The following is a 51,391-nucleotide window of genomic DNA, read 5'->3' on the forward strand; positions in this document are numbered from 1 at the left end:
AACTGGACTCATGTAAGAAGGCTTATTGGCTGGGACAGATTTGATACCCAAAAAGCTGTTGATGCTATGAATGACCTTTACAGAAACGAACTAAGGCTATTTATGAACCTCTTCATGCCTTCTGTTAAACTTATTCAGTGTAAACGTATTGGTTCAAAACTTATACGTAAGTATGACGAACCCAAAACACCTCTGGCACGCCTTTTGGCTTCGGAACTTGCCAATACACAAAAAATCAAAGACCTGGTTAACCTACGCAACTCATTGAACCCTTTCCAACTATCACAAACTATTGATAAAAAATTAACACGCATTGGGAAAATGGCTAATCATAAACGCGTTGCTAATTCTAATTTCACCATTAACCTTTCAAACAACAAAACAGTTAAATTAACTCAAATAGAAAAAGATACTTTAACAGAATTATCTAAGTATTTCCCGGGATTAAAAGTAGTTACAAAAACACCAAATACCAATGCTAAATTTACTAATCCCAAAGTTACATTTTAGATGGCGCGACATGCACCTACTAAAGTTACCTTTTTAGATGGCTTGACAGGTTGATTTTAAAAATATCATTTTTAAATTAACCTTTACTCATTTGAGATGTTAACTCGAGCATGGGAAGAAACATCGCGAGCACCATCCCGCCAATTACTCCACCCATAAAGACAATAATCAAAGGTTCTATCATGCTTGTCATCCCTTTAACGGCATCGTCAACCTCTCTGTCGTAAAAACTTGCAATTTTTGTCAACATCATATCCAGTGTTCCGGTTTCTTCTCCTACAGAAATCATTTGGATGACCATGGGCGGGAATATTTTGCTTCGTTTTAAGGGTTCGGTAATCCTTTCACCTTCGCGGATAGCTTCTTTTGCGCTTAGGAGAGCATTCTCAATAACCAGATTTCCGCTGGTTTTTGCTACGGTTTCAAGCGCCTGCAGAATAGGTACTCCCGATTTAACTAATGTGCCGAGAGTACTGGTAAATTTTGCTATACTCATTTTTCTGATCATTATGCCAAAAACAGGAATATTAATTTTAAGATTATCCACCTTTAACGCGAAATTCCTTGAACGTTTAATCCCTTGTTTAAAGCCTATAAATCCGCCAATGCCAAATAGGATGAGAATCATTAGATATTTCTGAAGAAAACTACTCAGTGCTAACAATACTCTGGTCGGCAAGGGTAATTTCACGCCCATTTCCCCAAAAATCGCTGAAAATTTTGGTATTACTACAATAAGCATAAAAGCAGAAGCGCCTACGGCAATACAAGCAACGACTATGGGGTACATCATAGCGCCTTTAATTTTGCCTTTTAACTCTTCCGACGATTCCAAATAACTTGAAAGCCTGTCCAGAATTATATCAAGAATACCGCCGATTTCTCCGGCTTTTACCATGGAAATGTATAACTCACTAAAGGCTGCAGGATGTTTTTTCATAGCATCTGCGATAGAAATACCGGATTCAATATCCTCCCTGATTTTGCTTATGACTTTTTTAAAATTTTTATTTTCTGCTTGTTCCTCCAAAATGCTTAAACCCTGCACGATCGGGACTCCGGATGAAACTAACGTAGAGAGCTGTCTGGAAAAAAGACACAAGTCTTTTGCAGGCACCCCTTTTCCAAAAGGAAGAAGATTCATCAATGAAGTCAAGCCTCTTTTTTTTACTTCATTGATTTCTAGAACGATGAATTTTTGCGCATGCAATTTTTCCATAGCCATGCGCAGGTCCGAGGCTTCAAGTAAACCAGTCGAAATCCCGCCCGAAGGCGCCTTGACTTTATAGTTGAATTGTCCCATAAATTAAACAACCCTCTGTGAACGAATGCTATATTTTTGGTGCGGGTACATTTTCTTTTTGTATCAATCTTTTTAAGTCTTCCGAGTCGGTTGTATGCATTAGCGCTTCCTGGTATGTTATTTGTCTGCGCAAATAGAGGTTAGCCAGAGCCATATTCATAGTCTGCATTCCAAATTTGCCTCCGGTTTGCATGGAAAGGTATATCTGTTCCGTTTTCATGTCTCGGATCAAATTACGTATTGCCGGGGTTACTATTAATACTTCCGCAGCAAGGACTCTGCCTGTTCCAGAAGCGTGGGCTAAGAGAGTTTGCGAGAAAACTGTCTGCAGAGTGAATGATAATTGGGAGCGCACCTGAGATTGCTGGTGCGGCGGAAAGACATCAACCATGCGGTTTATTGACGATGCGGCATCAGTAGTATGTAAAGTAGCAAAAACTAAATGGCCCGTTTCGGCAATTGTGATTGCGCTTTGAATAGTATCCAGGTCTCTCATTTCGCCGACAAGAATAATATCCGGATCCTGCCTTAAAACATATTTTAGGGCTGTTGAAAACGAGTTTGTATCCGATCCAACTTCTCTTTGATTGACTACTGATTTTTTGTGAATGTGTATATATTCAATCGGGTCTTCTACTGTCATAATATGCGATTGTTTGTGCTCGTTTAAAAAATCTATCATTGAAGCCAGGGTTGTGGTTTTACCGCTTCCAGTCGGGCCGGTAACCAGGATAAGCCCCTTAGGGATTTTCATAACTTCATAGGCTACAGCAGGAATGCCCAATTCTTCAAAAGTAGGAATTTTGTTTGGAATTGAGCGGAAAGCGGCTCCGAGTGTGCCTCTTTGGCGGTAAACGTTCATTCTAACCCTGCCGACGCCTTTTATACCGAAAGACAAATCAAGTTCATTGTTTGCTTCAAATTTTTCTTTCTGAGTGTCAGTCAGGAGCGAATAGATTAATCTCTGGCATAAATCCGGTGTTAATTTTTCATATTCTGTGGGAACCAGTTCACCGTCTATTCTCAGCATCGGAGGTATACCGTTGGTCAAATGCAAATCGCTTGCATTTTTCTCCACCATCAACAAAAGTAAATCCTGCATATTTAAAATTCCGCTTGACATTTTGTGCTCCCCTTAAACTGTTTCTACGTCCGTGTCACCTGTCGTCACCCTCAGAACTTCTTCCACAGTTGTTACTCCGCCGAGAAGTTTTCGCAGTCCGCTCTCGCGCAGTGTTAACATCCCATTTTTTCTGGCTAACTGCTTAACTTTGTGTGTAGGCTCTTTATTTAAAATGAGTTCTTTCATTTCATCACTCATTTCCATTACTTCATAACAGCCTAAGCGGCCTTTATAACCCCTTGAACAATTTTTGCATCCTTTTCCCCTGTAGAGGGTAGCAGTATTTTTACCGCCGAATTGTTCCGGTTTTACGCCCAATGCTATAAGATGTTCAACAGGAACCTCGTAAGGCTCTTTACAATTTTTACATATAGTTCTCAACAATCTCTGTGCAATTACCATTGCGACTGTTGATGTTGTTAAAAATGGTTCAACACCCATATTTGACAACCTGGTGACAGTGCTTGCAGCGTCGTTTGTGTGCAAAGTGGCAAAAACCAGGTGTCCAGTTAAAGCTGCATTGATAGCGATTTCTGCTGTTTCCTTGTCACGAATTTCTCCTACTAGGATTATGTTCGGGTCTTGCCTTAAAAATGACCTTAAACCCGCGGCGAAGGTGAGCCCTATATCAGCTCTCACATGGACCTGATTAATGCCTTCTATAACAAATTCAACCGGATCTTCTATAGTCGAAATGTTGATATCTGGCTGGTTCAGTGTAGTTAAAGCCGAATACAGAGTAGTTGATTTTCCGCTTCCTGTAGGACCCATGACAAGGTTTATTCCAAAAGGCAATTGAATATTTTTTTCAAATATTGAAAGAGTTTCCGGTTCAAGCCCGAGTTTATGAAGGTCTACGCAAAGCGCGCTTGCGTCGAGAATACGCATGGCTATTTTTTCTCCGTTAATCATGGGCAAAACGGAAACACGGAAGGATATTTCTTTGTTCATAATCTTTATTTTTATCCTTCCGTCCTGGGGTAAGCGGTGTTCTGCTATATCCAGGTTAGCCATAATTTTTAATCTCGAAATTACAGCATTCTGCATTTTTTTCGGCGGGCCCTGTTGTTCGTGAAGCACTCCGTCAACTCTGAAACGCACTCGGAGGATTTTTTCATAAGGTTCAATGTGTATATCGCTTGCTTTTTGTTTGATTGCGCTTGTCAAAATAAAATTTACAATTTTAATAACTGGGGCCTCTTCCGACATCGCTTCAAGAGTGATATTGTCGGTTTCAACTTCTTTTTCTTTAAGAATTTCCAAGTTTGCTTCTTCTATGGTTATGGTTGATTCGATGTTTTTCAAGACATTTTCCATAGAACCCTTTACCGTATAATATTTTTCAATAGAATCCTTGATCTCTTTTTCAGAAGAAATCACAACCTGTATATCATAACCGGTCATAACTTTTAAATCATCTATCGCAAAAATATTGAATGGATCAGCCATTGCTATAGTCAGTATTTTACCTTTTTTTTCAATAGGAATTAATGTTTGATGCCTTATAATGCTTTCAGGCACGGATTCCAAGGCTTCTTCAGAGATTTCACCGAATTCAAAGAGAGAGATAAATTGCATGCCGGCTTGTTTGCCCAGAAAGGCTAAAAGCACTTCTTCGGTTACATAGCCAAGCTGCACCAGGATATAGCCTAATTTGCCTCCTGATTGTTTCTGTATATCAAGAGCTTCTTTATGTTGTTCCGGGGTTAGTATCCCCAGGTTAACCAACATTTCACCTAACTTTTTTAAAGGTATTACTTCTTGTCTTGCCATGATTATTTACTAAATTTCTCCTTGATTTTTTTAGCAACATTTGTAGGGACTAAATTATCAATTTTACCCCCCAGTCCGGCAATTTCTTTTACAAGGCTTGAGGATAAAAAGGTATAACTTTCATCGGGAATGAAAAAAATAGTTTCAATTTTTTTGCTCAATCTGCGGTTCATTAATGCAAGCTGGACCTCATATTCAAAATCACTTATTGCCCTGAGTCCTCTTATAATTACGGTAGCTTTCTTTTTTTTTACATATTCGACAAGCAGCCCTGAAAAAATGTCCACTTCAACGTTTTTGAGTTTTTTTATAGATTGAACAAGCATAAGCTTGCGTTCTTCAACTGTAAAGGTAGACTTCTTGTTAGTATTATCTGTTACGGCAATTACAACTTTATCGAAGATCTTACTGCTGCGAAATATTATTTCGGTATGGCCGTTGGTTGGAGGGTCAAAACTGCCCGGATATACTGCAATTTTCATGAGTATAACATATATTATTTATGGGCGTTTGTCAATATTTTCACCAGTTAATTTTCAACAGTTAACCGACAGGGAATAAACTGAGTTTTTTTGAATATTTCTCAAGTAATTCGTTTTTTAAATCAAGATATTCGGGGTTTCCAGTGAGTTTTCCGTTTGAAATAATTTCTTCAGCAGTTTTTTTTGCGGAATTTATTACATCTGTATCTTTCGTGATACTGCCGATTTTCAGTTCCGATAATCCGTGTTGGGCTGTTCCAAAAAATTCTCCCTGCCCGCGCAATTCCATGTCTGTTTCGGCAATTTTGAATCCATCATTAGTTGAAAGCATTGTTTCAATTCTTCTTTTCGAATCTTCTGTTTTGAGGGTGCCGATAAGCAGGCAAAAAGATTCCATGCTGCTTTTTCTTCCTACACGGCCGCGCAATTGGTGAAGAGTCGCAAGGCCGAACCTGTCTGCATGTTCTATGGCAATTACATTCGCATTCGGCACATCTATGCCCACCTCTATGACTGTAGTTGCAATCAGAATATCAAATTTATTTTCTTTAAACTCAAGCATTATTTTTTCTTTTTCCCGCCCTTTTAATTGGCCGTGCAGTAATCCCACCCTGAACTCACGGAATTCTGTCTCCGCAAGATGTTTGGCCTGGGTAACTGCTGATTTAAGCTCAACTTTATCTGATTCCTCAACGAGCGGAAAAACAATATACGCCTGGAACCCTTTTTTGATTTCTCTTCTGATAAATTGGTAAGCATCTTTGTCAGAAGTATGAATGGTTTTTACCGGCAGCCTGCCTGGAGGCATTTCGTCTAATGTTGAAATATCCATATCGCCATAAACTGTCAATGCCAGAGTCCTGGGTATCGGTGTGGCTGTCATAATTAACGTATCGGTTGAGCTTTTTTCTTTTAGAAGCTGTCTTTGAGCCACGCCGAATTTGTGTTGTTCATCGATAACTATTAAGGACAAATATTTAAATTTAATTTTTTGTTCAATCAACGCATGGGTTCCGATTACAATGTTTATTTCTCCGTTTTGTAATTTTTGAATTGTGGTTTTTTTAATACTTGCAGAAGTTGACCCGGTTAAAAGGCCGACGCGAATGTTGAGCCCGTTAATGAATTGTTTTATGGTATAAAAATGCTGTTCAGCCAGTATTTCCGTAGGCGCCATAAAAGCAACCTGATATCCATTTTCTATCGCAAGAAGTACCGCACTTAGCGCTACAACGGTTTTTCCCGAGCCCACATCACCTATAAGAAGCCTGTTCATGGGCTGTGCGCGCTGCATGTCCGAAAAAATTTCATTAATAACTTTTTTTTGAGCTTTAGTGAACTCAAAATTCAGATTGTTTTTGAAGGGAGTCAAGTATTTTTTTAATATCGTGTATGAGTGCGGTTTATCTTTTTCTAAATATTGTTTCCTTGATAGCTGCATAGCAAGCTCGAGCAGTATAAATTCATCAAAAGCGAGCTTCTTATGTGCTGTTTTTAAAGATGAAAATTCATCAGGAAAATGAATTTGTTCCAGGGCCTTTTTTGAACTAATGAGTCCATTTTTTCTGCGGATTTCTTCTGGAATAGTTTCTGGATAAAAACAGGAATACTTTTCTGAAGCTGTTTTTATCAGGGTTCTTAAAAATTTGCCATTAATTCCGTCGGTCAGCGGGTAAATGGGCACAATACGATTTGTGTGTATTGTGCTATAGCCTGCTTCAGAAATCAATTCATATTCCTCTACTTTGATTTGTTTAGAATTATAAAATTTTTCTATTTTCCCGTGGAGTATTATTTTTGCTCCGTAAGAGAAGTCCTTTTTTAATTTGCTAAACACATCGTATTTATAATTCGGTTTTCTGTAGAAGGTCGCATAAATAAGCCCGGTAGAGTCAGAGACGGCAGCCTTGAAAGCCCATAGGTAAGGATTGTGTTTCATCAAATCGGCAAGTTTAACTATGCCCGAAATGGTAGCTTTTTCATCTTCCTTCAATTCTGCGATTTTTTTGTACACTCTGCGGTCATCATATTCTTTTGGAAAATAGGTGAGTAACTCACAAATAGTGTTTATCCCTAATTTTGAGAGCAGTTTAGCTTTTTGAGGCCCTACGCTTTTAAGGAATTTTACCGGGTTAGAGAGAGGGGTAATATTCATGTGCTTTTGACATTTTATAATATAATTTGTATAATCTCAAATTGCGAAAATTCGTATTTATTTATTGGAGGATTTAAGATGTCATACAAATGCGTTGTTTGTGATAAAGGGCCTTCAGCCGGAAAAAATGTAAGCCATTCAAAGAGAGCAACACTTAGATTGTTCAGGCCGAATCTTCAAAAGATGAGAATTAAATTTGAAGGGTCTGTTCAGAGAGCTTATGTTTGTACAAAATGCCTTAAGGCAAATAAAGTGGAAAAAGTATTATAGTTTTTTAGATTATTTGCAGCTGATGAAGCCTTCTATAAAGCCCTTCTTTTTTAAAAAGCTCTTCATGTGTGCCTGTGTCTACAATACTGCCGTTTTCCAGGACAATTATTTTATCTGATTTTTTTATCGTGGCCAGCCTATGAGCGATAATTAATGTAGTCCTTCCCTCCATTAATTTTTCGAGAGCATTTTGCACTAATTGTTCTGATTCAGCATCCAGGTTGCTTGTTGCTTCATCCAGTAAAAGTATTTTTGGGTTTCTAATTAGAGCCCGCGCTATGGCTATTCTCTGCTTTTCGCCGCCGCTTAAAAATACGCCCCTCTCTCCGACTAAGGTGTTATATCCATTTGGAGCTTTTTCTATAAACGCATGCGCCTGGGCTAGTTTTGCGGCATTTACAATTTGTTCTTCGGTTGCATCAGGATTGCCGTAAGAAATATTGTAATGTATTGACTCATTGAATAAAATGGTTTCCTGCGTTACAATGCTCATCTGGCCGCGTAATGATTTCAACGTTCCTTCTTTGATATCCTTTCCGTCAAGTGTTATTGTTCCTTTTACAGGGTTGTAGAACCTTAAAAGCAGGTTTATTATCGTGGATTTTCCTGAGCCGGAAGGGCCTACGATTGCAACCACTTCTCCTGATTTTACTTCGAAATTTACATCTTTAAGCACTATATCATCTTTATCGTACTCAAAGCTGACATGTTTGAACTCAATTTCATTTTTAAACGGTTCAATTTCTTTTGCGTCATGGTTCTCGCTAACTTCCGGAACTTGGTTAAGTAATTCAAATATTCTTTCACTGGCAGAGATGGCCTGTTGTATTTGCGGATTGAGATTTGCAAAATTTTTTATCGGCTGGTAAATAGAAAATGCAGCAGCAAAGAAAGCAAAAAATGAACCAGGGGACCAAACTCCGGAAATAACGTCCTTGCCTGCAAAAAACAATACAAGCCCTACTGCAAAAGCACCGATAAATTCCATAAGCGGCGAAGATAAAGCCTCAATCTTTGTAAATCTCATAACCAGAGTATATAAGTCCCAATTGATCTTTTTGAACCTTTCTATTTCTGTCTTTTCCCTGTTAAAAGCCCTGGTGATATTGATAGCCATAATAGATTCCTGCAGGTTTGTATAGAGTTCAGCCATCTGTTTCTGCCCTTCTCTGGATAGATTGCGTAATCTTCTGGAGAAATTTATTATGGGAAAGGATACAAAAGGAAAAACGATAAAACTGATAAGCGCAAATTTCCAGTTGAGGTAAAAAAGCATGACGATTAGGACGATAACAGTTAATCCGTCGCAAACCAGAGTTGCCGGCGCCCTGTTCAACGCAAATTGGAGGGCAGAAATATCGTTTGTTAAACGCGACATTATTTTGCCCGTAGTGCCTTTTGAATAGAAACTCGTTGACAGCCTCTGCAATTGTTCGTACGATTTGTTTCTGATGTTAAGAGTTATTCTTTGGGCTATATAAGACATAAAATAATTCTTACCATAATTAAATAAACCAAGCAGGAAATAGGCTATGGGAATCGAACAGACTATGAAGTAGAGCGAGTGCATATCCTTGGCGATAAATACTTTATCTATCATCGGCTTAAGAAGATATCTTATAAGGCCCGTAAGGCCTGAAACTATTGCCATGCAGAAGAGCGCAACAAAAAATCTGCTTTTATAGGGTTTAAAGTATTTATACAGCTGTTTATAATCCATTTATCTTCTCCAAAATAAGTTTTGCTGTGCGGTTGTATACACCCGGTTCTCCAAGGATATCCCTGACATTTTCAAGCTTTTGTTTAATATCGGCTAATTTGTTTTCGTCCGAAATTATATTTAAAACTGTATTAGCAATTTTATCAGGCTGAGCGTCGCGCTGTAAAAACTCAGGGACCAGTTTTTCATTGGTCAATAAATTTGTAATTGTAACCGAAGACACCTTTATAATTGATTTGATTAGAAAATACAGGGGCCAGGGCAATTTGTACATCACAAGCATAGGCAAACCAATTAAAGTATTTTCCAAAGCTACCGTACCGCTTGTCGTTATGGCAAAATCAAAATTCGCTCTTGTTATATAATCAGATTCATAAAGAATCTCAAATCCGTCTTTTGGAACGTTCATGTAACAATTTTTTAAAGAATACAGGCCAATAATCTTAAATATAATTTGAGGGTATTTGTCTTTGATTAATTTGGCTGTATCGAGCATAGTTTGCAAATTCCAGGACACTACCTGTTTTCTGGATCCGGGGAACAATCCGATAGTGAAACCTTCTGAAGAAGAATTTTTTAAGGCCTTATGAGGCATTGTTGGGATAGTATCAAGCAAAGGGTTCCCGACAAAAGTAACGGGTACGCCGGCCTGGGAATAAATCTTTTCCTCAAACGGAAATATGACTGAAATATGATTTACAAATTCTTTAATTGCATTGATTCTTTCAGGCCTTGTGGCCCAAATTTGCGGGCTGATGAAGTAATAAACCGGTATATTCTGTTTTTGGGCCTGCTGTGCGAGTTTTATATTAAATCCATAAAAATCTACAGGTATTATTGCTGTTGGTTTGTTCTTTTTTAAGTAACCGGCTATGTCCTCGTTAAGTAACTTTTTTAAATTAAAATATTGTTTTACCGAAGGCAGTCCATGAAGATTAAGTCCGACAATATCATAGATGAAAGTATCACTGGTTTCATTTAGCTTTTTACCGCCTACAGCGCTTATATGAATCCCTGAGTTTAGTTTTTTAATTTCTCTGGCAAGATTTGCTGCATGCAGGTCCCCGGAAGGGTCGCCCGCTGAAATCAATATTTCCATAGGCCTATATTTCTGATTTGTGGATTTGAAGTTTATTCAGGATTTCAAGAGCAAGCGCGAGAGCATCTTTCCCATGCTCTCCTGTAACTAAAGGAGATTTGCCTTCCCTTACGCAATCGATAAAATGTTCAAGCTCTTTTCTAAGGGGCTCCAAGCGTTCCGTTTTTGGGCTGGAGATTTCTATATCCTTCATTGAAGCGGCATCCTCGGATTTTTTTCTGTATATCCTGTATCTTTGGGCTGCATAATCAACAGAGATGTACGCGTCAGGCTGGAAAATACGCAGTTTTCGATATTTCCCGAATGAAGCCCTGCTGGCTGACAGGTCTGCTATACACCCGTTATGAAATCTTAGCCGCACTTTAACAATATCTTCATGTTTAGAGAATATTTTTGTCCCATAGGCTTCCAAATCTTTCACTTTGCTTCCTGCAAGAAACGGTATAATGTCTAAATCATGAATCATCAGGTCCAGGACCACTCCTACGTCTGCTACCCTTGGGTCATAAGGCCCGAGCCTGTCCGATTCAATGAATTTTGGATTTTTAATATGTTTTTGCAACGATAAAATCGCTCCGTTGAACCTTTCGATATGCCCGATTTGCAGCACAACGCTGTTTTTTTGGGCGAGCTGTATCAATTCTTCTGCGTGGCTGACTTCAGTGGTAAATGGTTTCTCAATCAGGCAGTGTTTGCCTGCAGCCAGAACTTCCTTTCCTATTGAATAATGCAGCGTAGTAGGGACCACGATACTTACAGCATCAGCGCCTTTAATTGCTTCCCTGAAATCGGTATAGCCTTTTGTCTGGAATTGAGTTGAAATTTTTTCAGAGCGTTTTTCGTTTAAATCAACTATACCGGTCAGCGTTACACCCGGAATTTGCGAATAATTTCTTGCATGGTGCTGTCCAAGGTTGCCCACTCCGATTACGCAAACATTGATTTGTCGCATTATTTCCTCTTTAATGCCCCATGCTAGTCGCTAGGAAGACTCTGGGGCATATTCCCCTATACCCCTACGATAGATATTCCATATTTGTCGGCTAAAGCGAAAACCTCTTCTTTGTTGATTATACAGGTTTTGCCTGCTTCAATCGCCAATGTTTTTGACTTTATTTTTTTCATATTTTTAATTGTCCTGGTGCCAATAACCGGTAAATCAAACCGGAGGTCCTGGTGTAGTTTTGCAACTTTTATTATGACGGTCCCCGGCCCGGCCATTTTGCCTGAACGAATTATACAAATATCTGTGCCTTCAAGGGCTTCAATGGCTATAACGCATTTATTTTTTACAACTATCGTTTGGCCGATATCATGCCTGGATAATTCTTTAGCAAGAGGAAAGCCGAAGTTAATATCATCATTGCTCATTATATCCGGTTTAGATTCGGTGAGAATACCTTTTTTCGCTAGATTGTTTTCAAGAATTGGAAGAATCTGAAGCAATTCAATACCCTGTGTTTTTAACGCATTGGCTATACCGCCAAGGATTGAATCTGCTTTTTTATCCTTGATGTTGTCAAGTATTCCCTGCATCACGGAATCAAGTTTCAGGTTTTTGTCAAATAACCGTTTGTGGCTTATTAAACCGGCAATAATGGCTTTATCAACTTTTTTTAATTTGAAATAATCAATCGCTTTGCCAAGTGCGCCAAATTCGAATAATTGAAATTCTTTCACGTATTGCTTTATTTTGTTATTTGTTTCACCTTTAAAACCGGTTGCATAAATTCCCGTATTTCCGGAATATTTCTTTATTTCTTCAGCGATAAGAATAGGGAATTTCCCCCTGCCTGAAATAATGCCGATTTTTTGAGGTAAGTTCATATTTTTGTTAAAGCTGTCCGGCAGAATCCCCGCTTTGATGTTTTCACAAAATTTATCAAATGGGTGACTTCTTCCCCCATGTTTTCTTCTTCTTGCATTTTTTCTACGATTTTTAGAGCTTCAGTGAACATTGTTTTTGATTCAAAAAGCTGCCAATAAACTTTCTTGATGTTTTTTATGGCCTGTGGAGTTATCCCGTGCCTTCTTAACCCTACTTTATTAAGACCGTATAGTTTTGCCCGGTCGCCGTTTGCGAGCATGTAGGGCAGAATATCCTGAGTTATCATAGCTCCTCCGCCAAGCATTGCAAGCCTGCCAATGCGGACAAATTGGTGCGCTGCTGCAAGGGCTCCAAGGATAGCTCCGAATTCAACAAGGACATGACCGCCGAGAGAAGCGCAATTAGCCATGTAAATATTGTCTTCAAGTATTGAATCGTGGCCGACATGAGAATAGGCCATAAGAAAGCAATTGCTGCCCACTTTCGTGGATTCATTTATTGACCCTCTGTGAATGGTAACAAATTCCCTTATGGCGTTATTATTTCCAATAATACAATTATTCGAACCGCCTTTGAATTTTGTATCCTGTGCATCATTGCCCAGGGCTACATGGTTCGAAATTTTATTGTTTTCACCGATTTGGCAATATTGGATAAAAGTGTAAGGGCCGATTGTTGTATTTTTTCCGATAGAAACATTTTTGCCGATGATTGCATAAGGGCCTATATCAACTGATTTGTCTATTTGAGCGCTTTTATCAACTATGGCAGTAGGGTGTATCATAATTTATTCTCCGCGGGTTTATCAACTATAATAAACATAAATTCAGTCTCGGTTATTAGTTCGCCGTTTATGAAGGCCTCGCCTTTAACTGTTCCTGACCTGCCTCTGGCGCGAATGACTTCTATTTTCAATTCAATTGTATTTCCCGGCAAAGCGGGTTTACGGAACTTTGTTTTATCAATAGTCATAAAATAAGCCAGTTTGTTGGTTAAATCCGGGCGAGACAGGAAGAGCACACAGGCTGTTTGCGCAAGGGATTCAACTATCAGCACACCAGGCATAATCGGGCTTCCCGGGAAATGCCCGCGGAAAAAATCTTCTTTTCCTGTAAGAATTTTTTTACCTATAGCGCTTTTCCCGGCTTCGGTGATGGTAACTTTGTCAATCATTAGAAAAGGATCCCGGTGAGGAATGATTTGTTTTATTTCCTCAACATTTAATTCACGTCCTACGATGTTGTCTAAGTTTGTTTCTGGCATTTTTTCTTCCCCTTTATTTTCTTTACGAGACACGGATTCTTCAATTTTTTTTACAAAATTTATATTATGTTTGTGTCCCGAACATTTCACTTTTATGCGCGCTTTTAGCGGCCTGCCAAGCAGGTATAAATCACCTATTACGTCGAGAAGCTTGTGCCTGACGAACTCGTCATTGTATCTTAATTTTTCAGGATTGTGAATTTTGTCCATTCCGATAACTACTGCATTATGCAGGCCGCCGCCTTTTGCAAGACCCTTTTTATGGAGAGTTTCAATTTCGTAGTCAAAACAAAAGGTCCGGGCCTGGGAAATCTCATTGATAAAGTTTTCAGGAGTTATAGTAAGTTCTAACCGTTGAATTCCGATAAGCGGATGATTATATTCAATTTCGTAGTCAATTATCAAATTATCGCTGGGAAATGCGCTTAATTCAACTTTGATTTTTTCTTCGGAAATGTAAGTTACGGGATTTTGCAGGGTTATATAATTTTTGGGAACATCCTGTTCGACTATACCTGCCTTTTTTAAGTAATCTATAAAAGGTTTTGCGCTTCCGTCAAAAATAGGAGGCTCATTGTTGTCAAGAATTATTTCAATGTTATCTATGCCAAGCCCGTAAAGAGCCGCAAGAAGGTGTTCAACGGTATAGACCATCGGTGTATCATTAACACCGATAGTAGTGCCCCTTAATAATCCCATAACATTACTCACGCGGGCAGGTATTACCGGATGGCCCGGCAAGTCTTTTCTGATGAATTTTACGCCATAATTGACAGGTGCAGGCTTAAACGTCAATTTAGTGACGTTGCCTGTGTGCAGGCCCTTGCCCTTAATTGTCAGTTCTTTGGAAATCGTTTTTTGATTTTCCATAATCCTTAGCTTATTTGCCTCTTAATCTTTCAAGTATTTTGTTTGTAAGGTCTATGCCGCCGCTGCCATAAAGAACGTTGGTTTTTTCTATTACGATTGAAATGTTTTCCTCTTTGGCGAGATCTTCTATTATTTTATAGAGTTCGCCCATAAGCGCTAAAGTTTTGTTCTTCTCATATTCTTTGAGGTCTTTTTCATTTTTCTTTTTGTAGTCCGTATATTCTTGTTGTTTTTTTGTTATTAAATCTTTCTTAAGCACAAGATCCGTTTCTTTTTCGCTTATTTGTTTTTCATCGGCTTCTATTGTGGAGTTTACTTTGTCATATTGCGCCTGTATACTCAACCCAGGTTGTTCTGTTTGAATTGCTTGTGTAGAAACAGAAATACTATTTGTTCCGGTTGCAGTTGAAATAGCGGGAATTGTTAATGTTGAAGATGAACCAACAGGCACAGTTCCAGTGGAAACCGAAACTATTGCGCTGGACGATATCGGTGGTGTTGGCTGTTGTGTCTGTATTTGCGGCTGTTGCATTTGGACAGATAATCGTTGTTTCTGTACTTTTAAAGCCATCGACTCCTGTTTTAGCTGCTTGATTTGCGTTTCCAGGTCAGTGCAGGAAGATTTTATTACTGAAATTTCAGAGTCAATCCCCGAGAGCTCCAGTTTTTTTTGTTCAGCTATTTTTTCATAATCTTTTTTTGCGGTTTTAACCGGAGGATATTCGCCAAATATTTTATTCATGTCTACATAACCAACGCTAATCCCTCCTGTTCCTTGAAGCGGAATTTCAATAGAGTTCAACGATGACTCTCCAATTAAACAGATTAAACAAAAAGCGATAAAAAATAGTTTTTTCATTTTATTTTCTCTTTAATACATCAGAATATCTGCCCTATGGTGAAATAAAATTCCGGAGGCTGTTGGCCTGGTTTAGCCTGGTTTGGCCAACCCCAGTCGAGCCTGATCGGGAAAACTGGTGTTGTAAACCTTATCCCGAATCCCCATCCTGATTTCATTAAGTTATCCCATGTTCCGTGTAAACGCCAGTCATCTGTTTCACCTACAGAAAGCCTTACATCATCAAGTTTATTCCAGGCTCCGCCAAAATCGTAAAAAAAAGCTCCCTGGAGAATTGTATGTTTGTTTTCCTGCACAATAGGAAATTTATATTCAAAATTTCCAACGATAGATACATTTCCTCCATTTAAAGAAGGAGTAAGGTCGTTTTGAGAATATCCTCTAATGGAATTAGGCCCGCCGGCATAAAATTTGTATAAAGGCTGTGAGTCAATATTGTAATCATTAAATGGCTGAACATACTTAAATACTGCATTTGCAGAAAAAACAAATTTCCAAAATGTCGGGAAAAACCAGCTTGATGATAAGACAGGTTTCCAGAAATGAACATTGCCGCCGAAAGGGCCTCCTGCTATTTGCAGTGATGCCGAATTTTTACTGCCTTTTGAAGCATCGAAGACATTGTCCCGGGTATCATAAATAATTTGGCTGGTAAAACTCGACGTCAACTCTTTGCCTGCTATAGCTCCGCTTGCGACCCTGCTTGTAGCCTGTACATCGTAAGTGTTGACATTTTCATATCCATATATGAACAAGAGTGAGAGGTAGTCGCTCAATCTGGGACCTACACGAAATTCGGTTCCCTGTTTGTGATAAGTATAAAGCCAATCACTGCCAGAATATTGTTTTCTGGTCATATCATATAATGTTACACCCAAGCTAATAGGTTTTTGCATCAGCCAGGGTTCGGTCCAGCTTATTTCGTAATTTTGTATCCGATCACCAAATTCCCACATCAAATTTAATTTCTGGCCTCTTCCAAACAAGTTCATGTGGTTTACCTGAAGCGTACCGGTAAGTTTGTCTACGCTTGAATAACCTGCTCCTGCCTGGAGCATTCCGGGTTTACCTTCTGTTACATTCAGGACTAAATCAGCCGTGTCAGGAATACTTGTATTTTGTATATCCACCTTTACATCATCAATAAAACCAAGATTGTATATTCTTTCAAGGCTTCTTCTAAGTTTTACACCGCTGAATGGGCCTGTTTCTTTTAGTAATATTTCCCTCTTTATTACATATTCCTTTGTGTAATTCAAGCCATCAATATAAATCTTTCCTGAGTAAACTATGCTATTTTCTTTGATTTTGAAATTGATCTCCATAAGCCCGCTTTCGGGGTATTTAGTAAATTCCGGAACAATTTCTGCCTGCAGGTAACCTTTGTCTCCATAGATTTCAGATAGTGCTAGTTGGGATTGGTCAATGTTTTCTTTTTTGTACAATTCCTTAGTTTTTATTGCTAAGTTTTTTCCTAATTCTTTATCTGTATAAATGCTGTTTCCGGAAAATGAGATTTTTGATATTTTGTATTTTGGCCCTTCAGAAACTACGATTTTTATGGTTGTTTTGGTCCTGTCGTCGTTGTAGGATATATCGGGTGTTGAAACTTCTACGCTTTCAAAACCATTATTTTTGTAAAAGTCATTTATTTTTTTCAAGTCGTCATCAAGCGTTTTAGTCTTAAATATTTTCTTTTTCTTTGTGTCCATTAAACCCATGATTTTTTTTGGTTTATAATTTTTTGTACCGGTTATTTCAACTTTTTCTACGGTAACCTTCCTGCCTTCACTTACAAAAAAAATAAGGTTTGCCTGGTTTGTTTTTTTATCAATGTTTAAGTCATAAGTTACCTGAGTGTCTGCATAGCCCTTGTCGCTGTATAAATCTATAATTTTCTTTATATCAGATTCAAGGTCATTTTTATCCATATATTCTTTTTCTTTGACAGTGATTTCATCTTTGATTGTTCCCTTGGACAATTTTTTATTGCCTTTGAATTCGATTTTTTTCAAATAAGGCTTTTCTTTAATAATAAATGTTACTGCATAGGCATTTGTATCAACTTCAACAGTGACATCTTCAAATTTGCCTATTTCTAAAATACTGTTTAAATCAATTTTCAGGTCTTCAGAAGAATATATGTCCTTAACCTTTGTTTTTATTTTTTTTCTTATTTCTTTCTCTTTTACATTTATGTTCCCTTTTATGTCTATCCTTGATATCATGTCCAATGCAAATACATATTCAACGCCGGCTGATAAAAAAAACATTAATAATGCCGGAAGTAAAAGCCTGTTTGAGTTATTTCTTTTCATTTTTTTTCTCCGTTTCCTTGGGCCAGCCAAACCGCCATTGGGGTTCTATTCTTATTTGGTAGTCGCCGTCTCTTATTAGAGAACTTTTTGTTGGTTCATATCCGTAAATGCCGCGGATAAATATATTGCCCTTCCACCTATAGTCAAGTTCAAATTCGTGACGCAAATTCAATCTCTGTTGTGCTTCCTGCAAAGTAATTGCATAACCTAATAGCAGGTCCCCTGTAATATATTTTTGCAAGGCATACCTGGTTCCTGACATTATATCTACTATTGAAGGGTTAGTATTGTTTATTGTTTCATCCTGTGCAGAGGGTACCGTTGTTACATTTATAGTATCAACTATCCCGCTTTGTTGAAGCAATCTTTTAGCCAGGGGAGACGCAAGAGAACCATCAAATAACCTGATTAATTGTTTTCTAAGAAGCAAATTTCTTTCTGTCGGCGTGATATTGTCAGTCAACCCGTAGGTTGCCTGGACAAGTTTTTCAGAACTCATGTCCGGGTGTTCCGCGGACGAAAACTTTGGAGCAATCTGGCCTATAGGGCTCCTGGGTATTATCATTTCGATTGTACCCGTTTCTTTTCCGGTTGATGTCGGTTCGGCGCCAGATGTAAATATTCCGGCAGTTTCTGCCCTTACCTGAAGAAAGCATTCTGAATTAATAACTTCGAAAAGGGCGTATTTAAGTTCATAGATCTTGTTTAGATAATTTAAGTTACCGTTTTGCGATTCAATACTGCCGTTAACAATTAATCCCGGTAAATTTCCATTAAGCCTGATCTTTCCTGTAAGCAGGGCGCTCATCATGCTATTTTCGTACCAGGTATTTTCCCCCGGCCTCAATTCAACGTCCCAAACCACATTTTTAAAACTTGTTGAAAAGAAACTATTACCTGAAACGTTAGGAGGCGGCGGGTAACAAAAATGAGCATTATCAAGTTGTATATACCCGTTTAATTTTGGGCTTTCACTTTTGCCTGTGAATTGAAGGCTTGTTTTTACATCAGCAAAAGAATAATTTTTTATTACGCCCTCTAAACCCATAGTTTTGAAAACAATATTTGTAGGAATTGGCAGTTCAGGAACGAATATTTTGATGCCTTTTTTTCCCGTGGTATTTAGGGATAAATTATATTCGTTTATGCTAAAGAGTTCGCCAAGTAACAGATATCCGTCAAGTTTGACAGTACCGTCGCCGATTTTTCCGGAGCATTCTTTTATTTCAAGTTTGTTGTCAGTAAATGCAACTCCAAGATTGAAGTTTTCCAATTTATTGAAGTAACTTTTTGATTCTATTTGGGCGTTGGACACGATGAGATACCCGCCGTAGATCGGTTGGTCAGCTTTGCCGGAAACCTGAAGTTTTGCTTCGATTTTACCCCGAGCTGATTTTATATTGTCCGAAATTGATTCTAATATCGCCAGGTCCCCTTTTTCGATTTGAAAAGAAAGGTTTATATTATTGTCGCCAGGACTGTTTTTTACTGTTTCTGTAAATGCCAGAGGTATCCTGCCTTTGCCTGAAACAATAAGCTGTTCTTTGCTATTATTGTCGATTCTTACAAGCCGCGCATTTGTTAATTCCAGTACATTGTCTTCGTAATTTAACTGCAGGTTAGCGTTTGTAAAAGGGATAGAGTAAAAGTCTCCGGCAGATATATTGATGGTACCTGCTATATAGGGCTTCTTAATTTCATCTTTTAAAATAACAGTAAAATCAGTGGATCCGCTCAACGGCATCTGCTGGTCGAGAAGTCCGGTAATAAAATCAAGGTTTATATTATTTCCTTCAATTGTCAGGTTTGAGTTATTCTGTGAATAGGTTCCATTAAGCTTAAACAAATAACTTCCTTTTATGTTTGATTTTGGCGCCACTATGAAATTAGTAAAAGTTGTTTCTTTTGGGTTAGAAATGTCAATTTTCCCGGAAGTTACGAATTTTTCATTTTTTTGGGGAATCAGTTCAATTATTTTTCTGTTATCTTCAGAAGTAAATTGTATTTTCATATTTGTGTCTTTAAGGTTTTGCTGGTTTACCCATAAATCCTGTGTTGATATCGTTGAGGCGACAATAAGTTTTTCCTTGGAGTTTTTTATACTGCCTGAAAGACCTAATTTGCCGAACATAGTAACAGGCCCAAAAATATAATTTTTAAGCTCCATGTTACAGTCAAATCCCCAGTCCCCCGGTTTAGAAAAATCCATTTTACTGCCCTTCGAAATTGAAATTCTCTGATCAGCTGACTCGATATCCAGTTTGTTTACTGTTATTGAGTTAAAACTGCTGTTCATTTCTATAGAAAGATCTAAAGATTTCCACTTTTCGGGAAGTATGTTTCCTGAATAAAGCAATGAATCAGATTGAATATTGAGTGTGGTCGTCAGTTTAGAGAGGTTTCCGATTACAATAAAAGACGGTTTGACATTCCCCTCTAGCGGAAGTTTAAACGAAAAAAGCTTTTCAGTTAAAACATTCAAAGTTGTTATATTCATATTTGAAAACGCGACATTTGACGTCAGTTCCGGTGAATTTGAAAGGTTATTAATATTTATTGTGAATCTCCCTTTTTCCTGCGACAATATTTGCAGTTCGCCATGGGATTTAAACGTATCGCCGGTCAAAGATCCTCTCCCCTTCAAATTGGCATCAATTTTTTTATAGGAAAGGTTTGTTGACTTAAAATCAAACCCCAATTGAGGTTTAGTAAGGGTACCGAAAATTCTCATGTTCCCGCTTAATTTTCCGCTCAAATCTTTTATCCTTAAGTTTAAAATATTAAAATCATTCAAATTTGCGTAACCTTTTAAAATTCCGGTATCCGTGAAATAATTAATGTCTCCGCTAATGGAATTCATTGCTTTTATGTTTGTGATTGACACTACATCGTTTTCAAACACGAATTTTGCTTGGATTTGACCCAAGAGATAATCGCTAATCATTAAGTTCGTGCCGTTCATTTCCCCGGACACAATTTTACTGTATGTGTTTGCTTTTCCAGAAAAAGCAATATTTCCGCTCATCTTATTTTTGCCTAAGGGGTAATTTGTCAGGCTAACGCTCATTTTGTAATCATTAAAAACATTCTCTTTTGTGCCGGCGCTGAAAAAAAACGCGGCATTTTCTTTACCCGTAAGATCGTCGAAAAACAGGCAATTCGACAATTGAATTTGGTCGTCGCTGATTTGAAAGCCGGCATTAATCTTTTTACTCCCGGTAATAAACATTTTACCTGAAAATCTTTTTTTATTATTGAAGGCAGATTGCCTGGCATTTAGCGCTAAATTATATTGAGGGCCGTTTAAATCCGCAGTTCCGTTCAATTTGTAATTTTTATCTTTATAACTTACATCAAATTTAACAAAATTGGATTTAATGGGCCCCAGTTCCAGATTCTTTCCTAGCAGGCTGGCATTAATTGAAGGATTTGATAAATTGCCTGAGGCAATAACGTCGGCATTAATGAGGCCTTTAGCCGAAGGAAATAAACTTTCAGTCAGGATATTCGTAAAAGAGGCCTTAACTTTTATGTTTTCCTTTGAAATAAATCCGGAAGCTGATATCTCTTGTGAGTCGCCTGCCATTTGAAAACCGACTATATTGAAAATTCCGCTTGAAAATACGATTTCAGTATTTCCGTTCAAAATATTTTTGCCAGAATTAAAGATCAGAAGATTGATTCTCGAATAAATGGAAGGGCTGTTGCCAAGGCCTGAAAGTTTAAATGCACCTCTTCCTTCCAGTCTCATATTACTGCCATAATTTGAAACTATTTTAAGTTTTCCGTGGATGTGTTCTTTTACCGGGAATGCGCCTTCCAAAAGAACGGAAGTCTTTCCTGATGCAGCAGTCAAGTTATTTGTATCGACTTTTAAATTCCAGCGCTGATTTCTTTTATTGGAAACGAGCTTTATTCTTGCATTTCCGTAACCGGATGCAGAAATATCTGTTTCAAACGAATCTATGGTTTTTGACAAAATAAGCCTTCCCAGTTTGCTGTTTATAGCTATTCCATTTTTAAGAATGTTTATTTTTGCGTTTTTCCAGTCAAGGAGCATTTCCCCGAAAGATGTGTTTCCTGAATTAGCTCCAAACGGTAAAGCTGAAATAGCCCCGATATTTAATTCCGGGTTAACCAGTAATACCTCACTGAACGAATAAGAGATATTCCTTGTTTTAATTAGTTTTATAAGGTTAAACCGTAAAACAACTTTATCTGCCTTAAAATTTGAATCATTCTGCCATGCAGAGGCTTTGTTTAAAATAACAGCAGGCGGGAAAGAAATTGATATTAAGCCTGCTTTAAAACCTATATTGTATTTTTCTAAATACTCTGCCGAATAGTTTTTAACTATTTTAGGCAAATATGTAAGAAGGCAAACACTTCCGGCAGTCAATATTATAAGCGTTGCCAGCAAACAATATAAAAAATATTTTTTCATCAATTGTCAGTTTTCTAAGTTTGGTTTAAAGGTTTAAATTAAATTTTTTTTCACCACAGGTATTACATTTGAGATGAATTTTATCTTTTTATTTTCCTGGTCAAAATCAGCATATATTTTTGTTAAGTTCCCTGCGGGCCCTGCGACAACATTTTTTGAAAGAATATCTTCGGAAATAGCATCTTCGAGGTGCCTCTGTATAGTTCTTTGCAGCGGCCGGGCGCCATAATTTGAATCAAAACCGTTTTCCAGGAGGAACTCTTTTGCTGTTTCGGAAAGTTCAATCGTTAATCCTTGTTTTTCCAGCTTTATTTTAACTCTTTCTAAAAGAAGGTCAAGGATCTTCTTCATTTCAGGCTTGCCAATCGGGTGGAAAACAATCATGTCGTCAATTCTATTAATAAACTCAGGATTAAAAGTTTTTTTAACTTCTTCAAGGATTGTATCTTTTATTGAAACATAAGTTCTCTGGGAATCCTCCTGAACAAGGAAACCGAGCGCTTTCCCTTTTGAAATTAGCCTTGCTCCGACATTTGAAGTCATGATAATGATGGTATTTTTAAAACTTACTTTGTGACCTAAGCTATCGGTCAGGTTGCCTTCTTCAAATATTTGAAGCAATAAATTGTAGACCTCCGCATGAGCTTTTTCAATCTCATCCAGCAGTACTACCGCATAAGGGCGCCTGCGGACTTTTTCGGTCAACTGGCCCCCTTCTTCATAACCCACATAACCCGGAGGGGCTCCTATAAGCCTGGAAACAGAAAATTTTTCCATATATTCGGACATATCTATTCTTATTAATGCGGTATCATCGCCGAAAAGAAATTCCGCAAGAGTCCTGGCAAGTTCTGTTTTTCCCACGCCGGTGGGCCCGAGGAAAATAAAACTGCCAATTGGTTTTTTGGGGTCTTTAAGGCCTGTCCTGGAACGCCTGATTGCCTGTGAAATGGACCGGATTGCTTCGTCTTGGCCAATTACGCGCCCGTGAAGCTCATCCTCCATTTTTAGCAATCTTTCTTGTTCTTTTTCAGTTATTCTGGTTATTGGTATGTTCGTCCATTTCGAAATGACATAAGCAATGTCGTCTTCGGTAACCGGCGGAAAGATGGCGTCCCTTTTTTCTCTCCACTTTTTTTTCATTTCCTCAATGGCGCGTTTCATTTCTCTTTCTTTGTCACGTAATCTTGCAGCTTTTTCATACGCCTGCTTGGAAATTGATGATTCTTTATCTTTTATGACAGCTTCGAGTTCCTCTTCTTTTTCTTTGATTTCGGGTGTTACCTGGGATACTTGCAGTCGGGCCCTGGATCCGGCTTCGTCAATTATATCTATAGCTTTATCCGGCAAATACCTATCAGAGATAAACCTGTCTGAAAGATAGGCTGCCGTTGCTAAGGCCTCGTCCGTATATTTTACTTTATGGTGGCTTTCATATTTTTCTTTTAAACCTTTCAAGATTGCAATGGTGTCTTCAACAGTAGACGGGTCAACAACTATCGGCTGGAATCTTCTTTCAAGCGCCGGGTCATGTTCAATATGTTTGCGGTATTCATCAAGAGTGGTAGCTCCGATGCATTGAAGTTCGCCGCGCGCTAATGCGGGTTTCAGCATATTGGAAGCGTCAATAGCGCCTTCAGCCGCGCCTGCACCTATCACCGTGTGCAATTCATCTATGAATAGTATGATGCTGTTTTTTCCGCGGCGGATTTCATCCATGATGTTTTTAAGGCGCTGTTCAAATTCGCCGCGGTATTTTGTTCCTGCAACAACCGCAGATAAATCGAGCGTGATCACACGCTTGTTGTTTAATATTTCGGGTGTTTCACCTTTAGCTATTCTTTGTGCAAGCCCTTCAACGATTGCGGTTTTACCGACACCCGGGTCACCGATGAGTACCGGGTTGTTTTTAGTCCTGCGTGAAAGGATCTGTGTTAGGCGCTCTATTTCATTATCCCTGCCTATTACCGGGTCCAGTCCGCCTTCTTTTGCCAGTACTGTAAGGTCCCTGGAAAATTCATCCAGTGTAGGCGTTTTAGTTTTCGTTTTATTGGATACGCGATGCCCGCCTGAACTAATAGGCGGGTGTTGATTTTGCTGTGATTTTGTAGGTTCACCTAGCAGATTAACAACTTCTTCCTTGACATCTTCTATTTTTACTCCGAGGTTTTCGAGGACTCTAGCTGCGATTCCCTCTTCTTCTTTTAGCAAGCCCAGCAGAAGGTGCTCAGTGCCTACGTAATAATGGCCCATGGTGCCGGCTTCGTCTACGGAAAGTTCCAGTACTTTCTTGGCCCTGGAGCTGAAAGGTATTTCACCCAAAAGCATTATATTGTCCCCGGTTCCTACAACTTTTTCTACTTCATTTCTCAGTTTTCTAAAATCAATACCCAGATTTGCGAGCACCTGGGCAGCGACACCCTCGCCCAGAGCAACAAGCCCGAGCAGTAGATGTTCTGTGCCGACATAATCATGATTTAACCGTTTCGCTTCTTCCTGCGCAATTGAAATAACCTTTTGCGCCCGTTCAGTAAACCTGTTCATTAGTTCCTCTTTTTAATTGAATTATTAAACGGTCCCGGATGCATGCTGCCTGTTTGTTTGAACTCAGAATATGTTATGCCGCATTCCGGGCACACGTGACTAAGCATTTTAGTAAATCGGTACTCCAGTACTGCGTGTGAGTTCACGAAATTCTTTAATAAGTTTCAGCGTTATTTTCCCGGGGTTTCCGTTACCAATTTTTCTGTTGTCTAAACCAACTACAGGGATGATCTCTGCAGCAGTCCCGGTTAAAAAACACTCATCTGCCGTATAGACGTCATAGACAGTGAATATATCCTCTTTAACAAGCAGTTTCATGTGGGTTCTTGCCAAGTCCATAACTGCCTCGCGGGTTATACCTTGTAAAGCTCCTGCCCAGGTAGGAGGAGTTATTAAAATATTATGTTTTAAAATAAAGACATTGTCGCCAGTACATTCGGCGACATAACCGTCTTTATTGAGCATGATAGCTTCAGGCGCACCCATAGTTGTGGCTTCAATTTTGGCCAGAATGTTATTGAGATAGTTTAAAGATTTAATACAGGGGTTGATAGAATTTACCATGTTTCTTCTTGTTGACACGGTAAAAAGCTCTAACCCCTTTGTATAAAATTCACTAGGATATAGAGTGATTTTGTCAACAATAATAAAAATTGTAGCTTTAGGGCATTTTCTCGGATCGAGACCGAGATCACCAACCCCTCTGGTTACTACCAGCCTGATATAAGCATCCTTTGATTTGTTGGCCCTGAGTGTTTCAAGAGTTGCAATTTCCATTTCTTGTTTCTTCAAAGGAATGGTAAGCGTAATAGCTCGGGCTGAGTTATAAAGTCTGTCCAGATGTTCTCTTAGTTTAAATACGCGGCCGTTATAGGCACGGATACCTTCAAAAACACCGTCCCCGTATAATAATCCATGGTCAAATACTGAGATTTTTGCATCTTCTTTTTTTACCAATTTTCCGTTTAAATAAACCAAATTTGACATTTTAAATAAAACCTCCAGTTTTATGATTAAGTTCTAAGCAATGGGAATAATATAACTTCACGTATAGAGGGAGAGTTTGTTATCAGCATTGCAAGCCTGTCTATTCCTATTCCTAATCCGCCGCAAGGCGGCATACCGTGCTCAAGAGCCATAACGAAACCCTCATCCATGGGATGGATATCGTCTTTCTGGTTCTGGCTGCAGAAGCGTTTTCTTTGTTCTTCGGGGTCATTTAACTCTGAATATGCGTTGGCCATCTCCATGCAGGCTACAAATAATTCGAACCTGTCTGCAGTAATTTCATCCTTCGCTTTTGAAAGAGGCGAATAGGCAAGAGGATAATCCGTGACAAAAGTCGGGTTGAAAAGTTTTGGCTGTATAAATTGATCAAAAAGATGATCGAAAATCTTTTTATCTGTTGTATCCGGCGTCATTTCCAGTTTGACTTCAGCAGCGAAATCTTTTATACAGTTTTTTGCGACCAGTTCAAGAATATTTACTTTCTTATCAAAAGTTTCCTGAAACAATTCATTCATAGTGGCTATTCTGAAATTAGTTAAATCAATAGGTTTTCCCTCAATATTAATTTTGTCTTTTAAGTCCATTGTTGTTGCTATGTTTATCAATAAATCCTGGGTCAGTTTTATCATATCCCGGCAATTTGAATAGGCCTGATATACTTCTATCATGGTGAATTCAGGGTTATGCTGGCGGTCAATGCCTTCGTTTCTGAAAGATTTTCCTATTTCAAATACTTTTTCCAACCCGCCGACAACAAGCATTTTGAGAGACAATTCTGACGCAATACGCAGGAATAAATCCATATCATAAGTGTTATGATGTGTCTTAAACGGCCTGGCAATGGCTCCGCCTGCCAGGTGCTGTATAATAGGTGTTTCGACCTCAAGAAAACCCAATCCGGTTAAATAATTTCTTATCTGGTTGATTAACTTTGAACGTTTAACAAAAATGTCTTTTACATCCGCGTTTGAAATTAAGTCCAAGTATCTCTGCCTGTAACGGGTATCAACGTCCTTAAGCCCGTGCCATTTTTCGGGCAGAGGCCTGAGCGATTTGGATAATATTTGAAAGCTTTTTACGTAAACGGTCAGTTCGCCGGTTCTTGTTCTGAAAGGTTTTCCTGTCACTCCGATAAAATCACCAATATCAATAAGCTCGATAAAATTTATATAATTTTCCTGCCCTACTATGTCCGTTTTAATATAAGCCTGTGATTTTCCTGTATAATCCTGAATGTGGAAGAAGGTTGCTTTTCCCATTTGCCTGCGGGCAACAATCCTACCGCAAACTTTAATTTCCCTCTCTATAGATTCTTCTGATTTCAAACCTTCAAACTCTGTTTTCATGGCAGAGAGTGTATGGGTATAATCAAATTTATCCGGATAAGGATTAATGCCTGAAGCTATAATTTTATCCAGCTTTTCTTTGCGGTTCTCTACCAATTTTTCAATCGGTAGTGTTGTTTCCTGCATTTCTGTTTTTACGGGTGTTTTGTTTTCCATATTATCCTACTATTTCCTTCACTTTTTCTCTCAATAATTTAGTGTTAAAAGGTTTTGCGAAAAAATGTTTTACGTTTTTTGACATCATGAATAAATCCAACATCATGGGTTTCGCTGTAACGACTATTACTGGAATATTACATAACTCCGGTTTTTGCGCCATCTTGCTGAGAATTGTATAGCCATCAACTTCAGGCAGCATAATATCCAACAAAATCAGATCCGGGATTATAGGGGTTAACCCAAATTTACCAGTCGGGCCGATATGTTCAATGCCCAGCAGTTCGAGAGCTTCGCCTCCAGTATCTGCATGCTTAATATAGTAACCGTCTCTTTCCAGGACAAATCTTATAAGTGTTTGGACTTCTTTATCATCTTCAACTATTAGAACGGTTTTTACAGACATAATCCCCCGTTTATATAATAGGATATAATTATATTATTTTACTACATAACCTCTATTTTTGCAAGTTTTTTGCAAGATAAGCTTCGATAAAAAGGTCGATGTCACCATCCATAACCAGGTTGACATTGCCTATTTCTGCGCCGGTTCGGTGGTCTTTTACTAATTGGTAGGGCATGAAGACGTAGGAACGGATTTGATTGGCCCAGCCGATATTACCCTTTTCTGAGTAATGTTTTTCAATTGCTGAACGCAATTTGTCCTGCTCCAGTTCATAAAGTTTTGCTTTCAGGATTTTCATCGCAGAGATTTTGTTTTTTAGTTGGGAACGTTCATTCTGGCATTGGGTTACAGTTCCGGTCGGGATATGTGTTATTCTTACAGCAGAATCGGTTTTTTGGAGGTGCTGTCCGCCATGACCTGATGCACGGTAAGTATCTATTCTGATATCTTCATCTTTTATTTCGATCTTTATTTCATCTTCTATTTCAGGGAGCACATCGCAGGATGCAAAAGATGTGTGCCTGCGCTTATTTGCGTCAAAGGGTGAGATGCGTACAAGCCGGTGAACGCCTACTTCACTTTTTAATAAACCGTAAGCATAAGGCCCGCGTACAAAAAAAGTAATACTTTTTATTCCCGCGCCATCACCCGGTAAAATGTCTGATTGTTCAAGGGTAAATCCTTTTTTTTCAGCCCAGCGGGCGTACATTCTGAAAAGCATTTCTGCCCAGTCGCAGGCTTCGGTACCGCCTGCGCCTGCATGAATGGAAATTATGGCGCCGAGTTTATCCTGAGATAGAGAAAGTTTAGTTTTTATTTCAATCAAAGCTATATCTTTTTTAAGTACTGTGAGTTTATCAATGAATTCCTGTTCAAAATGTTCATCTAATTTGTCGCTTTCGGAAAGTTCTATTATTGTGTCTAAATCGGAAAGTTCTTTCTTTAGGTTTGTGTACGAAGCAACGTCAGACTTTGCTAAATCCAGCTGCCTCATAATTTTTTGGGCGTCCTGGGTGTTGTCCCAGAAGTTGGCTTGGGCTGTTATTTGCTGAAGTTCGGCTATTTTCTTTTCTTTGTTTTCAACGTCAAAGGAACCCCCTCAAAGTGCCAACCTTTTCAGAAGCCTTGCTTAATTCATCCTTTAATTCCCTGATCGTATAATGTTGCATATCCCCATTTTAGCATTTTAAACAATATTTTTCAAAAAAGGGTCGTTCCTGTTAAAACTATTAACCCGATTGCTAAGCCTGATTTTTTATGAGTATTCATGATGTTTTGATTTTGCAAAAGGAATAATTGTCATTAGAGCACAAAAAAGAATAAAAACGTCACCAAAGCGAGAGTAAAATGAAACAGTTTGGTTTGGGTGTATGATGTATGTTTGGGCAGCGGTGGTAAAAATTACTGTTTTGCTGATTATTCTGCCGCAGGAATCAATATGCCCGGAAATACCGGTATTTGCACAACGTATAACCGGCTTTCTGTTTTCTATTGCACGGAAAACATTGAATGAGAAATGCTCGTACGGAGCTGATGTCCTCAAATACCACGCATCATTGGTTAAATTAATAATAAATTCCTGTCCTTTGAATTTTCTTATAAGTTCCGGGAAAATCGCTTCAAAACAAATATTGCTTGAAAATTTAACAGGTTTTAAATCAGCGCCAATCGGCAAATCAAAAACCGTATAATTTTTTCCTGATGTAAAATCCCCTAACTCATTTACAACTTTTATGTATTTTGAGAGAAATGATTTTAGCGGAATAGTTTCCCCAAAAGGCACAAGATGCATTTTGTCATATTTTGCTGCTAACTTTCCTTCGGAAGAAATTAGAATTGCTGAATTGAAATATTTGCCTTCTTTATAATCCGCCGAACCAATTAGATGGAAAGTCCTGGTTTCTTTAGCTAAATCGCAGGCCCATTTTGAAAAATATTTTTCTTCAAGTAAAAATCCTGGAACGGAAGATTCCGGCCAAACAATCAGGTCAGGTTTTTCTATTTTGACTACATCTTTTGCCAGCTTATCATAAACGCCAATTATTTCATTTGCAAATTTCTGGTCCCATTTTTTATATTGGTCGATATTGCCTTGTAGTATGGAAACCTTAACTGAGGTTGATGAGTTGCTAGGCGTAAGCTGAGAAGTTGATAAGTGAAAAAGTCCGTAAACTAAACAAAAAAGAAAAATAGCCGAAGAAAATGCAAAATTTCCAATTTTATATTTTAAATTACTTTCACGCATCAATTGAAAAATGCATGAATTCACCAATACAATTGAAAAAGAAACACCATAAACTCCTGTGATATCGCCTATTTGAATTACCGGCAGAAAACTACATTGAGAATACCCAAGAATACCTCCTGGAATTCCGCCGAAAAGATGACCGCGTAAATATTCTAAGACTACCCAAAGAGAAGCACAAAATAAACTGAAAACAATTCCTATTGATTTAAAATAATTGACAACAAAACAGAAAACACCCAAATAAATTGACAAATAAATCGAAAGCAATAAAAGCACAAGTAAACCCAGCAACCAGGATTCGCCGGCCGCGGTGAAAGTTGGCACAAACCAGTATAGATAACCGCAGTAAAAAACCACACCGGAAGTCAACCCGGCAAAAAAGGCTTTAGCGGGTTTAGCTTTTTGAATTGTAAATAATAGCGGAATGAGCGAAATCCAAGCAAGAAAAAAAAGGTTTGATTTTGGGAAGCATAGAAAAAGCAGTATTCCTGTAAGTGTTTGGAGAAAAAAATTAAGCATTAGTGCCGCAGCATTTTTTGTATTTCTTCCCGCTTCCGCAGGGACAGGGATCGTTACGACCAAGTTTCTTGGCAATGTCAGGAATATCTTTTGATACTTTTGAAGGATTTACAGATACTTTCAATTTTGGCGCGCCTTTAGGCGTTCCTGTCGTCGTGTCAGGGGCGGTTCTCCTTATAGTTTCAGTTACCGGTTGAATCCTCAATGCATACTCAACTGTACTTTCACGAATACGTTCCATCATAAGGCTGAAAATTTTAAATGCTTCCTGCTGGTATTCTATCAAAGGGTCTTTCTGACCGTAAGCGCGAAGGCCAATACCTTTCTTGAGCTGGTCCAACTCATAAAGGTGTTCGCGCCAAGCGGTATCAATCATGTGAAGCAAAACCATTCTTTCCAGCTCGCGCATAGTGTCTTTGCCGAAATTTTGCTCCCGGGTGTTATAAACAGCTAGTATTTTTTCTTCAAGCGTTTCTTTCAATAATTGCCTGTCAAACCTGAGTATTTCATCCTGCGTTAATTGCAAATCAATGTTGAACACGCGTTTAAGCCATAGAGTTAAACTTGGCCATTCCCATTCTTCAGGATGTTTCTTAACTGCCCACTGCTCAATTTTTTCGTCAATAGATTCGCTTACCATATCTTTGATTTGCTGAGATATATCTTCGCCTTCAAGTATTTCGTTGCGTAATGAGTAAATAGCCTCTCTCTGTTTGTTCATTACGTTATCGTACTCAAGCAATTGTTTTCTGATATCAAAATTCATCGCTTCAACTTTTCTTTGCGCATTTTCTATTGCTTTGCTGATCCAGGGGTGTTCGATATTCTCCCCTTCCTTCATGCCAAGTCGTTCCATGAGCCCGGACATTCTTGCTCCGCCGAAAAGTCGCATAAGTTCGTCTTCAAGAGAGATAAAAAATCTTGTTGAACCCGGGTCACCCTGCCTGCCGCCTCTTCCGCGAAGCTGGTTGTCAATACGCCTCGATTCATGGCGTTCGGTGCCTACTACATGGAGTCCCCCGGCATTTATGACAAGCTGTTGTTCTTCTAAATTCGGCGGGTTGCCGCCGAGAATAATATCTACGCCTCTTCCCGCCATATTTGTAGCCACAGTCACTGTGCCCTTTTTGCCTGCCTGCGAAATTATCTGGGCTTCCTGTTCGTGGAATTTTGCGTTTAAGACCTGGTGAGGTATCCCGCGCCTGCGCATCATGCCGGAAAGTTTTTCATTTTTTTCAATAGATCTTGTGCCGACAAGGACCGGCTGGCCCTTTTTCCAGGATTGTTCTATTTCGTCAACAAGCGCGCTCCATTTCTCTTTTTCCGTGCGGTAAATAACGTCGGAATTATCAATCCTGATGTTTTGCTTGTTGGGCGGGATGCTTATAACGTCAAGTTTGTATATATCCCAGAATTCAGACGCTTCCGTTTTAGCGGTACCTGTCATTCCTGATATTTTTTCATACATTCTGAAATAGTTCTGGAAAGTAATCGTGGCCAATGTCTGGTTTTCTTCGGCAACCCGCAGGTTTTCTTTTGATTCAACTGCCTGGTGAAGCCCGTCTGACCATCTGCGGCCCGGCATCAGCCTTCCTGTAAATTCGTCAACTATTATTACTTGTCCGTCTTTAATAACGTAATCAACATCGCGTTTGAAAAGGTTATGAGCCCGCAGAGCTGCTGTTATATGATGAACCCACTCTGATTCCAGATCGTCATAAAGATTTTCAATACCCAGCAGTCTCTCGCATTTTGTCACTCCGGTCTCGGTTAGCGTTACCGAATGCGCTTTTTCATCTACTATGAAATCATAGCCTTTTGCCAAATCTATGCCTTTGTATTTTGCTTCCATTTCTTCAGCATCTGTTACAAATTTCCCTCTTAAATGGGGCACTAAACGGTTTGCAAGGACATATTTTTCAGTTGATTCTTCCGCCGGGCCCGATATAATAAGAGGCGTACGCGCTTCATCGATTAAAATTGAATCAACTTCATCGACTACCGCAAAATACATCGGGCGCAACACTCTTTCGTCTTTTTTTATTACCATATTGTCGCGAAGGTAGTCAAAACCGATTTCATTATTTGTAACGTATGTAATGTCGCATTGGTACATTTTTTGCCTTTCTTCAGGAGTCATGTCATGCTGAATATATCCTACTGTTAAACCGAGCGCCTGGAAAACCGGCCCCATCCAGGCCGGGTCACGTTTTGCCAGGTAATCATTCACCGTGACTATATGAACGCCTTTGCCCGTCAGGGCGTTTAAATAAGCAGGAAGAGTTGCTACCAGGGTTTTTCCTTCACCTGTTTTCATTTCGGCTATTTTACCTTCGTGTAAAACCATTCCGCCTACCAATTGGACGTCATAATGCCTTAATTTTATTGTTCTTTTAGATGCTTCCCGCGCGCAGGCAAACGCCTCAGCGAGAATATCGTTTAAAGATTCGCCTTCTGCAAGGCGTTTTTTGAATTCGTCAGTTTTGTTTTTCAGCTGTTCGTCTGAAAGTTTTTCGATTTCTTCTTCCAAAGAATTAATAACCTCAACCAGGGGCCCAAGTTTATTAATTACCCTCAAATCCTTTGTGCCGAAAATAGATTTTAAAATTTCATTAAGCATTTTCCGAAGGTCCTTATTTAAAATGGTTTTTTTTGATTATTGAGACAATTTCTTCCGGAGTTTCAACAACTTTGAATATGTCCAGGTCGCAATTTGAAATACAGTTTTCTTTGAGCATGCTGTTTTTCATCCAGGCGATAAGGTCTTTCCAGTATTCTTTGCCTACCAGTATAACCGGAAACGGGCATATTCTTTCGGTTTGGATGAGCGTAATGGCTTCATAAAACTCGTCTAAAGTACCAAAGCCCCCCGGCAGAACAACAAAAGCTTTTGCATATTTCGTGAACATTACCTTGCGCACGAAAAAATACCTGAACTCAAGCATTACGTTCATAAAAGGATTTGGTTTTTGTTCCATAGGAAGTATTATGTTAAGGCCTACAGATTTTCCTCCTCCCGCGCTGGCTCCTTTATTAGCAGCCTCCATTACCCCCGGGCCGCCTCCCGTAATTACAGAATAGCCTGATTTAGCCAACAAATATGCAGTTTTCTCTGCGATTTTATAATATTTAGTATTTGGTTTAAGGCGGGCTGACCCAAAAAAACATATACCTTTTTTTATCCTGGAAAGTGTTTCAAAACCGTCAATAAATTCTGCCATGATCCGGAATATGCGCCAGGTATCTTCATCATGCACGTCGTTATGGTTAAGCGTTTGATTGAACCTTTTCATTTTCTTCATATATTCTCCTAGATAACCTTCCCTGCATGTTCTGTCGAAAATACGGTAAATATCTGTGGTTGTTTATTGTTTTTTTGCAATATTTTTCAAACATGCCTTCAGTAAACCTGTCAATATCCTTTCTTTCTATAAGGTTTAATGATAATTAGAACCGTATATTTCCTTTAATCTCTTTTCCAGTTTTGCCTGCATAATTATGCCATTATATTCATTTCATTATAGATTTGAAATATGCTACGGTTGTCTTTAAACCTGCATCTAAATTTGAGGTCGGAACAAATCCAAGTTTTTTAATTTTATTTACATCTGCAAGGGAATGTTTAATATCTCCCAGGCGTTCTTTTTCATGTACAATTTTTGATTTAGAACCGCAGAATTTAATGATTTTGTCAGCCAGCGCATTGATCGTAATTTTTGAGCCATACGCGACATTATAGACCCCGCTGCCTTTTTCTGCGGCAAGTATATTTGCCTGTACCGCATCTTTAACATATATAAAATCTCTTGTTTGTTCGCCGTCGCCATAGATTACAACATCTTCGTTTTTAACTGCTTTCGAAATGAAAATTGGCACAGCGGCCGCATATTGAGATTTAGGGTTCTGCCTTGGGCCGAAAACATTGAAATACCTGCAGGCTGCGCTTTTTACTCCCCATGCGTTTTGATAAAGCGAAAGATAATATTCGCCGGCCAATTTCGTTACCGCGTAAGGGCTTTTAGGCTCTGGAAACATGGTTTCAACTTTGGGCATCGTTGGATTATCGCCGTACATTGCAGCAGATGACGACAGCACTATTTTTTTAACATTGTTTTCTTTAGCTGCTTTTATCAGGTTAATTGTCCCTTCTGCGTTTATTTTTATACATTCAATCGGTTCAAGAATACTTTCAGGCACGCTTATCATAGCCGCCAGGTGAAAAATATAGTCAACGCCTTTTGTCGCTTTAAGCAATGCGCGGTAGTTAGTAATGCTATCCTGGATAAATTCAACCTTGAAATTTTCTATGTTTTTTATAAACCCGCTTCTTAAATTGTCCAAGACAAGCACTTCTGTGTTCGGCTTATTTTGCCAGTATTCTACAATATGGCTTCCGATAAACCCGGCTCCTCCTGTAACTAATATTTTCATTTTATTGTACCTCTAAAACAGCATCTTTAACAAGGTAAAATGGGATATACTGCTATTTTATTTACAAACAAAGACACTTTTCTTTTATCAGTTTCTTCAACAACAAATCCGGTTGCAGGCTACTCAGGACTGAATTCGCTTTGTATCTTTTAGGATTGCTGAAAGCAACCCGGAAATACTTTTTGAAACAGAAATTTCTACTTGAGCGAATTTTTCTGCAAGAGCAGATATTTTAGCCGTAACGGAAGAGGCCTTTTCAATGTTGTGATTATTGAGAATTGATTCTATCTCTGGGGGCATAAAACGATTGAGATTTATTTTGTTACCAGAATATCTTTTACTTTTGCAGTTAAATCCTGAAGTTTTACAGGTTTGACCAAATAATCAGATGCAGTATGAATCAAGGCATTGATTCCGATTGTTTGTTCAAGTTTTGCCTGGTCAAAAGCAGTGCATATGATTACAGGAAGTTTTGGGTATTTTTCGCGTGTTCTTTGTAATACGCTCAATCCGCTGGCATCCGGAAGTTTCATATCAAGCAACATCAGGTCGGGTTGTGTTTGCGCGAGGTATTCAAGCGCCTGTGCTGCATTATTTGCCACTGATAAGTCAAAACCGCATTTTTTTAGCGCAGTAGCGAATATTTCACTTAAAAGTTCTTCGTCTTCGACAACAAGTATCTTTTTCATTTAATCATCCTTTCGCAGTATTTGTCACTTAGACTAGATTCCGAGGATTTCCTGTACTCTCTTTTTTAACTCAGGCAAAGGAAAAGGCTTAATAAGCAAATCAACCACTTGGGTAGAATCGATTTCACTCATAGATGCCTGGTCCATATAACCGGTGCAGAATATCACCGGAAGCCCAGGGTGAGTTTTTTTTAGTTCTTTTGAATACTCAAGGCCTGTTTCTTCAGGAAGTTTCATGTCAAGAATTGCCAGGTCAACTGTTTTATCTTTTATCATAAGCCTGGCTTCTTTAACACTAGCTGCCGGAATAATACGGTATCCCTGGTTTTTTAATGCTGCGCTCATAATTTCCATGAAAGAATCAAGGTTCTCAAGAACAAGTATCGTTTTGTTTTTTTCCATGTCTGCATGTCTGGATTATATTATATAATATATTTGCTTTGATTTCAATAATAAGTATAATAACTTAAACAATGATTTTTACGAAAGGGATAATACATGGAATATAAAGGTAAATTCAAAATATTTAACAATTCACAAATAAAAACATATCCTCTGAAACAAAGAAAAAGCAAAGTATCTGTAGGCCTTTTTGTAGATTGTAAAAAACTTGAAAATTCAGAAATAATCCAGCCATTAAAAGAAATAGAAAATATCGCGAATGCGGTTGTAGCTGCACGTAAAAATAAAAAACCAATAATTGTAATAACCGGCGCCCATCTTGTAAAAAATGGCCTTTCTCCTATAATTGTCGATTTGATGAAACGTAATATCATAACACTTTTTGCTACTAACGTGGCATCGGCAATCCACAGTTTTGAACTCTCTTTAATCGGTGAATCGAGCGAAAATGTAAGGGACGGCCTTAAAAAAGGCGAGTTCGGCATGGCCTTTGAAACAGGAATGTATATAAACCAGGCTTTAATTAAAGGAAACAGCATGAAACTTGGTTTTGGCGAAACTATGGGCAGATTGTTTACGGATTCAGTTTTCAGAAAAAGCGTAATTAATGCTGGTGTTAAAGGAAATAAATACAGGGGTTATTATATGCCGTTAAACGGTTTTAAATATGAGGAAAACTGTATTTTTGCACAGGCAATTAAATTGAATATTCCAGTAACGGTACATGCAAGCATTGGGACTGACATTGTAGACCAGCATTGTAATTTTGACGGAGCTGCAAAAGGGGCCACCAGCGCGCGGGATTTTCTTATTTTTGTAAATGAGGTTACAAAACTTACACAAGGCGGCGTCATTTTAAATATAAGTTCTGCGGTAATGGGGCCGGAAGTTCTATTGAAAGCAGTTTCAATGGCGGCTAATGTTGGTAAAGCGCCTAAAAACATAGTAACAGGTGATTTTGATTTGCGCCCGTACGGAAACGAAGATAAAAATGAAGGCAGGTACCACTATTATTTCAGGGACCAGAAAAGCATAGTTAAAAGAATACCGGAAGTTTATTCAGGCAAAGGTTATTATATAGAAGGCGATCAGAAAGAAACTATTCCTTCCTTATATCAATACATCCTAAAGCTGCTATAACATGATATTAATAATAAATATTATTTTCCCCATTTTTGGCGTTATCGGGCTCGGGTACCTGCTTAAAAGAAAAAACTTTCTGACACAGGAAAGTATAAACGTTATGAACAGGTTGTTGTATTTTTTCGGTTTGCCTGCGCTTATTTTTTTAAGCATTGTCCAGTTTGAATTTGACAAGGTTTTCAATCTTGCAAGCGTTACAGGAATAATTATTACTACGGTTTTAACCTGTATTCTAGCCTGGGCCTGCAGCGGTTTTATAAAGATTAATGCGCAAAGGGGCTCATTTATCCTCGGATGTTTCAGGACCAATATGGCGTATGTCGGGTTTCCTATTATTACCAATTTATATGGTAATTTAGGGCTGGCAAAAGCGGCAATTATTGGAGGAGCATTTGCTATTGTTGCTGTTATTTTGTCAGTTATTATCCTTGAATACTACAGGCCGCAAGGCAAACAAGAAAAAAACACATTGAGTTTGCTGAAATCAATAATATACAATCCATTAATAGTTTCATCTGTAGCAGGCCTTATTTTCGCGGTATTAGGCATAAAACTTCCTTCTGTTTTTTCCAAATTTCTTGATCTTCTTTCAAAAATGTCTCTGCCCATGGCCCTGCTTAGCGTTGGCGCATCTATAACTTTTACTTCTATCGTCAACAATTTGAACCTGCAGACTATAATTATATTCGTAAAGTTGATTTTTATGCCAATTATTGCTTTAATGATTTATACGTTTTTAATTCCAACAACGTTACTGGATTTAAAAATCGGGGTTTTGATCATTGCAATGCCAACCGCAGTTTCGTCTTTTGTTATGGTTAAAGAAATGGAAGGCGATTATGATATGATGGCTAATACGATTACTTTAACAGCTATTGCGTCGATGTTCACTCTCTCGTTCTGGCTGCTAATACTGAAATAAAAATTTGGGGCGCCGTTTTTTCCTTTAAGGGGGACGGGATCCTTACTCAGGAGGTTTTATGGCAAAAGAGTACGAATTAAAAGTTAGGAAGATTCAAAAAGTTAAAACACCTTTTAGGAACATGGTAACAAATGAGTTCCCGGTTAAAAAGTCGGTTCAAATCCTAAAAAAATTGAGAAAATACGAGCCGCGTTCAATGTCCGGCCAGCCGCTGGCGTTATGGGATCGTGCTGCTGGCATCAATGTATTTGATAAATACGGCAATAAATGGCTGGATTTTAGCTCCGGAGTACTTGTTGCAAATGCGGGCCACTCAAACCCTGAAATAAAGAAAGCTATAATAAAGCAGACTCAAAAAGGATTATTGCACAATTATTGTTTCCCGTCCGAAATAAGAGCAACCCTTATTGAGAAAATTGCAAAATTAGCCCCTTATCCGTTAAAAAAAGTCTTTTTATTGACAACCGGCGCTGAATCCACCGAAGTTGCAATAAAATTATCCAGAACCTGGGGATTGAAAATAGGCGGGCAAAATAAAATAACCATAGTATCTTTTTCAGGCGCATTTCACGGAAGAACCATGGGGTCGCAGATGATCGGCGGCTCACCCGATTTAAAAAAATGGATTGTAAATCTGGATAAAGACATGGTTCAGGCCCCGTTTCCTTATTGTTACCGCTGTCCGTGGGGTAAGGATAAATACCAAAATTGCGATGTAGAATGTTTCAATAATTTTGTGAAATTTTTGAAACATAAAAAACTTGACCCTGCAAAAAATATCGCAGGAGTTATTTCAGAAACTTACCAGGGCGGAAATGCTACATTCATGCCAAAAAAGTTCGCCCAACTGCTAAGAGCTTTCTGCAATAAGAGCAAAGCATTACTTGTTTTTGATGAAGTTCAGGCTGGTTTTGGCAGAACCGGCAAAATGTTTGGTTTTCAACACTACGATATTGTCCCTGATATAGCTTGTTGCGGCAAAGGAATATCAAGTTCCCTTCCTCTATCAGCAGTTATAGGGAGACCGGACATAATGGATATGTATGAGCCCAATACGATGACCAGCACCCACACCGGCAATCCGGTTTGTTCTGTTGCTGCTATAGCTAATATTGACTATTTGGTAAAACACAAATTAGCCGAAAATGCCGCAAAAATCGGAAAATACTTAGAAAAAGAATTACTTAAGCTTGTGGAAAAATATCCTGATGTAATGGGATGCGCTCAGGGTAAAGGGCTTGTTTATACTTTACATGTAGTCAAATCCGGAACCAAAGATCCTGATGGAGATTTGGCTCATGATATTGTAGGCAGATGCGTAGAAAAAGGATTGATGCTGTTTTCCCCGGTAGGTACAGGAAGCGCTTCAATAAAACTTACACCGCCTTTGACAATAAATGAAACAGCGTTGAAAGACGGTATAAAAGCGCTGGATGAAGCTATTGCAGACTTAATATAAACCTTTAAACTTTCTGTAAATAAAAAAAGCTCCAGTTTTGACTGGAGCTTTTTATTTAGGTAGCTTAAATTAAATCTGTTATTTCTTTTTTTGTATCAAAAGTTTCCTTGCTTTTTCAACAAAGTATTCAGCGGTCAAACCGAACAGTTTCATTAATTCCCAGGGCTGGCCCGAGTCGCCGAACTTATCTTCAACACCGATCATATCCATCAACAAAGGTGATTTAAATTTTTTGTTGCGTGCGATAGCTCCTGCGACAATATTCCCCAAACCGCCGACTTGATGTTCCTCAGCAGTAATTACAACACCTGTTTCTTGCGCCGCTTTAAGTATTGACTTCGTATCAAGAGGTTTAATTGTATGGATATTTAATATCCTGGTTTCAATCTTAAACTGTTCTTTCAATATCCATGCAGCTCTCATTGCTTCCGGAACCATCGGGCCGCAAGCTATTATCGTAAGCCGCTCTTTTTCAGATTTATAATTTGTCGCAAGTTTTGTTTCAAAAGCGTCTATAAATTTTTCTTTTACACCTCTGAATCTGATAACATTTGCAACTCCAAATTTATAGGGGGTGTCTGTTTTTGTTACCATCGGAGTTGCTTCCCTTGCATATCTGATACAAGCAGGGCCTTTAACTTTTGTAACCGCTTGCGTAGCTTTTTCTGTCTCCATTGAATCGCAGGGAACTACCATGGTCATATTCGGCAAGTAAGCCATGAGCGCAATTTCTTCAAGAGCCTGGTGAGTTGCACCATCGGAACCGACTGAAATTCCCCCGTGCGCTGATGCGATTTTAACATTTAAGTTGTTATAACAAAGAGTGGTCCTGATCTGATCCCAGTTTCTTCCTGTGACAAACACTCCGTAGGAACCGATAAAAGAAGTTTTTCCTTCCTTTGCAAAACCGGCTGCTACAACCGTCATATTTTGTTCGGCTATACCCATGCTGAAAAACCTGTTTTTTCTTTCCGGGTGGTTATTATAAAACTCATCCATTTTTATTGAAGACGTTATATCCGACCCATGAGCAATAACATTTTTGTCTTCACCTATTTTTTCAAGGGCTCTGCCGAATCCGAATCTGGTGGGTTCCATGTCAACTTTCATAACGGCAGGGTCTGAATTCCACCAGTAATTCTTTTTGAATTTCGGGACCATGGCGTCAACTTTTTTTACCACTTTTTTATGATATTCTTCAACCGAACTAAAAATCTGGTCCAATCTTTCTTTAGGGAATTTATCAGCTATACCGATGTTTTTTAACGCTGTTTCAAGCGATTCATCACCGCATCTTCCGTGTTTTGGCGGGACTCCGTGGTATCCTACGACATTTTCCGCGTAAGAAATACATTTCCCTTTAATAGTGTTGAATATTATCACTGTGGGCATGCCTTTTACGGTCTTTGCCAGTTCAAATGCGTCAACTATCTTTTGCATGTCATGGCCGTCAGTAACAATTACGTTCCAGCCGAAAGACCTGTATTTATCTTCCAGCGGCTCAACATTCATGACTTGCGCGACAGGCCCGTCTATCTGGAGTTTATTTCTGTCAATTATGCCTAATAGGTTGTCCAGGTTATAGTGCGCAGCTGACATGGCTGCTTCCCACACAGAACCTTCCTGCTGTTCGCCGTCACCCATAATGCAATACACCCTGTAATCTTTATTTTCGAGTTTTGCGTTTAAAGCGCTGCCGACAGACACGCCAAGCCCCTGGCCCAGGGATCCGCTCGAAATTTCTATACCGGGAAGTTTAAATCTGTTAGGATGTCCTTCAAAACCCGACCAAAGTTTTCTTAATTTTGCTGTTTCTTCAATATTGTAATAACCTGCGGCTCCAAGCGAAACATAAAGCGCAGGAGCTTTGTGGCCTGCTGACCAGAAAGCCCTGTCTCTGTCAGCCCAATCAGGGTTTTCAGGATCGTGTTTCATTACTTTTAAATATAACGCGGCAGAAATATCCATGATTGACATGGTCCCGCCGGTATGGCCGGATTTTGCCAAGGTAATGCCTATCATGTTCCAGGCACGCATTTCTTTTGTTTTCTCAACCAATTCATGGATTGTGTAGTCTTTTCTTAGCTTGCCTGTCTTCGAATTCATCAATGCCATTTTTTAATTCTCCTTTTTAAACTCTGTTCCAGGCTTCCCTTAGAACTCTTTTTGAGTTAGCTATAAGAACTTCCGGGTTTTCTCCGGGAAGCGGTTTGACCTCAAAACTTACTATTGGAAGATTGTCTGTTTTTTTGCCCAAATACCCGACATCAAATAAACATTTGAGGAAATCCGTCAGTTCTTTTACCCCGTTTTCACCTGTTGAAATACCAAATCTTGGGTGCTGGTCGCCGTATCCCGGAGCGTTTTTGTCTTTCATTATAGCATTGCCCATGTGCGCGTGGACTAAGTAATCTTTTACCGCGGAAAGAGATTGCTTGGGTGTTTCGTACAACAACGGCATATGACTTAAATCAACCATAAGCCCGAAATTTTTGCATTCTTTTCTTACTTCTTTCGCAATTTTAGCTGCTTCATCGGAAGGGCCGATCAGAGATTTTTTATCTATGTCGCGGTCAAAGGTTTCAAGTACGAAATTAAGATTTTTTGTAGCCGCATATTTAGAAAGTTCAATTAACGACGAAATAAGGGCTTTTTTAGCTTCTTCCCTCTTTTCCGGGCCCGGGTCTGCTCCGCTTAAAATTGCCACTGCTTTTGCTCCCAATTCTTCGGCCTCATTAATTCTTTCTTTGAGAAAATCAACAACTTTTTTTCTTTCAACCGGATCAATCGAGTTTACATTATACTTGTTTATCAGAAGCGTCGGCTGGGCTCCGTAAGCAACAGTAAGATGACTTTGTTCAAGCATAGCCCTAGCTTTTTTTCTGATTTCTGGGTCTTTCATCCAGGAAACTTCAACAGCCGAGAAAAAGTCGTCTTCGCAAATTTTTTGAAGAGTTTCAAGTATCGGGCCTTCGCCTTTCATCGTTTCCGGGTAAATCATAAAATGGATTATCCCGACTTTCATGTAATCATGAATTGAATCTTTCATTTTGAACCTCCAGAACAGTGATCCCGTTACCCTTTAAAGGACAAAACATGGATCCACGTGCAATTTAATATGTTTTTTAAACACTTCATAATGCTCGTCAGAATGGTTTTTAAGGGCTTCGAAACATCCGTTAAAAAATCTATCTACAGTCAGTATGGAGCCGTAAGTTACGTGAAGCAACTGACGCAAGTCGCCATTGCCTGTTTTGGTGTCCAATAAAGCAAAAATATCCTCGCCTTTGAGCTTTGATATTTCAGGGATATTTTTAGTATTCGTGGATAATTCATAACTGGCGCGGTCTTTTTCAAATTGTTTCATCGATATTGCGTAAATTTCTTTAAAAAGGTCCGGGTTATGTTTTGCGACTATTCTCAACTCTTCCAGGTAATAAGTACCCGCTGATTTCAAATGGTAATTATTCTTTGTGTGTTTTGCAAGAATTGGGTATATGGAAAATTTGTCGCTGCCTGAATGAACGCAAAGCCTTACCCCGTATTTGTTGAGAATTTTGAGTATTTCAATCAGGTATCTCTCAAATTCGACTGTGTTTTTGTCATCCCTTTTTTCCAGATAATAGTCTATGGCTTTCTCAAAAAATCCCGGGAATCTGGGGGCAAGTTCATCAACTTTTATTTTTCTTTTTTTCAATTCTTCCAGGGCGAATATGACTTCGTCGAATTTTGTCGTATATTCAGTCTCGTCAAACGAAACTTCAACTGTGAAATCCTTTCCTTTCTTCAATTCAGCAGTCAGGTTTATAAGTTTTGTTAATTGTTCTACCGCTTCTTTTATGCTCTTTTTAAGCTCATTTGAAACATCATAAGTGAAATGTGTGCATCCGCCTGCAACTGCGGCTTTAATATGTTCCTCGGTTTTCAGGTGGTCTCCATCAGCTGACCAGGGGATCGTAAGATTTGCCTCCTGGGATGAGTAGGCGCCAAGGTCAATCACGTTTTCGTAAGTCCTGCCGGTCCTTTCAAGTTCCCTTGCTGACTGTTGCGCAAGAACAACCTGAATTCCCAGCTCTTTGGCTACTTTGGCTTGAATTACATTGCCCAGGCCGTAAGCGCATCTGTAGCCGACTCCGAACACAAAACCGTTTCTTATAACACTGGGATTTGTGTGCGGGTATTTTTTACGCAGTTTTACTGCTTTTTCATGAGTAATAGGATTATTGCTGCTGTTCAAGTTCTTCTCCTAATAGGTTAAAATCACCGATAAACCCGGTTCTGACTGCATCCTTTTCCTGTTCTGTTGTAGGAAATTTGTCTACAACTTTTGCGAATAAGGTTTGCTGCGCAAATGCGTGGGATGCAAGCTGGTCGGTTGTAATGCCTTTTGTACCATATTCTTTTTTGTAGAGCTTAAAGTAAGAAAGCACTTCTTTAAGCGCTTCATCAACTTCATAAGATTGCGCGAACTCTTGGGCAATCACGGAACTGTAAAGCTGGGCAATCATGTTTTTGCTTACGGGCTTTTCAATGTTTTTTTGATTTGCTTTAAAGGTTTTCCAGTTTTCTATCTGTAAAGCGCAGTCAGGAAAATGCCCCTGTGAAAACATTCCCAGTAATTGTTCAACGTGCGGGAATCTTTCTCCGTATGGAGGCCTCATGGATGCCTGCAAATCTCCGGTTTCCCATGCTTCCAGGCCCTGTTTTTTCAGAACCGGCGATTTTTTCAAGCCTGTCATGATTTTATGCGAACGTTTTGAAATGGCTTCAGCTATCGTGCAAATTGCCAGGTCCTGTGGAAAAAGCTTACCCTGGTATTTATAGTATTCTGAAGGTTTTATTTCTTCAGGTAATATAAATCCTGCTTCCTTTGCTAATAACCTTACTTCAGGGGCATCCAGTGTGCCGTTTTTCTTATTATCTATCATACCTGCTTCATCGGCTTTTAATTGGTTGTTTTGTTTCTTAAACGCATTGACAAGTTTCTGTATAGCGTACCATCTTAATGCGGCTTCAACACGCCCGCCCATTTTTGTGATTATTGAATGGGTTATAAGAAAATGTTTCTTTCTTGCTTTTGCGTGCCCGCGGGTTTGGCAGAAAAATGACCATAAACCGTCGGTTACAAAACCGGCTACGGTTACGTTGCAATTTGCACCTTCTGCAATTACCTGTTCCATCGCGCTTCCCGAATCGCCTTCGGCAAGATTGAAGTTGCCTTTCTTTACCTGTTCCACAAGAAGTTTATCTATATCGCCGTATACCCCTTTACTGGAGCCATCAACTTTATAGAAAACATGCGACTGGCCTTTGCGCGCTTTGATTTCGTCAGGCGTCATTGTCTCTTCAAGAAAAAGCCCTGAATCATAATTCATGCATTCCTGGTTAAATTCTTTGTGGAGTGTTAATATATCGCTTTTAAGCTTTTCAGGCTGGTTATAAGTCCTGGGATTTACCTGAAAACTGATTTTTCCTTTTTCTGTAAGAAGAAATACTGCCCTCTCGGACAATCTTGCCTTGTAGCCGGCAATTTTTGTAGCTCCGCGTACAAGTTCTTCTCTTGAGAGTTTCCCTTTGTTAGCAAGGGCGAATTTTCTTTTCATCGCCTGAAGTTCGTCATCTTCGGCCAGCGCCAGGCGGGCCAACGTGGGGTTCATCATTACAAGGTTTGCGCCCCAGAGAACTCTTGCTTCCATGATACCTAAACCATAATCTACACCGATTATGATATCCGTTTTCTCTTTTATTTTTCTTAAATTTGATTTTTTACCGAAATCAGCCCAGAAAGTTATCCAGCTTTTTACTGAATCCGTGCCGATTTCTTTGGATTTCTCAGCCATAAGGCCTTTTCCAGCCGTGGTCATGATTTTTGAAAGGCGTGTTTTTTCTTTATTGAGCAACCCTGACATGATTTCTTTATTTTCTGATTCGAATTTTTCAAGAAAGGATGCAAGGTTTTTTACTTCCTTTTTTAGTGTTTTATCGCTGACTATGTTTTTTTTATGCCTTTTTACGTTCTGAAGGTTTAGTTTTAATTCACAGGATCCGTTTAAAGCTATAGTTACCCAGATAAGAAGATTAAAAATCTTTTCTTTCTCTTCAGTTGAGCAGTTATTAATTGTTTTTGAAAAACCGTCCTGCAGTTCTTTTATATTTGCGGAAAAATTCTTGGGATTTGTAAAGCAGGTAATATTGTCAAATGCCTGCGCTTGCGACATTAAATCGCCTTTTGCCTGTTTGATAATCTTTTCAACTTTACTATCCATTTTTTTGCTCCTTTTTTTGATAGGAAAATCTTGTTTGGTTGGGGTTTCCTTAAATTTTAAAACAGCCTAAATTTTACTATTTTATTGTTTTTTTAAAAAATATTTAAATTCGGATTTTTCCGTCTATTTAAATACCGGTATTATTATGCCTCTTAATATCACCTTTTGCATAAATATAAACAAAATTAAAGGCGGAACGGCAGAAATAATAAGCGCTGCGCTTACAACAAAACGCGGCGCCCAGCTCTGTAATTCAAACAGCCACACCATCAAGGTCCACATATTCGGATCCTGGCAGACAACAAGCGCCCAAGTCCAGGAACCGTACATTGCCGTAAAAGCGCTAAGCACAGTTACTGCCAATATAGGTTTGCACAATGGGAACGTGATTTTCCTGAAAATCCATAACTCACTTGCTCCTTCGATTACGGCGCTGTCATAAAAATCCATGGGCAAACTGTCAAAAAACCCTTTAAGCAGGAATATGGAATAACCGGCGGCAGCGCCCGGCAGCAATATCGCTATGTAAGTATTCAGTAATCCTAACTGTTTAGTCAATAAAAATCCGGGAATATCGGTAACTTCAGCCGGAAAAGCCATAGTTACGAGCATTAAAAGCAGTATAGTGTAACTACTTTTTAATTTAAATCTTGAAAGCGCGTAGGCCGCCAGCGGATTAACCGTTATGGAAAGCAGAATAAAACACACGCATACGAATATGGTATTGGTCAAGGCCCTTCCGTGAATCAAAACCAGGCCGAAAACTTCACGGTAGTTTTTGGTAACCATGGTCCATCTGATCTTAAATTTGTTTTCCTGAACTTCTTTCCAATCAAACTGCGGCAAAAAGGGTGTAATCTGCGAAAAACTGTTATACTGCATTTGATAAGCCGCGTTTAAACTTTCTATAGAGTGATACTTATTTTTAAGGAATTCCTTGTATTTAAATTCACCTGAAGTCAGCCTGATGTTGCTTATCGGAACAACCTTTTCAATAAATTCAATGTAATGAATAAGCCTCAGCCCGTGATAGGGAATTTTCTCCGGTAAAACAACATCCGCATAACTTTTGTAATTAGTCCCATAATCCTGGTTCAAAATCTTGAGATCATTTCCATATTTTGATTTTACAAAATTCCTATACGACGAATTAACATCAGATATAAAGGAAATATACCAGATGGGGATAACCTTTTCGACAAAATCCTTCCAATACTTAGCTTCTTTGGGATTGGAAGGCAGCGTTTGATTTAAAGTTAACTCTAAAAATGATTTATACTTTGTGCCCCACTCATTATTCAGCTTGTCAATTTTGCCGTACCTGACCCTCAAAAACCTCTGAAACTTGCCTTCCATCGCAATGACCTGGAAATATTGATCAGGGAGCTCCTTTTTGAAATCACAGTAATCCCTGTACCTGATATCTTCAATCGGGAAATATTCTCTAATGAACCACCGTTCCGGCGCAATATTTGCGGCGTCCATCCAACCGGGGAATTTTTCATTTAACAGCAAATTGTAACTGTTTAAAGATTTGTATTTTTTCTTGAGAAAACCAATATAGGAAAAATTGACTGCGGGCGTTAAACCGTTTTTTGCATAAGAATGGCCCAGAAGCAAATATTCCGTCGGCAGCGTTTTTTTAAATTCCTGCCAGTCCTTGAATACGGCATCCGATTTAATGGGGGCTGTAACCGGCTGGATATCCTTGAATTTTATATATTCAGTCCGCATAACATCATTATAGTTATCCATGGTTTCCCAATATTTAGAACAAACGTATTTCTGGTATAAAGCTTTGTCCTGATACAAATATTTGGGTAAAACAGTAAGATCTTCCACATCAACAGGGCTTGAAATAGACCAGGAAACAACCAGCAATAAAGGATAAATCATTGAGATTGATCCCAATATAAGGAGAGTGTATATTACGGCAAGCACAACTTTTCTTTCAACGCTGTTTTTTGCTACGCTGGTGTATAAAGACATTTTTTTACCCTTTTAATCTCCGCCTCTTCTGAATTCTGCGTTTTTCAAAACACGAAGTTGGAAATATGTGAAACCGATTAATAACGAGCCCATTATCCAGGCCATGCTGGTCGCATAGCCGAATTTAAGATACATATATGCATTTTCCCAAATGTTTAAACCTAATACTTTAGTCACATTAGCCGGGCCGCCTCCCGTCATGGCCATTACCTGCGCGAACGCATGCATGGAGCCGATAAAGGTTCCGACAAAACTTATTATTATCAATGGTGCTAAAAACGGAATAGTTATGTACCTTAATTTGTGTATAACACCACAGCCGTCAAGCTCAGCGGCTTCGTACATGTCCGTGGGGATTGTTTTTAATGCCGCCTGGAAAATCAAACTGGCCGCGCCGACACGCGCCCAAACTGAAGGAAACACTACGCATATCATGGCTATATTTGGATCATCAAGCCACCTCATGGGTTCCTTGACTATTTGACATGAAAGTAAAACTCTATTTAACAACCCCGCTTCAGTAGGATCATACAACTGCTTCCATAATACCATTACCATCAGGCCAGTTATTACAGCAGGCAGATAAAACACCGTCCTAAAAAACACTTTGCCTATTTTTATCTCATCTACCATAATGGCGAATATTATCGGTATGATGAATCCCAGGCCGATATACCAGAATGAATACTCGAAAGTATGCAAGGTAGATTCCCAGAACAAACGCGTAAAAATTACATTACGAAAATTTTCCAAACCTATAAATTTGCTGGGAAGCACAAGGTTATAATCCTGAAAACCCATCAGTATTCCCCTGAGAAGCGGATAATAGGCCCAGATAAGTATCAATGATACCGCAGGAGCCAGCATGAGTATCGGAAGAGAATAATACGCAAGGGTTTTTTTATGCACAGCAGCCTCTCCCTTGTTTCCTGCGACTTTAGTAAAATTACCGATTATTCTGCTTAGAAAAAAAGTTAGCAGAACTCCTGCAATTACTACTATTATCCAGGTTACTACGCTTCTTTTGTGTGTTTCTTCCTTGGACAGATACCCCAGCATCTTCTCTTCAGTAATTTTTACGGCTTCATCCAGCAAACCTTTTATATCCGCTTTCTCGCTCATGACTGACGATTCTACAGCCGGGCCCATATAGGAATAAATCAAGTCGCAGTTTTTACCATAGGGCTCGGGCTTGCCGTTTGCCAGCGACTCATCAAGCGCCTCTTCCCATCCGGGAGGTATCTGCCAAAGGTAGCGTTCAAAACCGAATTTTCTTAAATATTTCGGGTTCAGCATTTTGGCGTAGCCGTTTTCTACCAATACCTTAACCTTTATTTTTTTTGCTTCGTCGCTTGCCATATATTTTACATATTCCCAGGCTGCATCCCGGGTTGCCTTATCTTTAATGGTTGCGTTTATGCCAAGCATTGATGCATTGATTTCGCTTATACCTTTTCCTATCGGGCCCTTGGGAACCGGAGCTATACCTATTAATTCAGGATCAACCGTTGATATAACGGTTTCAGTAAGATAATTGAAAATCATGCTTACACGTTCGTCTATCCAATCAGCATACATAGTAGAGCCGAAGTTGCATACTCCCCTGTATTCTTTGCCGCCTCTGGTCCATTTTCCGGCAATAAGTTTCTGGTAATATTTCAGTGCTGTTACAGCTTCCGGGCTGTTAAATACCGCATGCCAGTCGCCTTTCTCATCCTGAATAACAGCTTCCCCGCCTGCGGACCATAAAAATGTCATAAACTGCCAGGCAGCGATACTACCGCCGGATAAACCTAACCCGGTGCGCCTCTTTTCCGGAATATACAATTTCTTTGCATCTTCGTAGAGTTCATCCCAATCCTTCGGGGGCCCTTCAATTCCGGCTTCCTTGAAATGATCTTTTCTGTACATCAGTACCATAACTTCGGTTTCATAAGGTATGCACCAATAATGCCCGTATCTTTTTACTACCGGTAAAATTGCAGGATGAATTACATTTTCAATTTTTATATTATCTTTCTTTTCCCATTCCTTTATATAATTATCCAAAGGATAGAGAAAACCTTGGGTAATAAACGATTCTGATTTGCGGAAATTTATATACATAACATCAGGAGCATTGCCGCCCGCCATGGCGAGAAGCTGTCCTGCGTCAAAACTATCGCTTCCGGGAATTACAAGTAGTTTTGTGCCGGTGAGCAAAATATCAGGATGGAGTTGTTTAAAACGTTCAATTAGGACGTAATTAACTTTTTCGGTAATATTCCTGCCCCACCGGTTTGGCAGCTGCCAGAGATGCAGGGTAACCTTATTGTCTTTAGGGAAGCTTTGGGAAGCTGTGCAAAATAAAAAGAGGGCGAGTAAGGCGAATTTTTTTCTCATATTTATAAAGTGTTCTTTAATTTAATAAATAATTTGCAAAATGTCAAGTGATCGCATCGCGATTTACGTTACCCAAAATAGAAGGGGTTATCCAAAAATCATATAGAGCGCAATCGCAAGGAGTGTTGATCCGAAAATTTTTTTGATAAAAAGAGGTGGAAGAAATACGGCAAGTTTACTACCGACAAATCCTCCAATAAAGAAACCTGCGCATATTAATGCTGCGGCAGTAAGGTTTACGTATCCCCCTTTGTAATATGTCCAAGCAGCAAGTAATCCTATCGGGGGAATCATTAATGCGAGCGTTGTACCTTGCGCCGATAGCTGACTGAATCCAAATCCATAGATCAATGCGGGTATAATTATAACGCCTCCGCCGATTCCTATCATACCGCTAATTGCGCCTGCAAACAGTCCAAGCAATATATACAATATCACTATCATTTTGTCATTGCCTCCCTATCAATAGATTTTACTCATCCCAAAATGGTTAGAGGGTGCTACTATGTCTACTTCTCGAACGACTATCGTTCTCTATTTTTACCCTGCGTTTAATGGCAACTGTGCTGCGCGCAGGCATTTTCTATCGTTATTTCCTCGAGCTTTCCTTTAGTAAACTGGCTGGCAATGCTGTCTACTGTCCCGGCAACAGCCCTATAGGCTTTAATTCCGCCTTCATTTAGTTTTTGAACTGCTCTGCCTCCCATTCCGCCGCAGGCTACCGCATCTATCTTCTTCCCTGTTAATAAACCCATCGGCTGACACATACCATGAGAATGATGCTGATTTGAATTATCAATTATTTCAACCGTATCTTTCTCGATATCATAAACTGTAAAAAATGGTGCACTGCCGAAATGCCCGTAAACCTGCGCGTTTTTACCTTCTTTCGTTTCTGTAGGTATACATATTCTCATACAATTATCCTCCCTAGGTTTTATTTGCCGCACATCCGATACTTCCGCATCATTTTTACTGCGCCTCCTTCAATTCTTAGCGCTTTAGCATTTACTATCGCATCAGCTATTTTTTTATGAGCCAACATAATAATGTTTCCAAAGGTTTGTCTTGATATCCTCATCTTTTTCGCAGCTTCTTCCTGATAGAGTCCTTCAAGGTCAGCCAATCTTATGGCTTCAAACTCATCAATGGTTAAAACTATTTCATCTAAAACCGAAAGAGGAATGCCTCTCGGCTTAAAATAATCTGCCTGTGGATTGCCGCAAACACGCCTGCATTTACATGGCCGGGACATATATTTTCCTTTTTATTATTGGCATATGCTAATAATATAAAATAGCAACGATAATGTCAAGAGAGGTGGAGTAAATATCCCACGAGCTTACGCTCGGGGCATTTAAATTCCTAACTCAAGCTTCGCTTGTCCAATATCTTCTTTGCCTTGTTGCTCTATATAGTCTTTTATCACGCGTTCATTGATTCCAACGGTCGAAACAAAGTATC

The 51,391-nt window shown here is 39.0% G+C and carries 39 protein-coding genes and 1 pseudogene; 5 read left to right on the forward strand and 35 right to left on the reverse strand.

The annotated features are described in order from the left end of the window. Positions 1 to 510, forward strand: a 510-nt coding sequence (locus KKH91_03080) for a hypothetical protein (GenBank protein ID MBU0951797.1), incomplete at its 5' end; no start/stop codon positions are given. A 76-nt stretch (positions 511 to 586) separates the two neighbouring features. On the opposite strand, the gene KKH91_03085 is transcribed toward KKH91_03080, so the two are convergent. From KKH91_03085 to recG, 5 genes are all read right to left on the reverse strand, one after another. Next, on the reverse strand, positions 587 to 1,813 hold the full coding sequence (locus KKH91_03085) for a type II secretion system F family protein (protein ID MBU0951798.1): 1,227 nt from the start codon (positions 1,811 to 1,813) through the stop codon (positions 587 to 589). 28 nt (positions 1,814 to 1,841) lie between these two features. Beyond that, positions 1,842 to 2,924: a type IV pilus twitching motility protein PilT gene (locus tag KKH91_03090; protein MBU0951799.1), complete on the reverse strand. Its 1,083-nt coding sequence runs from the start codon at positions 2,922 to 2,924 to the stop codon at positions 1,842 to 1,844. Positions 2,925 to 2,948: 24 nt separating this feature from the next. After that, complete coding sequence (pilB, locus tag KKH91_03095; protein ID MBU0951800.1) at positions 2,949 to 4,691, reverse strand: type IV-A pilus assembly ATPase PilB; 1,743 nt, start codon at positions 4,689 to 4,691, stop codon at positions 2,949 to 2,951. Positions 4,692 to 4,711: 20 nt separating this feature from the next. Further along, positions 4,712 to 5,191, reverse strand: a complete 480-nt coding sequence (coaD, locus tag KKH91_03100; GenBank protein MBU0951801.1) for a pantetheine-phosphate adenylyltransferase — start codon at positions 5,189 to 5,191, stop codon at positions 4,712 to 4,714. 61 nt (positions 5,192 to 5,252) lie between these two features. Next, a complete protein-coding gene (recG, locus tag KKH91_03105) occupies positions 5,253 to 7,346 on the reverse strand; it encodes an ATP-dependent DNA helicase RecG (protein ID MBU0951802.1) in 2,094 nt (697 codons plus the stop codon). Between the two features lie 78 nt (positions 7,347 to 7,424). Here recG and rpmB point away from each other — a divergent pair, with 78 nt between their 5' ends. Beyond that, positions 7,425 to 7,616: a 50S ribosomal protein L28 gene (gene rpmB, locus KKH91_03110; protein ID MBU0951803.1), complete on the forward strand. Its 192-nt coding sequence runs from the start codon at positions 7,425 to 7,427 to the stop codon at positions 7,614 to 7,616. Between the two features lie 4 nt (positions 7,617 to 7,620). Here rpmB and KKH91_03115 read toward each other — a convergent pair whose 3' ends face one another. From KKH91_03115 to KKH91_03215, 21 genes and pseudogenes are all read right to left on the reverse strand, one after another. Beyond that, positions 7,621 to 9,336, reverse strand: a complete 1,716-nt coding sequence (locus KKH91_03115; protein MBU0951804.1) for an ABC transporter ATP-binding protein/permease — start codon at positions 9,334 to 9,336, stop codon at positions 7,621 to 7,623. After that, positions 9,326 to 10,435: a lipid-A-disaccharide synthase gene (gene lpxB, locus KKH91_03120; protein MBU0951805.1), complete on the reverse strand. Its 1,110-nt coding sequence runs from the start codon at positions 10,433 to 10,435 to the stop codon at positions 9,326 to 9,328. The genes KKH91_03115 and lpxB overlap by 11 nt, the downstream gene beginning before the upstream one ends. Before the next feature lie 4 nt (positions 10,436 to 10,439). Next, complete coding sequence (locus tag KKH91_03125; protein ID MBU0951806.1) at positions 10,440 to 11,387, reverse strand: Gfo/Idh/MocA family oxidoreductase; 948 nt, start codon at positions 11,385 to 11,387, stop codon at positions 10,440 to 10,442. Positions 11,388 to 11,443: 56 nt separating this feature from the next. After that, positions 11,444 to 12,262: a UDP-2,3-diacylglucosamine diphosphatase LpxI gene (gene lpxI, locus KKH91_03130; protein ID MBU0951807.1), complete on the reverse strand. Its 819-nt coding sequence runs from the start codon at positions 12,260 to 12,262 to the stop codon at positions 11,444 to 11,446. Next, the gene (lpxA, locus tag KKH91_03135) at positions 12,259 to 13,047 is read right to left on the reverse strand and encodes an acyl-ACP--UDP-N-acetylglucosamine O-acyltransferase (protein ID MBU0951808.1); all 789 of its coding nucleotides are present in this window, start codon (positions 13,045 to 13,047) and stop codon (positions 12,259 to 12,261) included. The genes lpxI and lpxA overlap by 4 nt, the downstream gene beginning before the upstream one ends. Further along, complete coding sequence (locus KKH91_03140) at positions 13,044 to 14,396, reverse strand: bifunctional UDP-3-O-[3-hydroxymyristoyl] N-acetylglucosamine deacetylase/3-hydroxyacyl-ACP dehydratase (GenBank protein ID MBU0951809.1); 1,353 nt, start codon at positions 14,394 to 14,396, stop codon at positions 13,044 to 13,046. Before KKH91_03140 ends, lpxA begins: the two co-directional genes overlap by 4 nt. Positions 14,397 to 14,406: 10 nt before the next feature. Further along, positions 14,407 to 15,255: an OmpH family outer membrane protein gene (locus KKH91_03145; GenBank protein ID MBU0951810.1), complete on the reverse strand. Its 849-nt coding sequence runs from the start codon at positions 15,253 to 15,255 to the stop codon at positions 14,407 to 14,409. Positions 15,256 to 15,275: 20 nt separating this feature from the next. Next, a complete protein-coding gene (gene bamA, locus KKH91_03150) occupies positions 15,276 to 17,573 on the reverse strand; it encodes an outer membrane protein assembly factor BamA (protein ID MBU0951811.1) in 2,298 nt (765 codons plus the stop codon). Further along, positions 17,560 to 22,017 (reverse strand): hypothetical protein, encoded by a 4,458-nt coding sequence (locus KKH91_03155; protein MBU0951812.1) that lies wholly within the window; start codon positions 22,015 to 22,017, stop codon positions 17,560 to 17,562. Before KKH91_03155 ends, bamA begins: the two co-directional genes overlap by 14 nt. 33 nt (positions 22,018 to 22,050) lie before the next feature. Continuing rightward, positions 22,051 to 24,561, reverse strand: coding sequence for an ATP-dependent Clp protease ATP-binding subunit (locus tag KKH91_03160; protein ID MBU0951813.1), 2,511 nt, complete (start codon positions 24,559 to 24,561; stop codon positions 22,051 to 22,053). 108 nt (positions 24,562 to 24,669) lie between these two features. Continuing rightward, a complete protein-coding gene (gene ilvE, locus KKH91_03165; protein MBU0951814.1) occupies positions 24,670 to 25,548 on the reverse strand; it encodes a branched-chain-amino-acid transaminase in 879 nt (292 codons plus the stop codon). 26 nt (positions 25,549 to 25,574) lie between these two features. After that, positions 25,575 to 27,041 carry a lysine--tRNA ligase gene (lysS, locus tag KKH91_03170; GenBank protein MBU0951815.1) on the reverse strand — a complete coding sequence of 489 codons (1,467 nt, stop codon included), beginning with the start codon at positions 27,039 to 27,041 and terminating at the stop codon, positions 25,575 to 25,577. A 31-nt stretch (positions 27,042 to 27,072) separates the two neighbouring features. Continuing rightward, on the reverse strand, positions 27,073 to 27,477 hold the full coding sequence (locus KKH91_03175; GenBank protein ID MBU0951816.1) for a response regulator: 405 nt from the start codon (positions 27,475 to 27,477) through the stop codon (positions 27,073 to 27,075). Between the two features lie 52 nt (positions 27,478 to 27,529). After that, a pseudogene (gene prfB / locus KKH91_03180) lies at positions 27,530 to 28,597 on the reverse strand (peptide chain release factor 2). 135 nt (positions 28,598 to 28,732) lie between these two features. After that, positions 28,733 to 30,244 carry an apolipoprotein N-acyltransferase gene (gene lnt / locus KKH91_03185; GenBank protein ID MBU0951817.1) on the reverse strand — a complete coding sequence of 504 codons (1,512 nt, stop codon included), beginning with the start codon at positions 30,242 to 30,244 and terminating at the stop codon, positions 28,733 to 28,735. Next, positions 30,237 to 32,864, reverse strand: a complete 2,628-nt coding sequence (gene secA / locus KKH91_03190; protein ID MBU0951818.1) for a preprotein translocase subunit SecA — start codon at positions 32,862 to 32,864, stop codon at positions 30,237 to 30,239. The genes lnt and secA overlap by 8 nt, the downstream gene beginning before the upstream one ends. Positions 32,865 to 32,877: 13 nt before the next feature. After that, the gene (locus KKH91_03195) at positions 32,878 to 33,537 is read right to left on the reverse strand and encodes a TIGR00730 family Rossman fold protein (GenBank protein MBU0951819.1); all 660 of its coding nucleotides are present in this window, start codon (positions 33,535 to 33,537) and stop codon (positions 32,878 to 32,880) included. A gap of 217 nt (positions 33,538 to 33,754) precedes the next feature. Then, positions 33,755 to 34,675: an NAD-dependent epimerase/dehydratase family protein gene (locus tag KKH91_03200; protein MBU0951820.1), complete on the reverse strand. Its 921-nt coding sequence runs from the start codon at positions 34,673 to 34,675 to the stop codon at positions 33,755 to 33,757. Positions 34,676 to 34,798: 123 nt separating this feature from the next. After that, positions 34,799 to 34,975 (reverse strand): hypothetical protein, encoded by a 177-nt coding sequence (locus KKH91_03205; protein ID MBU0951821.1) that lies wholly within the window; start codon positions 34,973 to 34,975, stop codon positions 34,799 to 34,801. 14 nt (positions 34,976 to 34,989) lie between these two features. Continuing rightward, positions 34,990 to 35,364, reverse strand: coding sequence for a response regulator (locus KKH91_03210; protein ID MBU0951822.1), 375 nt, complete (start codon positions 35,362 to 35,364; stop codon positions 34,990 to 34,992). Between the two features lie 33 nt (positions 35,365 to 35,397). Next, positions 35,398 to 35,766, reverse strand: coding sequence for a response regulator (locus KKH91_03215; protein MBU0951823.1), 369 nt, complete (start codon positions 35,764 to 35,766; stop codon positions 35,398 to 35,400). Positions 35,767 to 35,862: 96 nt separating this feature from the next. Between KKH91_03215 and KKH91_03220 the strand changes: the two genes are divergently transcribed. From KKH91_03220 to KKH91_03230, 3 genes are read left to right on the forward strand one after another with little or no spacing between them, the layout of a single operon-like run. Continuing rightward, positions 35,863 to 36,906, forward strand: a complete 1,044-nt coding sequence (locus tag KKH91_03220; GenBank protein MBU0951824.1) for a hypothetical protein — start codon at positions 35,863 to 35,865, stop codon at positions 36,904 to 36,906. A 1-nt stretch (position 36,907) separates the two neighbouring features. Then, a complete protein-coding gene (locus KKH91_03225) occupies positions 36,908 to 37,831 on the forward strand; it encodes an AEC family transporter (protein MBU0951825.1) in 924 nt (307 codons plus the stop codon). Positions 37,832 to 37,889: 58 nt separating this feature from the next. Next, complete coding sequence (locus tag KKH91_03230) at positions 37,890 to 39,290, forward strand: aspartate aminotransferase family protein (GenBank protein ID MBU0951826.1); 1,401 nt, start codon at positions 37,890 to 37,892, stop codon at positions 39,288 to 39,290. Positions 39,291 to 39,368: 78 nt separating this feature from the next. Here the strand turns inward: KKH91_03230 and KKH91_03235 are convergent, their stop codons facing one another. From KKH91_03235 to KKH91_03275, 9 genes are all read right to left on the reverse strand, one after another. After that, a complete protein-coding gene (locus tag KKH91_03235) occupies positions 39,369 to 41,405 on the reverse strand; it encodes a transketolase (protein ID MBU0951827.1) in 2,037 nt (678 codons plus the stop codon). A gap of 16 nt (positions 41,406 to 41,421) precedes the next feature. Then, positions 41,422 to 42,339, reverse strand: a complete 918-nt coding sequence (locus tag KKH91_03240) for a sugar phosphate isomerase/epimerase (GenBank protein ID MBU0951828.1) — start codon at positions 42,337 to 42,339, stop codon at positions 41,422 to 41,424. 33 nt (positions 42,340 to 42,372) lie between these two features. Then, the gene (locus tag KKH91_03245; GenBank protein MBU0951829.1) at positions 42,373 to 43,527 is read right to left on the reverse strand and encodes a tagaturonate epimerase family protein; all 1,155 of its coding nucleotides are present in this window, start codon (positions 43,525 to 43,527) and stop codon (positions 42,373 to 42,375) included. Then, positions 43,511 to 45,556, reverse strand: a complete 2,046-nt coding sequence (locus KKH91_03250; GenBank protein ID MBU0951830.1) for a hypothetical protein — start codon at positions 45,554 to 45,556, stop codon at positions 43,511 to 43,513. Before KKH91_03250 ends, KKH91_03245 begins: the two co-directional genes overlap by 17 nt. Positions 45,557 to 45,679: 123 nt before the next feature. Further along, the gene (locus KKH91_03255; GenBank protein MBU0951831.1) at positions 45,680 to 47,545 is read right to left on the reverse strand and encodes an ABC transporter permease subunit; all 1,866 of its coding nucleotides are present in this window, start codon (positions 47,543 to 47,545) and stop codon (positions 45,680 to 45,682) included. A 12-nt stretch (positions 47,546 to 47,557) separates the two neighbouring features. Beyond that, positions 47,558 to 49,927 carry an extracellular solute-binding protein gene (locus KKH91_03260; protein ID MBU0951832.1) on the reverse strand — a complete coding sequence of 790 codons (2,370 nt, stop codon included), beginning with the start codon at positions 49,925 to 49,927 and terminating at the stop codon, positions 47,558 to 47,560. 87 nt (positions 49,928 to 50,014) lie between these two features. Next, positions 50,015 to 50,371, reverse strand: coding sequence for a TSUP family transporter (locus KKH91_03265; protein MBU0951833.1), 357 nt, complete (start codon positions 50,369 to 50,371; stop codon positions 50,015 to 50,017). Between the two features lie 107 nt (positions 50,372 to 50,478). Beyond that, a complete protein-coding gene (locus tag KKH91_03270; protein ID MBU0951834.1) occupies positions 50,479 to 50,844 on the reverse strand; it encodes a NifB/NifX family molybdenum-iron cluster-binding protein in 366 nt (121 codons plus the stop codon). Between the two features lie 20 nt (positions 50,845 to 50,864). Further along, positions 50,865 to 51,182 carry a DUF134 domain-containing protein gene (locus tag KKH91_03275; protein MBU0951835.1) on the reverse strand — a complete coding sequence of 106 codons (318 nt, stop codon included), beginning with the start codon at positions 51,180 to 51,182 and terminating at the stop codon, positions 50,865 to 50,867. Between the last annotated feature and the right edge of the window lie 209 nt (positions 51,183 to 51,391).

This window comes from Elusimicrobiota bacterium (assembly GCA_018816525.1).
Classification (GTDB): Bacteria; Elusimicrobiota; Endomicrobiia; order CG1-02-37-114; family XYA2-FULL-39-19; genus OXYB2-FULL-48-7.

Bases quoted from the DNA above. Each gene is read 5' to 3' on its own strand.
- lpxA (MBU0951808.1), bottom strand. From the start codon at position 13,047: ATGATACACCCTACTGCCATAGTTGATAAAAGCGCTCAAATAGACAAA.
- KKH91_03195 (MBU0951819.1), bottom strand. From the start codon at position 33,537: ATGAAAAGGTTCAATCAAACGCTTAACCATAACGACGTGCATGATGAA.
- KKH91_03225 (MBU0951825.1), top strand. From the start codon at position 36,908: ATGATATTAATAATAAATATTATTTTCCCCATTTTTGGCGTTATCGGG.
- rpmB (MBU0951803.1), top strand. From the start codon at position 7,425: ATGTCATACAAATGCGTTGTTTGTGATAAAGGGCCTTCAGCCGGAAAA.
- KKH91_03210 (MBU0951822.1), bottom strand. From the start codon at position 35,364: ATGAAAAAGATACTTGTTGTCGAAGACGAAGAACTTTTAAGTGAAATA.
- KKH91_03085 (MBU0951798.1), bottom strand. From the start codon at position 1,813: ATGGGACAATTCAACTATAAAGTCAAGGCGCCTTCGGGCGGGATTTCG.
- KKH91_03235 (MBU0951827.1), bottom strand. From the start codon at position 41,405: ATGGCATTGATGAATTCGAAGACAGGCAAGCTAAGAAAAGACTACACA.
- KKH91_03255 (MBU0951831.1), bottom strand. From the start codon at position 47,545: ATGTCTTTATACACCAGCGTAGCAAAAAACAGCGTTGAAAGAAAAGTT.
- KKH91_03275 (MBU0951835.1), bottom strand. From the start codon at position 51,182: ATGTCCCGGCCATGTAAATGCAGGCGTGTTTGCGGCAATCCACAGGCA.
- lpxI (MBU0951807.1), bottom strand. From the start codon at position 12,262: ATGAACTTACCTCAAAAAATCGGCATTATTTCAGGCAGGGGGAAATTC.
- secA (MBU0951818.1), bottom strand. From the start codon at position 32,864: ATGCTTAATGAAATTTTAAAATCTATTTTCGGCACAAAGGATTTGAGG.
- KKH91_03250 (MBU0951830.1), bottom strand. From the start codon at position 45,556: ATGGATAGTAAAGTTGAAAAGATTATCAAACAGGCAAAAGGCGATTTA.
- lpxB (MBU0951805.1), bottom strand. From the start codon at position 10,435: ATGGAAATATTGATTTCAGCGGGCGACCCTTCCGGGGACCTGCATGCA.
- bamA (MBU0951811.1), bottom strand. From the start codon at position 17,573: ATGAAAAGAAATAACTCAAACAGGCTTTTACTTCCGGCATTATTAATG.
- KKH91_03230 (MBU0951826.1), top strand. From the start codon at position 37,890: ATGGCAAAAGAGTACGAATTAAAAGTTAGGAAGATTCAAAAAGTTAAA.
- KKH91_03160 (MBU0951813.1), bottom strand. From the start codon at position 24,561: ATGAACAGGTTTACTGAACGGGCGCAAAAGGTTATTTCAATTGCGCAG.
- KKH91_03205 (MBU0951821.1), bottom strand. From the start codon at position 34,975: ATGCCCCCAGAGATAGAATCAATTCTCAATAATCACAACATTGAAAAG.
- KKH91_03140 (MBU0951809.1), bottom strand. From the start codon at position 14,396: ATGGAAAATCAAAAAACGATTTCCAAAGAACTGACAATTAAGGGCAAG.
- KKH91_03220 (MBU0951824.1), top strand. From the start codon at position 35,863: ATGGAATATAAAGGTAAATTCAAAATATTTAACAATTCACAAATAAAA.
- recG (MBU0951802.1), bottom strand. From the start codon at position 7,346: ATGAATATTACCCCTCTCTCTAACCCGGTAAAATTCCTTAAAAGCGTA.
- KKH91_03200 (MBU0951820.1), bottom strand. From the start codon at position 34,675: ATGAAAATATTAGTTACAGGAGGAGCCGGGTTTATCGGAAGCCATATT.
- KKH91_03115 (MBU0951804.1), bottom strand. From the start codon at position 9,336: ATGGATTATAAACAGCTGTATAAATACTTTAAACCCTATAAAAGCAGA.
- ilvE (MBU0951814.1), bottom strand. From the start codon at position 25,548: ATGTCAAATTTGGTTTATTTAAACGGAAAATTGGTAAAAAAAGAAGAT.
- lysS (MBU0951815.1), bottom strand. From the start codon at position 27,041: ATGCAGGAAACAACACTACCGATTGAAAAATTGGTAGAGAACCGCAAA.
- KKH91_03260 (MBU0951832.1), bottom strand. From the start codon at position 49,927: ATGAGAAAAAAATTCGCCTTACTCGCCCTCTTTTTATTTTGCACAGCT.
- KKH91_03215 (MBU0951823.1), bottom strand. From the start codon at position 35,766: ATGGAAAAAAACAAAACGATACTTGTTCTTGAGAACCTTGATTCTTTC.
- KKH91_03270 (MBU0951834.1), bottom strand. From the start codon at position 50,844: ATGAGAATATGTATACCTACAGAAACGAAAGAAGGTAAAAACGCGCAG.
- KKH91_03125 (MBU0951806.1), bottom strand. From the start codon at position 11,387: ATGCGACAAATCAATGTTTGCGTAATCGGAGTGGGCAACCTTGGACAG.
- KKH91_03155 (MBU0951812.1), bottom strand. From the start codon at position 22,017: ATGAAAAAATATTTTTTATATTGTTTGCTGGCAACGCTTATAATATTG.
- KKH91_03240 (MBU0951828.1), bottom strand. From the start codon at position 42,339: ATGAAAGATTCAATTCATGATTACATGAAAGTCGGGATAATCCATTTT.
- KKH91_03265 (MBU0951833.1), bottom strand. From the start codon at position 50,371: ATGATAGTGATATTGTATATATTGCTTGGACTGTTTGCAGGCGCAATT.
- coaD (MBU0951801.1), bottom strand. From the start codon at position 5,191: ATGAAAATTGCAGTATATCCGGGCAGTTTTGACCCTCCAACCAACGGC.
- KKH91_03145 (MBU0951810.1), bottom strand. From the start codon at position 15,255: ATGAAAAAACTATTTTTTATCGCTTTTTGTTTAATCTGTTTAATTGGA.
- KKH91_03175 (MBU0951816.1), bottom strand. From the start codon at position 27,477: ATGTCTGTAAAAACCGTTCTAATAGTTGAAGATGATAAAGAAGTCCAA.
- lnt (MBU0951817.1), bottom strand. From the start codon at position 30,244: ATGCTTAATTTTTTTCTCCAAACACTTACAGGAATACTGCTTTTTCTA.